Consider the following 57671-nt stretch of genomic DNA (forward strand, 5'->3'; position numbering starts at 1 on the left):
TTTCTGACACGCTGTTGTTACTGCTGTCGTTATCAGCATCGAGTACCGCAGAGACATCATGATCGGTCACTGCTATCGTAAATTGCGTGTCGTTGCTGCTGCCATCTGATGACGTCGCGATAACCGTGATCGTGTGCTCGCTGGCTGTTTCATGGTTGATGCTCGACGCATCTTTAACCGTCACTACACCGCTTTGCGCGTTGACGTCAAAAATACCGGCGTCTATATCAGTCTGACTCAGGCTATACGTCACCGTGTCACCCGCATCGGCATCGGTCGCGGTGGCTGTAATGCCCACCGCTTCACCGTTGCTGATGTTTTCTGAGATAACATTGTTGGCCGCATCCACATCGCTGATTTCACTTATGATATGATTAGTATCAGCTGGATTAATTATATTCGAGGCTATCCCATTAGCATCAACAGTAAAATCGGGTAAATCCTCACCTCTATTGACTAAATCTGCGCCGGCTTGGGTTAATAACACTTCATCACCAACAATTACATAATTTGTAGTGTCACTAAGCGTTAGGACAAGTGCATCATCTTCGTCACTTGCAGCAATTGTAGCAATTTTTATATCTGGAGCTACTGAATTTTCTGTGAATGTAGCGTCAGTAGGTGTTAGCGAGATAATAGCGGGGTCATTTACAGTCGTGACAGATGGGGTTGCTGTCGTGGTACCGGATAATGCGCTGTTATCATCTTGCGTCACGGTCAGCGAGACTTCATCTAAAACTTCACCAGCATTAATCGCATCAACACCGGCTTGGGTTAAAATAACCTGCCCGGCATCACCTAATTCGTAATGAGCATTGACATTACTTTCCGGGGTAATCGTTACTGTACGTGCATCATTTTCTTCATCGGCAGTGGTATAAGTACCAGCAACCGCGCCCGCCTGAACACCGCTGTCCTCGGTGAAACTATTCGTCGTCAACTCTATTGTTGGCGCATCATTTTCCGTCGTGATAACAGGCGTTGCTGTCGCGGTATCTGTCAAACTACTGTTATCATCTTGAGTAACAGTTAGTGAAATTTCATCTAAAACATCGCCGGCGTTAATTGCATCAACACCCGCTTGCGTTAAAATAACTTGCCCGGCATCGCCTAATTCGTAATGACCATTGGCATTGCTGCCCGGGGTAATCGTTACTGTGCGCGGATCATTTTCTTCATCGGCAGTGGTATAAGTACCAGCAACCGCGCCCGCCTGAACACCGCTGTCCTCGGTGAAGCTATTAGCGGCAAACTCTATCGTTGGCGCGTTATTAACCTCGCTAGCAGCTGCGGCAGTACTGCCCAACAACTCATCAATTTCATCAGCATCAGTTGCTGTACCCGCAGTATCATAACCAGCTGCTGCGAGTGTTTCAGAACCACTGCGATCCATAGTGACAAAGCCAAATCCTTCGTTTTCACCACCGCCACCAGCAGCGGTTGCTGGTAGGTCGATATCTTCATCGCCAGATTCGATTAACGCCTGAATATCGGCAATTTCGGCGAGTAAGTCAGCCGGTAAATCATCTGAAAAATCACCTTGGAAATCATTATCGCCCGTTGCGGCTAATAATCCGTCAAAACTATCAAGATTTTCTTCATCGGCCGCGTCATTTGCGCCACCAATTATAACTTGTTGACTACCATCAGCTAACTCTAAGGTAATTTCACTGCCGGGTGGCAATTTAAGTTCAGTACCTTGGTTTATTGTATCGCCTGTTTGCAAGGTCGATGTTGCAGCATTATCGCTATTTACGTCACCTTTAATGTTGGTGATTTTGGCATTTTGAGCTGCGGTGATAGTTTTCATAAATTACGTACCTTGTATATTTGACCAATTAGTTCAACGGTTAATTGGGAGCATCCTTACTAATGGAGTAAAAAACTGTTCAAAATAACATTGTGAACACGTTCTTTTTTTGTTGCAGTGTCAACGATCAATTCTTTGCTTATGCAATTGAATATAAACAATTAAATAAGCAAAAAGCTAACGATCAACACAACGACTCCATCGATAAGACATGATTAAGAAACCAATACTTTATGGTGAGTTTGGGCCATAAGCAATCAAATTATACACGTAAAAAATGAGCAATAAAAATGTTTTTAGTGCTTAATTATTATTAATTAACAGTACGGTATGTATGCGATAAATAAACAGTTTTTTAGTTGATTTGTCTTTAGAATGAGGTGAGGTTTTAGATTGTTCTATATCAATATTTAATGACGAATAAGTCATCTATCACTAGCAAGTGCAGCTTCAAATAATGGAGCCAATATTAACGCCAAATCTGTAACATCTTTTTGTCGACTTAGACGGTCACAAGCAACATAAATTGCTTTTTTTTCATCCTTACTTAATTGTTCCAATAACTGGTTGATTCCAGCTTCGCCCAAATTTAATTGACTACGCTGGGCGTGATTTCGACAAGTCAACAAGCGATAGATATATAAAATTCGCGCAAGAATCACATAAGGGAAGTTCTTATTAGCAATCGGTCCTTGACGCGCTTCGACGCCGCCAAGTGGTATTCCTCTAATTCGACTAGCAGCGAGCTTATCGGCGCCAAACCATGCTGCTGACGATCCGACAATGCCGCCCCCAATTGCGCCGAGCATAAATGAATGCCCCGCTACGGCCAAATCAAATACTCCGCCCGCGGTCATGCCAGCAATAGCAGCCACTGTGGTCAATTGTTTACGATCTAAACCCCAGCCATACCATTTGTCGGTATCGAATAAATCATCGGGCAATGCCAACTCGTTTGCTTGACGCTTGAGATGATGATGACGAAAGATCTGTTGCAATTTGTCATGGGCCTGTGATTCACGCTGGCGCATCCATTGATAATATCGTTGCTCGAGCAGGCGCTGCAATGAACTGGCTTGTGATTTGTTCAACACTTTTTTACTAACGCTGTATTGAGTGAGATCTTCAAGTAACTTAGCGCACAGTTCACAACTCTGTTGCCGCTGCCGCTGTGCTTGATGGCCAAATTCGGTTATTAACAGACCAAGTGTTTGCGACCACGGCTGATGAATATGGGCAAAGGCTTCAAGTAGCGAAATATGTTGCTGCAGATCAGCGGTTACCGCATCAAATACTCGAACAATTCTAAAATATTGATGCAAAGCGTCTTGCCACACTGAGACAAATTCTTCATTTTCAATCGGATTGATTAACGCCATGCTGGGCTGGCCAGTCCAACGTAATATTTCCATTTCAGCTTCGTACTCTCGGCTATAAGGTCGCGAGCCATCAACAACATACAAAATCGCCGCACCAGCCATAATTGGCCCTAATAATTCAATTTCATCTTTAAATTGCGCAATACACTGCGGATCGGCCAAGAACTCATTAATTCTGGCCCCACGTTTATCTGCACTTGGCGCTGTAGCGTTGAGCCAAGCCAACACTTTGCGCGGTCGTTGAAACCCTGGGGTATCTATTAACTGATAACTGGCCTCGCCAACGTTAACATCGAAAACTTCGGCCACCACAGTCGTGCCGCTTTGCATCGATACTGCCACCCTGTCATCGCGGGCCAATGTTGATACCACCGACGATTTCCCTTTATTGGGATGACCGACCACCGCAAAACGTGGCATCATGATAGTTGCTCCAATTGTAATAATTGCCATTGCGATAATTTAAAGCAGCAACGACGCCATTCAGCTAGGTGTTCAACAGTCACTTGGTTAAACTCAGTTGATGTCCAATCAAGTGGCATTAAATAGCCTTGCCCTAAGGCTAAAAAATCCATCAGCTCGCCCATCGGCGGCTCCCATGAACTAACGATAACCAATTTATTGTGCTGATTATTAATCGCTGCCTGCTCTTGAGTGAGATCGCCATAAGCACCCACCACAAAAATTTGTTGTGGCTGTCCAGTTATCGCGATTATTTTTGCCAATAAACCCTGTGGTAAATCAGCCCATATCACCAGCGAGAAACCCGTTAAATCAATATCACTATTTACAATCTCGGCTAATGGTTGTTGCTGCGGCTGTGGATTAAGTACCGGGCGAGCCTTTGACGACAAAGGACGGTTAAGTAAGGCAAGTTGGCGTTTAAAACGAAAGTTGCACCAGCACCATAACAGCAAACGTGGCGTAATACCGTACACCAGTTGCGCCATCACTAAAAATTTCCACCACGCACCGTAATCAGCCCCTGTAAGAGTATCTGAATTTAAGCGTGAATCTTGGCTGCTTGCTAACAGCTGATACATTGGTTGCGCAGACTCAACAAACGACCAGGGCCACGCTATTGCCTTTAATACCGGAAAAATTTGCTCAGCCCCAAGCAACGTACTGCGCCAGACAAAGGATAAATCATTGACCAGCAAAATTAACATAAAGGAGACAATTGCCCCAATGCAAAAGGCCAACATCTGTTTTTGGCTTTGACCAAATAGCCAAAATTGAAATAAACCATCACGTTTGAGTTCAAGTAATGATTCCTGCCACGACCGTGGCCATATAGGCAATTGCAGTAAGATGTTCGTTAGTGAGCCTGTTTGCGGTTTGATTGAACACGCCATCAGCAACAATAGAGACACTAAAGGTAACGCGACGTAAAGCAACACTAAATACAGTAAATTAACGCGCCCCAGTTCATCTCCAGAATTAACGGCGATAGAACTAACAAAACCAGCTAGAAACATCAGTAAAGAAGCCCCTAGGCTGAGTTTGGCATAAGATTTATTAACCACAAATTGGCCTTAAGTTATAATGCTTGCGCACAATGATGTAAATTGACCAGCTAAGAATATGTTGGTTTAGATAATTTTGAAACAAATTTATCAACAAGCAAAGATGTTTCAATGAGTAATAGCGCAAAGAAAGGGACAGGCCAAGATAGCAAAGAACTCTCAACCTAAATGTAAATATCTAAACTGGCCGGTTTATCATCATCGCTTGGCTCAGTATTATCAGTGGACACTTCAGGGGCGTCAGTACGCCGCTCTCCACCACGTCGGTCGCCCCGACGTTTTCGCTCGACCTTAAATTCAGACTCTAATGGTGACTCATTTTCATCGATCGTCTTTAGTGAAGATCGCTTGGTTACTTTCTCAACCATTCGCGGCTGATGAGCAACTTGAGTTGTCTGACGTGGTAGTACTGAATATATCAAATCTTGACTTACCATTTATCCCCCTATCAATTTTGCTTGGCTATAACTTAGTATCGGCAAATCGAACAAAAACTTCAATCATCACGCTAAAATTACAATAAAGGTAGGATTAAGCCATGCAAGTTTAATTCCTTTGTATCAGTTCAGCTAAATGACCTGCAGCGCCATAAAATGATGTGACATCGCGCAAAAAATTTATCTTAAGCATGCATTCTAATCAATAATTTACTACCCAAGCCACTAAAAAATACATACAATAGCCGTCCAGACGTAAAAACATCTTTCATTAAAAGGGCTATTAACTATGGCACAACACTTATTTACTTCAGAATCAGTTTCTGAAGGGCATCCAGATAAAATTGCAGATCAAATATCAGATGCAGTATTAGATGCAATTCTTGAACAAGATCCAAAAGCACGTGTTGCTTGTGAGACTTACGTCAAAACAGGCATGGTAATGGTAGGTGGTGAAATTACCACTTCAGCTTGGGTCGATATTGAAGAGATTACCCGTAAAACAGTCCGTGAAATTGGTTATACCAATTCAGACATGGGTTTTGATGCCGACTCTTGTGCCGTGCTAAATGCTATTGGCAAACAATCGCCAGATATTAATCAAGGTGTTGACCGTAGCGACCCACGTGAAATGGGTGCTGGCGACCAAGGTTTAATGTTTGGTTATGCGTCAAACGAAACTGAAGAGTTAATGCCTGCGCCTATTACGTATGCTCACCGCTTGGTAAAACGTCAAGCGCAAGTACGTAAAGACGGTACCTTGCCATGGTTACGCCCTGATGCAAAATCTCAAGTCACCTTTGCTTACGAAAATGGTATTATTACCGGCATCGATGCGGTTGTTTTATCGACTCAACATTGTGAATCGATTGCGCAAGATGCTTTGATTGAAGCCGTCATGGAAACAATCATCAAGCCAGTATTACCAGAAAAGTGGCTAACCAAAGACACCAAGTTCTTTATTAACCCAACCGGTCGTTTTGTAATCGGTGGCCCAATGGGTGACTGTGGTTTAACCGGTCGTAAAATTATTGTCGATACTTATGGCGGCATGGCGCGTCATGGTGGTGGTGCATTCTCTGGTAAAGATCCTTCAAAAGTTGACCGTAGTGCCGCTTACGCAGCCCGTTATGTTGCAAAGAACATTGTTGCCGCTGGTCTTGCTGAACGTTGTGAATTACAGCTTTCTTACGCAATTGGCGTGGCTGATCCTACTTCAATTAGCATCGAAACTTTTGGTACTGGTAAGGTTAGCGAGCAGGTATTAATTAACCTAATCCGTGAACATTTCGACCTGCGCCCTTATGGTTTGATTGAAATGCTTGACCTTAATCGTCCTATTTACCAAGCAACAGCAGCTTACGGTCACTTCGGTCGTCCTGAGTTCCCGTGGGAAAAGACCGATAAAGCACAAGCACTAAAAGATTCAGTGAACTTATAATAAGCACCAATTGCTCAGTAGGGTTAGTTAGAGGCGCTTGCTTTAAACAGCAGGGTTTCTGATTCACCCTGAACATCATCGCTCTTTGGCGTCCATGCCAGCGCGACATACCGTTCATCCTGAACATCGTCGCTCCTTGGCATCCATGCCACTGCGACATACCGTTCATCCTGAACATAAAAACCACCGATAACGGTGGTTTTTTTATGGGCTCAATTAATACGATTGGCTCTGTTGTACGACAGTGTGGCCACTTAAACAGCAAGTCGCCGTAAATCCATCCGTGGAGGCTCTGGACCAGCATCCATGCTGATCAAGCTTGCTTTATCAAACACCAACACTTTCAATTAGTTGTAAAGCTAGCTACATTTAAGGTGAACAGAGCCAACCCGATTAACTTTTCGGGTACTTAATGCCATGAACCATCGCATACAATACCGGTATCACAATCAGGGTTAGTACGGTTGCAAAGCCTAAACCGAACATAATCGTGACCGCCATTGACTGGAAAAAAGCATCGAACAACAACGGGATCATGCCAAGTACTGTGGTTATCGCTGCCATGGCAACCGGGCGTACTCGGCTGACACCAGAGTTATAAATTGCCTGATAAGGATCGATGCCAGTCGCTAGCTCAATGTTTATTTGGTCAACCAACACAATACCATTTTTAATCAACATGCCAGAAAGGCTCAGCAAGCCCAACAGCGCCATGAAACTAAACGGTGCGTTCATGACCAACAAACCAAAACTGACCCCAATAATCGCTAATGGCACCGTGGCCCAAATCACTAACGGTCCACGAATTGAATTAAACAGCAATACCGTAATAACAAACATCACTAAGTAGCCCATAGGCATGCCGCCCATCAGACCAGCTCGCGCTTTGGTTGACGATTCATGCTCACCGCCCCAGGCTAAGCTATAACCTTTAGGCAACTCTATCGCTTCAATTTTACCTTTAATCCGGTTTAACGCCTGCGCGGCAGTGCCATCACCTAACACGTCATGGTCGGCTTTAACCGTTATCGTTCGTTTGCGGTCGCGGCGCATCACCAATGAATCTTCCCACTGGGTTTCAAAACCAGTCACCACCTGCGCAATTGGAATATAACGATTAAGCGTTGGGCTATATATTTGCAGCGCATTAAGGCTATCAATATCTAACCGTTCAGCGGCCGGCGGCCTAGCGACAATTGGCAACATTTTAGTGCCGTCACGATACAAACCAACGGTTTTTCCTGAGAAACTGACCAATAATAGCTGATCTAAATCAGCCTTAGAAATACCGACCCGACGGGCCATCGCTTCATTAAACTGCGGCCGAATCACCTTAGTGCGTTCACGCCAGTCGTGACGGATATTAAAAATAGTACCGTCGCTGCGCATGATAGCTTGGGTTTGAAGTGCTATTTTTCTTAACACATCAGGGTTTGGCCCAGAAAACCTCGCCTCTATTTTAGAGTCGGTCGACGGCCCAATTTCCATTGGTTTAATTTTAGCGACTGCATCAGGAAAACTATCGCTAATAAACTCACGCACATCGCGCATGATTACCTGTTGCACTTCCCTGTCAGCCGCCCGCACAATTAACTGGCCAAAGGCTTCGTAAGATTTTTCAGGCGCGTAAGTTAGCATGAAACGTGGCGCGCCCTTGCCAACAGTCGAGGTAACTTCTACCACCCCGGGCTTGGCTAATAAATACTTTTGCAGTCGCTCAATGTCGCGCTGAGTTTCATGAATGTCAGAGCCTTGATAGCGCCACAAATCAACATAAAACATTGGGGTATTCGACGCAGGAAAAAAAGATTGTTTAACCAAGCCAAATCCCATCACCGCGCTGACAAGCAACAGTAATAACACCACCAGCATCGTTTTACGATAATGCATGCAACCATCTAACAAGGCACGGTAGCTATTAAAAATAATGCCTTTATACGGATCTTCATCATCTCGCTCCGTTACCGGTTGGTCGCGATATAATAGGCTAGCAAAGAATGGAGTCAGGGTAATTGCCGTTACCCAACTCAACAATAGCGAGATAAGCAAGACCCAAAACATGCTGCCGGCAAATTCACCCGTGGCATCAGAAGACAGCCCAATCGGGGCAAACGCCACAATTGAAATAATAGTCGCGCCCAACAATGGCCACTTGGTTTGATTAACAATATCGCTGGCCGCTTGTAGCTGGGTGCGCCCCTTGCGCATGCCGATTAAAATACCCTCGGTCACCACAATCGCGTTATCAACCAACATGCCCAAGGCAATAACCAAAGCTCCTAACGAAATCCGTTGTAAATCAATCGCAGCCAACTTCATAAAGATAAAGCTGCCCAACACGGTAATCAATAAAATACCGCCAATTAACAGGCCACTGCGAAAGCCCATAAAGATAAACAATACCGCAATTACAATCGCCACAGCTTCGGCTAGGCTAATGATAAAATTGTTAATCGATGTTTCGACTTCTTTTGGCTGGTTATAGACTGCGTTTATTTCAATGCCCAAAGGTTTAATATATTCAAGCTCGGCTAAACGTTGGTCGACTTTTTTGCCAATATCAACAACATTACTACCACTGCTAAACGAAATGCCAATCAGCAACGATTGTTGTAAATTGTAGTTAATGATATTGGTAGGAATTTGAGCATATTCACGGCGTACGGTTGCAACATCACCCAAATAAATTAATTTGGCACTGCCAGGGCTTGAGATAATTAATGACTCTAACTCACTAACATCTTGAAATTCACCGGTCGAATGAAAACGAATATTTTCCTGCCCAACCTTAATACGCCCGGCATTAGACACGGTATTTTGATTTTGTAATAACTCAAAGATATGTTGCTGAGAAATGCCCAAGCTCACAAGTTTATCGCGTGATATTTCGACCACCACCTGCTCTCGTTGTTGGCCCGCAATTTTAACTTTACTGACCCCGTTAACCAACACTAATTCACGGCGAATATAATTGACATAATCATTGAGTTCGTCGTAACTAAAACCTTGACCAGACACCGCGAGCAATACCCCAAACACATCGCCAAAGTCATCGACGACTTTAGGAGTCATCACCCCTGCCGGTAAGTTTGGCGCCAGATCATTAACCTTGCGCCTTACCTCATCCCAAATTTGCCGCAGCTCTTGCTTACGATGATGACTTTTCATCGTGACGATAATTTGTGACATGCCAGGTGAAGATATTGAACGAACAAAATCAACATAGGGCAACTGCTGCAACGCGTTTTCGATCGGGTAAGTGACTTCTTCTTCAACCTGTTCTGGACTAGCGCCAGGATAAAGAGTCACCACCATGGCGTCTTTGATGGTAAATTCGGGATCTTCAAGTTGCCCCAAACCCATATAGGATATTAGTCCACCAATCGCTAAAATTAACGCGAACATCCAGCAGACAACTTTGTGATTAATCGAAATTTTAGCAATATCCATTACAAACCTCGCTCACGAACCCAGCGACGTACGGTCATGCCTTCACTAATAAAATGAACGCCAGCCCCAACAATTTGCTCGTCGCCCTGCAAGCCACTGATAATTTCAATGCCCTGGCCCGATATTTCCCCCACTTCAACCGCCACTCGGGTTACGGTCATATCAGGCAATACCTGCCACACAAAACGCTTATTCGCCGATAGCGGCAAATCTTCAGCCGAAAATACCGCCGCGACAGGCACCACTCTACTATTAGTGCCAGTAGCAGCAAGTTTCGTCACCTTAGCCATTTCGACCCAAACCGTGCCGGTCATGCCAGGTAATATATTGGCGTCGGCAGGGATCGGCATGTTAAACACCACTTTATAAGTACGAGTCAATAAATCGGCTTGGGCGTCCCACTCTTTAATGGTTAAAAGATGTTTGCGTTTGGGGTCAAAGTCGAAGGTCATGGTCGGTTGATAGTTAGTCTTTTTGTCAATATTTGCCATCACATGTTCAGAAACCTGAATCGAAACATCAACACTGTCACTGTTTTGCATGTTAAGAATGACTTGTTGTGCCTGAACATTTTCTAAATTGTCGGCATATACCTTAGCGACAACACCATCATAAGGCGCGCGCAAGCTGGTGTACGCTAAGGCCGTTTGGGCACTACGCAATGTTGAGCGGGCCACCAGCAAGTTAGCTTTGGCTTGATCAAACTCAGCTTGCGAGGTTAACCTTTTAGCCAATAATTGCTTAGCGCGCTCAAACTGCGCTTTAGCTAAGCCATGACGCGCTTTGCGTTCGTTAAGTTGAATTTGAAAATCAGTTGGATCTAACTGAGCTAATAACTGACCTTTTGTCACTCGGTTACCAGCTTTAACTAAAAATTGTTTTAATTCACCGCTGACCCGAAACGCCAAGTGAGAGTCTTGGTTTGCTTCTATTTCAGCCGGGAATTGGTGTAAGGTCGATGTTTTACGACTAACATCAACAATTTTAACGACCGGGATCACAGCAACAACGTCTTCGCTAACCTCTGGTGTACATGATGCAAGCATAGTCAAACTAGCCAACGAGAGTGTTGCTCTTACTATTACATTGAATTTATTTAACATTTTTATTGCCACTGGTTTATTTATCGCACAATTAAAGTTAGTTTACGCCCCTATCAACAAAAATAAAATTTATATAAAATTAAAATAATGATAAAGTAAATTTATATAGATTGACGTATTAGATTAAATCATGACCTTAGAGCAATTAAGAGTACTCCAAAAAATAGTCGAACTAGGTAGCCTAAAAGCCGCTGCCAATGCCTTGCACAAGACTCAACCCGCGTTATCAATGGCCATCAAAAAACTCGAACAGCAATATAATATTACCTTACTTGATCGCAGCCAATATCGCTTATCTCTAACGGCTCAAGGTGATATTTTTTTTCGCCATGCTCAACAGATTTTACTCGGCGCCGATCAGCTTGATTCCTTAGGTCACCAACTCGCCCAAGGCAACGAACCTGTCTTAAAAATAGCCTATAATCCGGTCTTTGCCATCAGCACCATCTCCGACGTGTTATTAGAGTGTCAGCGACAATTTCCCTTAACCGAGTTTCAAATTATTACCGGTTCGCGTTTTTCAGCACTTGAGCAAATAAAAAATCACGAAGTCGATATTGCAATCAGTGCGTGGTTTCATGTTTTTCATGGCATCGCCGATTTTATTACTCAGCCGTTAGGCGAATTTGAAATCGTGTTAGCTGTTTCGCCAAAGCTGGCAAGCTCCGCAGATATTAAGACCACAGCGGATCTTAATCAGTACCCAGCAATCAACCTAATTCAAACGAGTTTCAGTTTTGATAATGACCGACTGTCATTGAGTTCTGCTAAACAACAAGTAAAAACCAAAGACATTCATACCCTTAAAGCCTTATTGCTAGCAGGCTTGGGCACGGCGTTAATTCCACGACCGTTAATTAGTCAAGAACTCGCTGATGGCAGCTTAGAGCTCATTTCCCTGTCGGACGCCGAAACCAATTTGTCGGGTGAAGTAAGACTGATTAGAAACGCCGAGTGTACGCTAGGCCCAGTCGGCAAATTTTTATGGAATAGTTTGAAAATTAAATAACAGTAGTACTGATTATCAAACAGCACTTTTTTATAACGCTATCAAGCAAGCTAACACGGCTGCTCTGCTAGCGTTTTCTATCATCGCCTCATCATCCTTTAGGTTCAGTTACAATTCAGTATCTAGTCACTATGATGGACTCTATCGAACAATCTACAAATAGCTCAGTAGCACTTGGCTACATATTTTAAGCTATTTAGGAGTCTCATTATGAAATTCACCTTACTAACATCGGCGCTGTTAAGCCTTACTCTTATTGCGACGCCTCAAGCGATAGCTGGTCAAAATAATCATAACAGCCATAATAATCACAACAACTATAGTAAGTATGGCAATCATCATAAGTACCAACATGGTCATCATTACAAGCATCGTATTAATAACCAGAACAGACACAAGCGCCACTCTCATCACCGCAATAGCAACATTATTGGCGGCGTGATTGGTGGGGTTATTCTAGGCGCGATTATTCATGATGCTGTCACTCAGCCAAGCCACCACAGGGTAACTAAAACTTACACCACTTACCCTGCCAACAAATTAAACTATTACAGTAATCCGTCTTATAATAATGGCCGTTATAATCAGCATTCTACTATCAGCAGCAACAGCATCGTCATTGCTAACAGTGCGACGACCACCTATCGCGTGATCAATGGCAATCAGTGTTTTTTAACCAACACCAATAAATTCGGCAACGAAGTATTGACTCAAGTACCTAAAGTTAACTGCGGGTTTTAACTTTAACAGACTCTGCTGCGGTGTTCATTCCCCAAGGTTCAGCTGGCGCTATGGTAACAAACGAATATGTGATAATACCTTAAGCACATATTCACCCGCAGGAATTAGGCGCTAATTCCAACGGCTTGTTGGTCACTAATTTTAAAACATAGCGTGTTTCTTCAATACCTGAGAATCTCTCATTTATCTTAGTGAGATTTTCACAGATAAAACCATACGCTTGATAAAACGCCCTAGCTCTTTTATTTTCTGTAGCCACCCAAAGGTAAACAAATTCGTAACCACGACTAAGCAACTCGTTAATAACATAATCAAGCAGCTTTCCCCCCATACCAGAGCGCCAATACTTAGGACAGATATTTATCGCTACTAGCTCTGACGCCATGCCACCTTGCAACTCTTTATCGCTCGCAGGCCCGAAAACTGAAAAACCTTCGATTATCCCATTTTTTTCAACTACAGCTAACGATCCGAGACTCACCTGCGTGATAGATTGATGCCACAGATCAATGATCTCGCCAAGCTTCAATGAAGCTAAAAAATTGTCCTCCATAATCCCCGCATAAGCCTTCTGCCACGCACTAATATGTATTTCGGCAATACGATTCTCGTCCCCATTTTGTGCTTGCCTTACTATAAGGTTCATGATGTTCCTATCAAAACGTTAGCTAATTGGATCGAGTAACCATTGCTGCCATAGCGTTGTGACAAATTCTCTGTCGGCTTCAAACTCTGGCACTGATACGGTATTGGGTAATTGTTGTAGCGCTAACCGATGACCACGATTGCGATAACTGCAATAAATATCGCTTAATCGTTGCGCCACCGATTCTGGCAGTAAACCACACTCGGCCACCGCCTCAAAAATCCGAACATTATCCGAACTTAGCGCCAGCTTTGGAAAACGCTCAGAAAAACCGAGTACAATATATTGGGCCAAAAATTCAATGTCGGCAATGCCACCAGTATCTTGTTTAAGGTCAAACTGCAACGGATCTTTAGAGCCAAGATGGCTGCGCATTTTTTCGCGCATTTTAGCCACTTGTTGTTGCAGCTCTACCGTGTCGCGGGTTTTACTAATAATGGCATGGCGCGCCTGATTAAAGCGCTGCTGTAAAAACGGATCGCCGGAAACCGCCCTCGCCCGAACCAGCGCCTGATGCTCCCAGGTCCAAGCGTCTTGCTGTTGATAATCAATAAAGGTATCGATATGCGAGACCATTAAACCCGAGTTGCCCGACGGCCGTAATCGCATATCCGCTTCGTACAAGACCCCTGAATTGGTTCGGGTATTAAACAAATGCAATATTCGCTGGGCCAGCTTAAGATAAAAATGACTGCTCGCAACCGGCTTATCACCGTTAGTTTGCGTATTCGGGGTGGCGCAATGCACAAAGACCATGTCCAAATCGGAACTATACCCTAATTCAATGCCACCCAGCTTGCCATAACCAAGCGCCGCAAAACCACGTTCAACGCCATCATGAATCGGCTCACCATAACGCTGCGTTAGCTGATCCCATGCCATGTCTATGGTTTGTTCAACTATCGCTTGGGCCAAATAGGTTAAGTGATCACTTACTTTCATCACCGACAGTGCGCCCGTGACATCTGCCGCGGCAATGCGCAGCTGCTGTGCTTGTTTGTACTGACGCACACCCTCCATCATTTGCTCCATGTCATCGGGCGGAATGCGCATTAAATATTGCCGTAACTCATCGCCATAATTTGCTAATGGCGTCGGGTTATAAAGCAATTTAGGATCGAGTAATTCATCCAATAAAATGGGAAATTCGGTTAACTTAGTACTAATCCAGACACTGGCATCGCACAAGCTAATTAACTGTTTTAAAGCGCCTGGATTTTCCGCGAGCAGCTCAATATAAGCGGTTCGGGTTGCTATTTTATTAAGCAAAACCCCGAGTCGCCCCAGCAAGACATCGGCGTTGGCAAACTCAATAATTTCCAACAACAGCTTGGGCAACAACCGCGACAGCATCTCACGGCCACGTGGGCCCATCGCTCGTTTGGCTAATTCGACTTTCATTTGCTGTATTTGACTAAATAATTGCTGCGGACAACTGCATTTAAGCTCAAACAAGACCGACTCACCGTCAAAGTCTTCAGACGACTCATAAACTAATTGCAATAACGCCAGTTCTTTATTGTGTTGGTCGTCGGCCTCGTCGTGACTGTCATCGCCAATCACGGCATTAAACTGACTGATCACAAAGCGGTGGTGGCGCTCAAGTTCAGCCCTAAATTGCGCTTGGCTGTCATTAGCCATTAAATAAATTAAGCGCTGCCAGTCGCGTTCATTATCGGGCAGCGTTTGCGTTTGCTTGTCGTCAAATTGTTGTAAATAATGCTCAACTTGGCGTAAATAAAGATAACTTTTGCGTAAATCAGCACAGACTTGCGGCGGCAAAATAGCCAATTTTTCAAAACTATCCAAAGTCGTTAATAAAGATTGATAACGTAATGAGGGCTCACGGCCGCCACGGATCATTTGAAAAACCTGAACAATAAACTCAACTTCGCGAATGCCACCAGCCCCCAGTTTAATGTTGTCAACTAAACCGCGACGGCGTACTTCATGGGTTATCATCAGCTTCATTTGGCGTAATGACTCAATCGCACTAAAGTCAATGTAACGACGAAAAACAAAAGGACGTAACAGCTCACTTAATTCGGTGCTAAAGGCACCATCGTCGCCTAATACTCGCGCTTTGACCATCGCATAACGCTCCCATTCTCGTCCCTGCGATTGGTAGTAATCTTCCAATGCATTGAAACTCACCACTAACGGTCCTGAATTACCAAACGGGCGCAATCGCATATCCACGCGATAGACAAAACCTTCGTAGTTATATTTATCTAAAGAATTAATCAGTTTTTGTGCCAGTTTTACGAAAAACTGTTGGTTTTCGGTACTGCGACGACCACCGATAGTCTGGCCATGCTCAGGGAAGGTAAAAATAAGGTCAATGTCTGACGAAAAATTTAATTCTCGACCGCCGAGTTTGCCCATGCCAAGAATAAGTAAGGGTTGTGTTACGCCTTTGTCATCAACCGGCTCGCCCCAGGTTTTAGCCAAAAATTGATAATACCAATCACGGGCGCCAATAATTAATAATTGTGCCAACTCCGAGATATGACGCAGCGAGTGCTCAATCTTACCTAAGTGACATAAATCGCGCCAAGCAATGATTAATTGATAAAAATTACGACACTGACGTAACGCGCTATCAAAAGCCAATTCACTGTCACACTGAGCCGTTAACTCAGCGAAACGTTGTGGCATGTTGTGCTCGAGCTGGTCGTTATAAAGTAGTTGTTGTGACAAAATATCATTAAGCCATAACGGATGACGGGTCAATTGGGTAAAACAAAAATCACTCAAACCAAATAATTGCAATAAAAGTTCGCGTTCTGATGATGTTAATTGTTGAACTAGTTGATCATTTAGCTCGCTGTACTCATAATAACGCTGACACGCCAAAGAAAATAATGCTTGTGACAAGCCAAATGTATTTTCCAATTTAACGTCATGGTTCATTTAATCACCCTTTATTGGACATAATATGTCAAAACTGTTACAACAAAACACAACAATATCACCGACGAGGTCTTTATGGCACTACAGCCAATAAGAATTTTAGTTTTACTGCTCACGTTAGCACTTGGGGTTGGCTGTAGCGATCCTGTGGCTGACAGCATTGGGTTGTTACAGCAACAAAACAAATCGAAATTAACCGTGCTTAAACAACAGCTCGAGCAAGGTAAAATTCGTAATGCGATGTTACTGGGCCAATATGCCAAGATTTTAAGCAAGCAACGTCCCCAATTAGCACCTTTATTAGAGCAGCTAGCTTTAGATGCTACTACGAGTGGACCTTTGTATAGCAACCTGCGCCAACGCGTAAACGACAGTAATAACAGTGCTAATTTCACCGACCAACAGCAATTACTCGAAGAACTTGAAAATCTTAATCAAGCGCTTGACCCTAATCTCTTTAACGACGCGTTAAGCGACCCGCTCAATGTCATTGCCGATTTGTCTCAAGGATCACTGGCTCGGGTTAATTCCATTAGCCAAGCACAAGAGCAAATGGCCAATCAGTCACAAAACTTTGGCGCGGGCTCGCAGCTGGTTGGCAATCCCAACTATGGCTCGTGGAATAGCGGCACCTCATTTTGGCAATGGTATGGCATGTATGCGATGTTTTCTAATTTAACCTCAGGTGGGATTGGCTATGATCGCTGGGGCCGCCATCGTGGATATAGTTATTACAACGACTATGGCCGTTATCGTTATAGCTCGCCAAAACAACGTAAACAGCAACAAGCGACTTGGGATAAAACCAAAAAGAAATTTAGTACCGGCCAGCGCTATAACACGCCTTATAGTAAATCTCGCGCCGGCGCTAGCGGACTATCGCGCAGTAGTTCTCGAGCGCAAACTGCCGCAGGTAAAGGTTTTAGCACTTCAAGCAAATTTAGCAAGCAACGTGCAAGCTCTAGCTATTCAAATAGTTCAAGCTTTAGAAATAGCCGTAGCAATACATCACGTGGCGTTAGTCGCTCAAAATAATAGGACGGATCACGATGGAACAATTACAACAATTGATAGCACAACATACCGAGATGGCTGGGTTTCTGGCGATCGATTTAACCATCGCCATTATTTTATTATGTGCGATGCGGTTTTTTTCTGGCTTATGGGCCGGGGTAGATACCACCCATGAACTATCCACTAAAGACAATTTCGCCTTTGGGGTATCGCTAGCAGGCAGTTTATTAGCGTTAGCGATTGTGCTAACAGGCGCAATTACTGGCGAATCTGCGACGTCGTTTATTGACGAAGCCATCGGTATGAGCATTTATGGCGTAGTCGGTTTAGTATTAATTAAAGCAGGTCGTTTAATTCATGATAAGTGGGCCTTACCTGGGCTGGATAAAATTGACGAAATTGAAAAAGGTAATATGAGTGTCGCGATTGTTGATGCGGCCGCTTTAATTTCAACTGCACTGATCATCAGAGCCAATTTAGTCTGGGCCAGTGGGTTAAATTTCAATACGCTCATCGCAATTTTGTCAGGTTTTGTCATTTCGCAAGGACTGTTGGTTATTGTCACCCGATTACGTGAGCGAGCTTATCGTAAAAGAAATCAAGGCGCGTGTTTTCAAAATGCCCTGATCGAAGGACAAGTTGCACTGGCTATTCGCCATGCTGGTTTCTTAATTGCGATCGGTTTTGCGTTAACCGCTGCCAGTAACTTTTTAATCTATCAACCAACTGCTTATATCACCAACATCTTAGGTTGGTTAACCTATGGATCGGTCATGGTCGCATTACTTTATGGGCTAGTGCCTTTGGTTAAACGCATTGTATTAGCACGCATAAACCTGACCGAAGAAGTCGATTTACAACATAATATCGGCGTCGCCACGCTAGAGTTTGTTTTAAGTATTGCGATTGCCTTAATCCTAATGGCCTTGATGGCATAATTGCGCGTTTAAACCGACTGACCGTTAAGTGTTTTATTTTGCCTGACATTGTTAACCAAAGCTGAGCTGACAAGAGTAAAGCTAACAAAAGCAAAGCACTTAACGACATTTTTGTAATCCTATGACTCTAAAACTGATCACGAATATTAATGCAAAATAATCCAACCACACCTAAGAAAACCCCCTCCAAGTCTCGTGCATATTTGCTCGATGACATCATTCTTATCACGATCATGGCAGTGCTGGCTGGTTGCGGGCTAATTTACGAATATCTGCTGTCTCATTATGCCGGACGGGTTATTGGCGCGGTTGAGTCTGCAATCTATACCATGATTGGCATTATGATTGTTTCAATGGGTGCCGGCTCCTTTATGGCCCGTAAAATAACGTGTGCCTTTACCGGTTTTGCCTGGCTTGAGTTATTTATCGCGATCATTGGCGCGAGCGCTATTTTAGTGATTTCAGGTGCAATAGCTTTTATCCAATTAATGCCACAAATTATTGCCGACTCTTTTAACATTCCGCCCGACTCATTACCACAAGGCGGGATCATTAAAAGCTTATATAACCTCGCGCATTACAGCCCATACTTTATTGGCGCCGTGCTGGGTTTTTTTATCGGGATGGAAATTCCGTTAATCGCCCGAGTCCGCGAACAAATCCACCGTCAACATTTGGTGCATAATACCGGCACAATCTACGGCGCTGATTATATCGGCGCCGGCTTCGGTGCCGCTATTTGGATCACGGTAATGTTATCGCTTGAAATAAATTTAAGCGCCAGCATCACCGCTAGCGTTAACTTGCTGGCAGGATTTGTGTTCTGGCTTCGCTATCGTCAGTTTATAAATTATTCTAACCTGTTATTTGCCGGCCACATCCTAACTAGTGTGTTGGTGGTTATTATCTTTAGCTATGGCGGCCAATGGAGCAAAGAGCTCAATAACTTGCTCTATCTTGATAAGGTCGTTTACCAACAACAATCACGTTTTGCCCAAATCGTCTTAACCGAGCGTCATATCAACAACCAAGCAACGCCCAGTTATAGCCTCTATTTAAACGGTCGACTGCAATTTTCAGCCAATGATGAGCACATTTATCATAAATTTTTGGTCTACCCTGCGCTTGCTAGCTCAGCCCGCCAGGATAATATATTAATCATTGGTGGTGGCGACGGCCTAGCACTGCGCGAAGTACTAAAATGGCAACCACAACAGGTGACCTTGGTAGATTTAGATCCCGCAGTGATCGCGTTATTTAAACAACCCGCAGCCGTGGTTAGCTCAAGGGTTGCCGACGCACTCCTAAAGTTAAACCGCAATGCGCTTAATGATGCCAGAGTCAATATTATATATAACGATGCGTTTAACGCGATTGATGATTTACTCAGTAACAATGCCAGCTTTGATTCTATTATTATTGATTTACCGGATCCTTCCCATCCCGATTTAAACAAGCTTTATAGTCAAATGTTCTATCATAAGCTCAAGCAACTACTGAGCGCTGACGGCGCGCTAGTCGTGCAATCGACCTCGCCTTTTCATGCAAAAAAAGCCTTTATTAGCATTGGCAATACAGTTAAAGCAGCCGGCTGGGCCAATGTTGAACAATATCATCAAAATGTCCCTAGTTTTGGTGAATGGGGTTGGACTATCGCGACCCCAACAGGCGTCGGTGCCAGAGCACGCTTGGCTCAGACACCAATGGCACCGTTTGAGCAGTGGTTAACCCCTGGCTTAATTCAAGCAAGTTTTGAATTTTCAAATAACTTTTATCGTGACCGCGATAAAATTATGGTAAATAGGCTTGGCAGTTTTACCCTTTATCGCTACCATCAACGAGCATGGGAGTCGCAACAAGGACTCAATAACAGTTGGTATCAAGATAATTAACCTGAGTACCAAAAATCAGGTTAATTAGCACTAGATTATTTAAGTATTTATTAAACAAGCCTTGACATATTATGTCAGGGATATTAAATTCATTACTCAAGACATATTATGTCACAAGGACAGATTATGAATATCCACACTATTGCAAACTATTTAAATGAACTTGCCGACAATAGCCATACTGGTTTTAGTTTTGACTGCTTGCCAATCGCCGGTGAAGTCGATGTACTGCAAGTCACTATTATTAACCGTGAAGAATTACCAATTTTTGTCTCAGTAACCGAAGACCAAATTTTATGTATTGCCTATTTATGGGGCGAAGACGAAGTTAATCCGAAAACTCGCAGTGAAATGCTTGAAGCGATGGTTGAGATGAACATTCCGATGCCGTTATCTTCTTTTTCTAAAATTGATAACAAATACGTTATTTTTGGCGCCTTGTCGGTCAATTCGACCTTATCAGATGTCGAGCACGAACTTGCGGTCTTAAGCGATAACTCATTAGAAGTTATTGATGAAATGGCCGATTACCTTATTTAATGGAGAACTATCATGAGTATATTTAGAAAGATTATTAGTGCATTACGTGGTGGCGCCAGCGAAGTCGGTGAAGCCATTGTTGATTCAAACTCAACTCGAATTTTTGCCCAAGAAATTCGTGATGCAGAAAACCACCTAACCAAAGCAAAACGCGACTTAACTGACATTATGGCCAAGCAAATGCAAGCCGAACGCGAAGTCAGCCGTGTAAAACGCAGTGTTAGTGAACATGAAGGTTATGCCACTCAAGCATTATCACAAGGCAATGAAAGCTTAGCGCTAGAAGTTGCAGAAAAAATTGCAACGCTTGAAATTGAACTTAATGATCAACTGCAAGCTAACCAGAGCTTCAGCGCCAGCGCCGAACGTTTAAAGCACTTAGTAAAAACTACTGAGCGCCAATTAGCGGATTACCAACGCCAACTGAGCATGGTTAAAACCACTGAAAGTGTTCAGAAAGCGACTGCGGCTATTACCACCAATTTTAGTAGCAGCAATTCAAAACTGCTGAGCGCCAAAGAGTCGCTCGAACGCATTAAAGCCAAGCAACAGAACTTTGATGATAAAATGCTAGCCGCCGAAGCGCTTGAAGCAGAAGGCAGCGATAAGTCATTGCGTGACAAGCTAGCCCAGGCAGGCATTGGCGAGCAGCAAGCCAGCGCTAATTCTGTGTTAGAACGTTTAAAAGCAAAACAAGGCTAAGCCATGGGCTTTTTAAGCAAACTGTTTGGCAAATCAGGCCAAAACAAGTCGGTCGAACGGCAGTTAGATCACCCAAACAAATTACTCGTTGGTGATATTATCTGCCTAGATGACAGTTTTGCCCTGCCCAGTCAACTCAAGGGCCAGTCCCTTGAAGTGACTGAGGTTAATTGCTACGAGTATGAACACCATAAGAATAGCGAATGGGTATTGCGTGGCAACAATGACCAGCTAATTTTTATGTCATACGAAAAAGATGATGACGAACGATTGGTTTTTTCGATTAAAATCACTCGTGACCAAGTCGAGCAATTATTCGACTTGGATCAGTTTAGTCAGTTGTTTGATGAACCCGGCCAAGCGAAGCTTGAGTTAAAACAAACGCTGCCAGAATTTAATAACTGGCTCGGCCAACTGTATCGACAAACTGATTTTGCCACGGTTGGTTTTTATCATCAAAAAGACCACCGCAGCGAGGAAATTAGCCAGTACGAAGGCAGTGACCAAGGTGACTCATTTGAGTTATACAGCGCAGTGAGTGATGACGAACGTTATGCGATTGAAGCGGAAGTCTATCAAGGCGGCGAAACAGATGTCATACTGTGTCTTTATCGCCCGATCTCGGACATTCGACAATACTGGCCAAAATCACAATAGACCTTATGACCAAATCAAAAACAACCAAAAATTCGTCCTTGCCACAAAAATGGCAAGGGGCGAACAAAGCCATTAAAGCGATTCAGGTTGCTTTTGATATGGATGAAAAGATTCAATATCAAATTCGCCGCCAAGCGCTAGAAGATGGGGTAAGCCCTTCGGATCAAATTCGTCATATATTAGGTCTGCCATGTACCCGACGGCCTAAACGCCCTCGCCTAACTGTTTCACTAAGTCAGCAAGATTATGAATTGCTTGCACAAAAATACCAGTTAGACCCTGCGCAACAGCTCGAGATAAAGAAAATTGTGGTTGATGAACTTATTTCGTTTGCCAAAAAAAGTTCGTCACAGGAGAGTGAGTAATGAATTCAAGGTTTTATCGGGTTGATGAATTTGGTGTGCGTAATTACAAATCGCGCTATTTAGCACTTTTAAGTATCAGTTCTTTATACTTGGTAATCTCGTTGTTTTCTGTGCTGCTGTTACATTTTGAAACTGGCGTCAATGGTGCCAACATCACCAACTATGCTGACGCATTTTGGACCCTGCAAATGAGCGCTAGCACCATAGGTTTTGGTGATCATTACCCCATTTCATTCGGTGGCAGAATGATTGTAACGTTAATGTTTTATATAGGCGTAGGCTTAGTCGGTTTTATTGGCGCAATCGTTGCTGAGCGAGTCTTTGGTTTTGCCGATACCAGCATTAAAAATCGTGAGCTTCGACAGCAAAATGCTCAAATTCTTGCTTATAATCAAAGCTTGGACAAAAAGTTAGATGTGCTGATTAAGCAGATGGAGTCAACTGAGAAGTAATTTTTTAGCGATTAAATGCTTAACTGCACTTCACTGAACTGAACTGAACTGTACTTACACCCTGCGGTTAGGCCAGGCACAACAAATCACTTAGTACCAACTCCACTTAATGCTAAAACCTCTGTACTAACACCTCAGCACTAAAAGCAAACTTACAATTTAATCGTTCGGTTATGCCATTGAACGGTCTTGGTACACTTTCTTTATCTTAATTACTGTTTGCTGATGTTAAGCTGCGGTAGTAGTCAAGATTCAGCCCAGACAGCCACCAGTAAGACACCGCCCCAAGGAGGCGTAACCGAGATTGTTAACGTTCAGCCAATGACTGGCATTGTTTTTTGCAAGACAGTGAACATAACGACTCAGAGGCGTTTTCACGAAGCAATAGATGGCTATTGGGAGTAAAATCAACACTGATAGGTGCTAAAAGAGCGTTATTGAGCTAATTCGCTTATCCGGCATTCAGGTTAGTTGTCATTGGTAACGATCAAACCATCATTACAGCAACAAACATTTGTGATAGATAATGGCTTAGGTAACAGCCTAACGATTGAGTGCGACCGATTACTTGATGGTCAAACGATTGATTTTATTAAGGGGTATAACAAATTAGGTCATTGCTATCTTTCTAGTGAAAATAACAATGACCTTGGCTTCGTCGCTCTAATTAACAGTCCGTCTGATGAACAGCTTGCTAATCAGGTGAACTGTTTACTGCCAATACGGCATTAATTTTAACGCCGATTTACGTGAAAGTTCCATTGCCCCAATCAGCGACTGCTGCTTACGGCTCAGCCATTCTTTTATATTACCTTCATCGGTAATCAGCTCATCACGTAGTAATTGATAAATGGGCTCTAGTTGCAATAACTGCTCAATGCCAGCGCTAATATCTTGCCACGGCGCTCTAAAGTTTGATCGGGCACTGACTTCATAGATATTGCCAACACAAATTCCGACCTGCATATTATGTTGCAAATTTTGGCGCTGAGCCAAATAGTCTTGGTAAGTTAAAGTGGCTTCATAAGGTAATGTTTGCTGAACAGCTTCCCAATCTTGAGCCAAAAATAACCCTGCAACACGGCGAAGTTTAATCCGTTGAAACTTCTCAAGTGTTTCCCCAGCCGTATCTAAGCGCCATGGCTTGAAATATACCCACTGGATCAAGCGCGATACTAAATGACTATGTCGAGTCGACGTAAATAACTGCTCTAACGAATTGACATCGCTAAACTGATAACGTTGATTTTCCAATAGAGTAAATATCTGTTTATGATTGTTTAATTTTTTAAATTTTTGGCCATTGCCAGCAAGCAATTGATTGACCCAAGTATACTGGTCAATAAATGCTAGCTGTTCCATCAACCAAAACAACTCTTTGGTTAATGACTTTAGTTGACTATTAACCAAATAATCTTGGTAAAGTTCATTGGCCTTAATAATTAACTGCAGTGCTTGTCTAAGCTCTTTTATCGCTAAGTAGTCACCAGATTCAATAAACAACTCAACGTGGTATTGCCAGTGTTCTAAACCATGACTAACCGTTTTAATATAGGCTTGCTCTAACGTATCATTAGCCAATACAGGGGCTATCGTCAGTGATTTTACCGAGTTAACACTGCTGTTGGCTAATTGATAACCGCGAGCCGCTTTGCTGACAGTGCCAAAACGCAGCGGATTTAACTCGGCTAATTTGTGAGCTAAGTTAAATAGCAGCTGCGGTTTCCCTTTGACCAATTCGAGCTCTACTTCACAAATTTCAACATTTTTATCATCACTGGTGATAGTACCAACGTCATAAACCAAATCAACAATACTGCCATCAGGATAAATAAGCATCGAACTTCTTCTTAAAAAGTCAGTTGAAAACAAAGGCTTAATTGATTTCTGAAGCTCAGGGAGATTACAATTGTTCGGCCAGATTAACGATGGGAACAACGACAGTTTTGGAAAAGTATTATCAAGGTCAATATTATATTCTGGACGCTGGTGCAGGCCACCAATCACTTGCCCGGCGGTCTTAATTGTTTGCTCGATATGACCGCCATTGACCCGGATCCTAAGACCCATATCCCATTGACGCAACAATTTGTCATCAGTATCAAAATAAATATTCGCAAGATCGTGGTGTTGAGATACGACCTTTACTCCTTGATTCTTATAGAGTTCATTAAATGATTCTTCTATGTTTTTTGAGACAATTAGTTTAATCTCAATTTCGTTTTCCATATTTAGCCTAATTAAAGTTAGTCTTGTCATAAAAAAGTCATAAAACTTTAATATAATCGTCACCGCTATTGAGTCACAGTGGTATATTAACCGCACGACACTAGTTTATATCGTTTTTTGCCACAGTTTAAGCAGTTAGATCAGCCCTAATGGTTTTATTGTCATTAAAACTGAGTTAACATGCGCGCGATTTTTAATTTGATACGCTAGTATACACAATAAAAAAGGTCAGGATATGTCGATGAATTCGATACTTGGAGTATTTGCCAAATCACCAATTAAACCGCTTCAAGAGCACATATACAAAGTACATGAATGTGCTTCGCATTTAGTGCCATTTTTTGAAGCCGCTTATGCCAACGATTGGAATAAAGCGACTGGGATCCGTGCTGAATTATCTAAAATGGAAAAATCAGCCGATAAATTAAAACGTGAATTACGGATGAACTTGCCAAAAGGCTTGTTTATGCCAATAGATCGTACCGATCTTTTAGGTTTAGTTACAGAACAAGACAAAATTGCCAACACTGCTAAGGATATCTCAGGGCGAATTTTGGGACGAAAGTTAGTCATTCCACCTCCTATTCAACAGGAATTCATGGAATATTTATTGCGCTGCCTCGACGCATCAGCCTGCGCGGTGAAAGCAATTGACGAACTTGATGAATTGTTAGAAACCGGCTTTCAAGGCCGTGAGTTACAAATTATCGATAAATTAGTTGTCGAATTAGACAGTATTGAAAATAGTACCGATGTAATGCAAATATCATTACGTCACTCTTTGCATGGAATTGAGCAAGACCTAAACCCAGTGGACGTGGTTTTTTTATATAACGTAATCGAATGGGTTGGCGAATTAGCCGATTTAGCCGAACGCGTTGGTGACAAATTAGAGCTAATGTTAGCTCGTTCATAATAGTTAAAAGGTTTTATCAATGGAAATCATTGCAACGTACGGCTTTGAGCTGGTTTTACTGGCGGGCGTATTCGGCCTATTTATGGCTTGGGGTATTGGTGCAAACGACGTAGCTAACGCTATGGGCACTTCTGTTGGCTCTAAAGCGCTGACAATTAAACAAGCAATTATTATCGCGATGGTATTTGAATTTGCTGGCGCATATTTAGCCGGTGGTGAAGTCACATCAACCATCCGTAAAGGTATTATCGATTCAGCTTATTTCGTCGATAGTCCAGAATTACTGGTATACGGCATGATTGCCTCGCTACTAGCCGCCGGTATTTGGCTGTTATTAGCGTCATATCTTGGTTGGCCAGTATCTACTACCCACTCAATTGTTGGCGCTATAGTAGGCTTTGCTGCCGTTGGTGTTAGTGCTGACGCAGTGACTTGGTCGAAAGTTGGTGGCATTGTGGGCAGTTGGCTTATTACCCCATTAATTTCAGGGATCTTCGCTTACCTTATCTTCATGAGCGCGCAAAAGTTAATTTTCAATACCAGTGATCCGCTAGCAAACGCACGACGTTATGTCCCATTTTATATGGCGCTGTCTGGCTTTATGCTATCGCTAGTAACGATTAAGAAAGGCCTTAAACATATTGGCATCCATTTCGAAACCAATGAAGCACTGTTAACTGCAGGCGGCATTGGCCTAGTAGTAGGACTCATTGGCGTTGTGTTGATCAAACGATTAAAAGTTGATCCTAAAGCCGATAAAGAAATGCACTATGCCAGTGTTGAAAAAGTCTTTGCGATCTTAATGATTGTTACCGCATGTTGTATGGCGTTTGCGCACGGTTCTAACGATGTAGCCAATGCGATTGGCCCATTAGCTGCCGTTGTATCAATTGTTGAGAACGGTGGTGAAATAAACAAGCAAGCAACACTAGTATGGTGGATATTACCACTAGGTGGCGTCGGTATCGTATTAGGTCTTGCGATCTTTGGTAGCCGCGTTATGGCGACTATCGGTCAAGGTATCACTCACCTAACGCCAAGCCGTGGTTTTGCTGCTGAATTAGCTGCTGCAACTACCGTGGTACTTGCTTCGTCTACTGGATTGCCAATATCAACCACTCAAACCTTAGTAGGTGCCGTGCTGGGTGTAGGTATGGCACGTGGTATTGCCGCATTAAATATGGGTGTTATCCGTAACATTGTTATTTCTTGGGTTGTTACCTTGCCAGCAGGTGCCGTATTATCAATTGGCATTTTCTATATGCTAAAAGGCATTTTCTCAAGCTAACAATATTGGATTGAGAACGACTTGTCGCTTAACTTAAGTGACCCAAAAGCCACGGTGTAAACCGTGGCTTTTTTATTGATCACAACAACTCCTCCTAAAATATCCCTTTATTCCTAGTGTTAATACCAGAACAAAAAATATAATATAATTAACATTACCAGCAAGTTAAGTTAACCACTTGGCAGCCTCCCATTCACCATTGAAACAACTGCGGATGATAATTGCTCGCCCTGTCGGCGACTGGCAATTAGTCATATTCAACGCTGATTAAACATGCTAAGTTTCGCGAAATTTTCCCCGCGTACAACACAGCAGGTATTTATGTTAGAAACAATTGTTAATTTTATTAATAGTCTTTTATGGGAAACCGTTTTAATTTACGGTTTGGTCGGAGCTGGGATATTTTTTACCCTGCGCTTAGGTTTTATTCAAATTACCTATTTTGGCCATGCAACTCACCTCATGAAAATTAGTCGCCAAGGTGGCTCTCGTGATGGCGGTTTATCATCTTTCCAAGTATTTTGTACTAGCATGGCGGCACGTGTCGGTGCTGGCAATATGGCTGGTGTCGCCGTTGCTATAACAACGGGCGGTCCAGGCGCAATATTTTGGATGTGGCTGATCGCCTTTTTAGGCATGTCGACGTCGATGATCGAATCGACACTGGCGCAGATATTTAAAGTACGAGATAAAGAAGGCCAGCTCCGCGGCGGCCCTTCATATTACATGACTCAAGGCCTTGGCCAAAAGTGGATGGGCGCCCTGTTTGCGGTGTTTTTAATCATTGCCTTTGGTCTGGTCTTTAACGCCGTGCAAGCTAATACGATTTCAGCCGCGCTGGTCACCGTGTTTGACTTTGATCCAACCAGTGTCGGCATCGTGTTAGCGGTGCTTAGTGGTTTGGTCATTATGGGTGGACTAAAAAAAATCGCACGAGTGTCCGAAATAATCGTACCAATAATGGCACTCGCCTATCTGGTTGTTGCTATTTATGTGGTCGCGATTAATATTGAAAAAGTACCTGCGGTATTTATGTTGATCATTAACAGTGCCTTTGGCTGGCAAGAAGCTGCCAGTGGCGGTGTCGCTTATGCGATAGCCCAAGCCATGAAAGCAGGCATCGCTCGCGGTCTATTCTCGAATGAAGCCGGCATGGGCAGTGCTGCTAATATCGCAGCGAGTGCCACGCCAAACCCTAACCATCCAGCCTCGCAAGGCTTTATTCAGATGTTTGGGGTTTTTGTTGATACGTTAGTGATCTGTACCGCCACCGCCGCTATTATCTTACTAGCGGGCGATACCCAGAGCCAGAGTGATGGCATTGGTCTAACGATTGCAGCATTAAACTCACATGTTGGTGATTGGGGCGGCGCCTTTATTGCCGGTTCTATAATCTTGTTTTGCTTTACCTCGATCATTGCCAACTATTCGTATGCTGAAACCAATGTGCTGTTTTTGAGTAAGAACAATCACCGAGTATTACCACTGTTTCGATTAGCCGTAGTCGCAATGGTCATGTTTGGCGCTGTTGCCAAAATAGACATAGTGTGGAATCTGGCTGATGCTTCAATGGGCTTAATGGCGCTGGTCAACTTAGTGGCATTGCTGTTACTTTCGAACCTAGCAATTAAGGTGATTAAGGATTATCAGCAGCAAAGAAAAGCGGGATTAGAGCCGGTATTTGATCCGAAGAAATTCCCAGAGTTGAACGGGAAAATTGCGCCAGGGATCTGGCAGCAAGACAATAAATAATAATGATTTAAACTAGCGCGACTTTATTGCTTGCGCTTTAGACATAAAAAAGCACTGAATAAATCAGTGCTTTTTTTATTTAAAGCTAAGACCAAAAACTAAGGTTTATAGTGTCAGATTTGTAGTATTAAGGCTTATAGTCTTAAGGCGCGTTCGCCTCGAGCAATACCTAATACACCTGAGCGAACCACTTCAATGATTTCACTGGTTTGAGATATTTGCTTAACAAAAGCGTCAAGCTTAGAGCTTTCACCAATTAATCGTACCGTGTAGATCCGCGGTGTGACATCAATAATTTTGCCATCAAAAATATCGACCAAACGTAAAACTTCATCACGTTTGGCACCAACAGCCGCCACTTTAACCAGCGACATTTCTTGCTCAATGTGCTCGCCATCGGTTAGATCTGACACTTTAAGTACATCAATCAGCTTGTTTAATTGCTTCAAGATTTGCTCAATCACCCGAGAATCGCCGCTAGTCACTAGCGTCATCCGCGACAATGATGGATCGTGAGTAACCGACACCGTTAAAGACTCGATATTGTAACCACGTTGTGAGAACAGCCCGACAATTCTTGACGTTGCCCCTGCTTCGTTTTCAACCAGCAGCGATATAACAGTTTTAGACATTATGAACGCTCCGTTTTACTAAGGTACATTTCATTCATTGCCCCATACTTTACTAACATTGGGTAAACGTGCTCTGCTTCGTCAACTGAAATATCCATCACGACTAAACGATCTTTGAGCGCGAAACAACGTTCAAGTGCCCCTTCCAATTCGTCAGGTTTGTCCACTTTAATGCCAACGTGGCCATATGCTTCTGCCAATTTAACAAAGTCTGGCACCGAATCCCAATAAGAATGAGAGTGGCGACCTTTATAAACCATGTCTTGCCACTGCTTAACCATACCTAACGAGCGGTTATTTAAAATAATAACTTTAATCGGTAAATCGTATTGTAAACAGGTCGACAATTCTTGAATATTCATTTGAATACTGCCATCACCCGTTATACAAATAACCGTGGCATCAGGATGGGCCATTTGCACGCCCATCGCTGCAGGTAAACCAAAGCCCATGGTGCCTAAGCCACCAGAGTTTATCCAGCGACGTGGCTTGTCAAACGGGTAATACAACGCCGCAAACATCTGGTGCTGACCAACGTCAGAACAAACATAGGCGTCACCAGCCGTCGCGTGATACATCGCGCGCACCACTTGTTGTGGTTTTAATGACTGGTCATTCGTTTCAAACTCAAGACATTGACGTGAACGCCATTGTTCAATTTGCTGCCACCATTGCTCTAATGCTGCTTGGTCTAGCACCAATTCATCGTCATTAATCATCTGCAACATATCGGTAATGACATTTTCAGAGTAACCAACAATTGGAATATCGGCATGCACCGTTTTCGAGATTGACGTCGGGTCAATATCAATATGAATGATCAAAGCTTCAGGACAATATTTTTCTAGATTATTGGTCGTACGATCATCAAAACGTACGCCTACCGCAAAAATAACATCACTGTGGTGCATCGCATTATTCGCTTCGTACGTACCATGCATGCCAAGCATCCCAACAAACTGCTTATCAGTGGCCGGATAAACGCCCAGCCCCATTAAGGTATTAGTTACCGGAAGGCCAAGTTGCTGAATTAGCGTTTTTAACAGTTCAGGGGTATTACCCGCTACGGCCCCGCCACCAGCATAAACAATAGGTCTTTTCGCGCCAAGCAAGGCAGTAACCGCTTTGCGTATTTGACGTTTGTGACCATTCTCAGTCGGATTGTATGAACGTAAGCTCACCGACTCAGGGTAATGGTAAGGGTACTTTAGCGCTGGATTAATAATATCTTTTGGTAAGTCGACTACCACAGGTCCCGGACGACCAGACGCAGCAATGTAGTAAGCTTTTTTGATCGTTAACGCAATATCTTCAGTCTTTTTGACCAAAAAACTGTGTTTCACAATCGGGCGTGATACCCCGACCATATCTGTTTCTTGGAACGCATCTTCACCGATATTTTGAGTCGGTACTTGACCCGAAATAATCACCATTGGGATCGAATCCATGTACGCTGTTGCAATACCAGTAATACAATTGGTTGCGCCGGGCCCAGAAGTTACTAGGACAGTACCGACTTCACCGGTCGCTCGGGCATAGCCGTCAGCCATGTGGACTGCTGCCTGTTCGTGACGAACCAAAACATGCTCAATTTTCGATTGCTGAAATAATGCATCATACAGGTCTAAAACTGAACCGCCGGGGTAACCGTAAATTCGATCTATTCCCTGATCTTGTAAGGAGCGGATAACCATTTCCGCACCAGAAATCATTTCCATGGTGAACTCCAAATTAATACTATTGCTATTCAAAAAAAAGTGAGCTGAAATTATGATTAACACTGCCAATCATAAATTGTCTAACCAGACCAAAACAGCTGAAACTTGATAGTAACCATTCTAATTAAGTCCTAGCAAGGTTTTTTAGCATTAAATGGCTAAATACATAGCATTTCTTAAGTGAATTTGACTTTAGTCTAATAAGAAAAACCCAAATTGAGCATGCATCTAGCACTAAGGCCTTTAACTGGTTAAAAAACAACAAAATAAAATACGGTAGTTTTAAACGTTTGTTCGGCCAGTACCGCTCAATCGCAACCGATTGAAAAATAACGATTTTAATTATTTGCATTTTCTGTGTGCTTTAAAATTATTAAAGGTCAAATAATCAGCGTTTTTGCCATGCTGCGCTAAGGCTAAATCCGTGATCTTTTCGCGCAATTTGTCGCCATCTAAACACTAAATAATGTTAAAATGAGCATCTGAGATAAAAAACAGAGCCAACTCAATGGAACATCAAATTATAGCGATTGTTAATCAATTGATACAAAACGGCAAAAAACCAACTGTAGCACTAGTTAGGGCAAAACTAACCAGTCATGTTGCGATGCCGATATTACTTAGAACTTTACACAAAGTTGAATCTTTAAGCCCGGCTCAAATAGGTGCTTTAGTCGATGATAGCTCGCAATCAACACCTAAAATCAGCCAAGCGACTCCCAATGAAGTCGCGGTATTAAATGCCAAGGTTGATCAATTACAAGATCAAGTAACGCAGCTAAAGCAACAACTTAACGCCATTACAACCCAGTTAGGATTAAACTCACAGTGATAATAGCCAAACTAGAATTTGAGTGCTTTGAAGACACCACAATGACCGCCGCCGAACGCGCCATTTCAGGCGTTATCACCGAGCTGAAATACAATGGACAAATCATAGGTCAAGAGTTTCCAACCTTGCTTAAAGAAGGTGCTTTCGTTACTCAAATTTTATGTCATGAAGAAGACTCCCTCGCCTACAGCAACCACAATCAAGCGGTAAAAAATGCGATTTCAGATTTAAACAAAGCCGGAATATTACAACCAAAAATAACTATTTTAGGGCAAGATATTCACTGTGATACCACCGATCCAAAGCACCAACCGCAATGGCAAGTTTTGTACACCAGTTATGTGCAAACATGCTCGCCGTTACGATGCGGTGATCATTTTTCGCCGATCCCACTCTATCGCCAACCACCCTTGGCCAATGGTTGTTATAAACAGTTGATTAATTGGCAGCAAGACTGGCAAGCGTGCGATCAATTGCAAATGAATGGACGCAGTGCCGAGTTTGCTGCTTTAGCCGAAATCAGCGAATTAACCAGCTCTTTGACGCAACGAGGTTTGGCATTACGCGACAAAATTTCACAACTTAGCGGGATCTCGACCTACTATTATTTGTATCGAGTGGGTGGCAAAGATGAAGCCAGTGAACGCAGTCGCCGATGTCCGGGTTGTGATGGTGATTGGGCTTTGCCAGAGCCACTGCACCAGGTAATAGACTTTAAGTGTGATAGTTGTAAAATTGTTTCGAATATATCATGGGACTACAATAGTTAGTTTTGTCCCAGTAACTATTCGCGGTCAAAAGTGTCCAGTTAATTCTATTTTCTGGTGGCCGTACTGCTTAAGCCACACGGCGAAAGCGTTTTAAATAAAACGCCGGTATTGATCAATATATCGGTGTATGTGCAGTAAACCGTATTTTTCATGGACGAGAAATTGAGCGTATACGGACATATTCACCTCGACTTTACGTAAGATGTATCGATATCTAAATGATAATGTCTTACCCTGGTTTAAGTCATTGCCGCACGTAGCCGGTCTTGACGGGCAATTTGTTCTTCTTGCGAGCTGGCGCAATACTTCTCAAACTGGGCTAACGCGTCTTCTATCATGTGTAAATTGAAAGGTTTAACAATAAAGCCACTCGCACCAAGGGTAAATGCCTGCTTAACATTATCTGCAGTGCTAGCACTGCTAATAATAACAACGTAAGTGGTAGCACACAGTTGCTTTATTTTTTTTAAGGTATCCATGCCACTAAGCCCCGGCATATCGAGTTCAAGAAAAACGAGATCTATTTTTTTCGATTCAAATATTTTAACCGCTTTAGCGCCATCACAAAGCGTCATCACATTTTGATAGCCCATTTGGGTGATACTGCTACTTAACAATTGCCGCATCGAAGGTGAGTCATCTACCACTAATATTTTTATTTCGCCCATAGCATTTCCATATTGTTCGTAAATTGGGACCTAAGCCAACTCGTTCCTTGTTAGCCGCTAATTTTTTAGTTTTGCTCGAGTGATAAAATATTTATATCATGCTATTTCAACCTGAACTAAAAATACTAGCACGAAAGAACCAAAATACTCACAAATCAAAGTGTTTATTGTGTTTATTAACTAACCACTCTAGAATGAATTTGAATTATTTATTATTGATTTAGTCATTTTTACAACCATCGAGTAAGTAAAGTGGCTTATCTGTAGTTCTCATTTCTGACTGTAATATTATTGTCACTAATCCATAAGATACTGATCATGGCTTTATGCCATTTAGCTTAATTACGGAGATAACAATGAATATTTTTAAAATTAGCTCACTGACGATGGCCGGCATTAGCCTGTGCCTGACACCCCAAGTGGTCAATGCCGAAACCTTACGTTTACTTACTTGGGGTGGATATGCACCTAAAGAAGTGGTTGATATCTTTAAGGCAGCCACAGGTATTGATGTCGAAGTCACCAAATCAAACAATGAAGACATGATTGCTAAGCTATCTGCTACCCGTGGTGGTGGCTTTGATCTGGTTCAGCCGAGTCAAGATCGAATAGCAAGCGCCCATGCCGAGTTCAATATTTATAAACCAATTGATTTTTCAAAAATCGACAAAAAATATATTATTACCAGCATGTTAGACGCCACTAAAAAGTCTTCGATGTATCAAGGTAAATCCTATGGCGTGCCGCACGTCTGGGGCACATCGGGCTTAATTGTAAATAGCGATAAAGCCAGCGATGTAACAGATTATACCGATTTATGTAATGACCAGTATAAAGGCAAGGTCACCTATCGCCTCAAGCGCCCTACTTTAATCGGTTTTGCTTTTGCGATGGGCATGGATCCCTTTGCTGCTTACGATGACTCAGCTAAATATAGTCAAATAATGAATAAAGTTGGTGAGCGCTTAATCAGTTGTAAAGGTAATGTCAAAGCCTACTGGTCTGGCGGTGACGCAATGAAGAACCTAATGCGCAGTGAAGAAGCAGTCGCGGCCATGGCATGGGACGCAGGCGGCTGGCAACTCAATAGCGACAATAAAGCGATCAACTTTGTTGCGCCAGCTTCGGGCGCCTTAGGCTGGATCGATGCCTTTGCCATTCCGCGTAAAAGTAAAAATGAATCGGCGGCTTACCAGTGGATAAATTTTGTGATGCAACCAAGAATCGCGGCGATGATCACCGATGCTGCGGGTAATTTTACCGCTTCAAAAGGTGCCGATAAATTCGTAAACGCAAACTTAAGCGCCAAGTTTAAAGCAAGTTTTGATACCGCTGCAATTGATAACATTAAATGGTATCCACCGGTACCCGCAGGTTTAGAAGTGATCGAAGGGAAAATTTTAGACCGGGTTAAAGCGGCTAAATAAATCACTTATACCAATTACATTAAATGTATGATCTTGCTGTGCGTGGAGAAAATTAATTTAGACAAGGCGCTCGATTGAGTAATAGCTAGCTATTAGGAATGAGAGCAACGCAGAATTAATGGATTTTATCAAGCTCAGGTGATCACTTAATTAATGGGATTGGTATTATGCTTGGCACAACCGCTGTTGTGCCAAGTCTATTGAATGAGATCAATCAGTGGATATCAATCAGTGTTAAAAAATATGAATTTAGACTTAGAATGCAAAAACATCTATCGACGGTTTGATGAATTTATCGCCGTTGATAACATTTCATTTTCAATCCCTAAGGGCAGTTTTTTCTCAATTTTAGGTCCTTCTGGTTGTGGTAAAACCACCTTGCTAAGGATGTTAGCCGGTTTTGACAATCCAACTTCAGGTGAGATTTTTATCAAAGGGAAATCGATGGTTGGGGTCGCCCCCAATAAACGTCCAGTCAATATGGTGTTTCAACATTTGGCTTTATTTCCTAACATGAATGTGGCGCAAAACATCAGCTATGGTTTGCAACGCCAAGGTGTTAATCGAGCAGATACTAAACGCAAAGTAGATGAAGTACTCGCCCGAGTAAGCCTAGCCGATAGTGGCAACAAGAAAATATCCCAATTGTCCGGCGGCCAAAAACAACGCATTGCTATTGCGCGTTGCTTGGTATTAAATCCCGATGTTTTACTGCTCGACGAACCTCTAGGCGCCTTAGATCTCAAGCTGCGCGAGCACATGAAAGTAGAATTAAAACAGCTGCAACAAGAGTTCGACACCACCTTTGTGTATATCACCCATGATCAATCCGAAGCCTTGGTAATGAGCGACCAAGTGGCGGTAATGAACCATGGTAAATTTTACCAAGTGGGCGATCCACAGCAATTATATTATCAGCCGAAAAATGCCTTTGTCGCTGGTTTTGTTGGCGACAGTAACAAATGGACAGGCCACATAACTGCAATTTCAAACACCGAACTGGCGGTTAAAACCGAATCAGGTTTAGTGTTTAACTGCGATGCCACGGATAATTCCCAAATGAACCTTGGTGATAAGGTCGAAATTTTTGTCAGACCAGAAGCAATTGATATTTCTAACGCGACCAGCGATCACAGTTTGCACAATTTGCTAGAAACTCAGGTAACAAACATTTTGTTTGATGGCGCTAACAGTCAAATTTTAGTAAAAGAGCAAAACTCAGGCGCCGAGCTGCAAGTTAAGCTACCGCAAACAGCAAACTATATGCAGCTAAAAGCGGGCGATAAATTGCAAGTATGTTTTCCGGCCAGCCAAGTAAAAACCTTCGCCCTGACCACGGAGTAATCAAGCTGATGCGACAACCTGCAACGAATTCCTCGTTTAATCTTGGCCTTATTTTATTACTGGGCCCGATCTTATTGTGGTTAATCATTTTAGTTATTTTACCCCAACTCACAATGCTCAATATTTCATTGCAAGAGCGAGTTGCGCCGCGAGTTTACGAGTATGGACTGGCTAACTTTATTGAATTTTTTAACGAGCCTCTGTACTGGAATACTTTTGTTCGCACCGCGACGATGTCGATTATCGCAACCATTTTAACCTTGCTTATCGCATTCCCTGTATCGTATTACATCGCAAAAATGTTACGCGGCCGAGCCAAAGGTTTGTTATTTGTTTTGTGCTTAATTCCATTTTGGGTCAGTGAACTGGTGAGAACCTATGGCTGGATGATCTTATTACGAGAAAGTGGGGTAATTAGTACCTGGTTGCAGTATTTAAACTGGGCTGATGGCCCGGTTGAAATGTTATATACCGATGCCACTATTATGCTGGGTTTAGTGTATACCAGCATGTTATTTATGGTCGTGCCTTTAACTTCCACCTTAGAAAGTCTGGACGATAGCCATATTGAAGCGGGTTATGATTTGGGCGGTAATGGCTGGTCGGTCTTATGGCATGTCATTATACCCCATGCTAAGCCGGCTATTGTCTCGGGCTGTATTGTGGTGTTTATGCTAACGCTCGGCAATTACCTTACCCCTATTTTACTCGGCGGTAAGTCAAGCCTGTGGTTTACTGAACAAATCTTCACGCAGTTCATCACCCGATTTAATTGGCAGCAAGGCTCAGCATTTGGGGTATTACTGCTGACCATTTCATCGTTAATTGTGTGGGGTGGGCTCAAACTTACTCGCCAGTCTTTCACGAAAGTTATGTCATAGGAAACTCGTCTGATGATCCCCTCGATCCCACAATCTAAGCTGTTTAAATTTAGTTATAAAAGCTATGTCGCACTGTTTTTTTGCTTTTTGTTTGCACCTTTAGTGGTGGTGGCTATTTTTGCCTTTAACGACAGCATGTTTCCATCATTACCCTGGCAAGGATTTACCTGGGCTTGGTTTATTTCGGATAGCGAACCTAAACTGGGTTTATTTAATGATAGTCAGTTATACCAATCCATTTTAACCAGTTTTGTGGTCGCTTTTTTTACCACAATACTATCAGTTGGTTTGGCGATTAATAATGCCTTTTTATTCGAACGTAAAAACTTTCGCGGCAAAACCTTTCTTTACATTCTAACCTTGTTACCTTTGGTTATTCCTGGGGTGATTTTAGGAGTTTCGATCTTAATTATGAGTTCGTCGGTCGCCAATTATTTTGACGATGTTTGGGGCATTGATCTTGAAATATTCCGTCCGGGTTTACCGCTGGTTGTCGTGGGACAATTTGCCTTCATCACCACAATTTGCACGTTAATTGTCGCCGCACGGCTGCGAAATTTTGATCTATCGCTTGAAGAGGCAGCCCTTAATTTAGGTGCCAGCAAACTTGTAGCGATTAGGACCATCACAATACCCTACTTAATGCCTGCAATAATCGGCGCGACCGTGATTAGCTTTTTAATGTCATTTGAAAATTTCAATACCACCTTAATGCTCGTTGGCTCCGATAGCCCATTAACCATCACGCTGTACGATCGCTTACGCGAAGGGGCAACTCCGGTGATAAATGCCGTGTCGTTGTTGTTAATGGTTGGCAGTGTCGTGCTGGCTTTTGCCAATTTTTTATTCCAAGAAAAGAGCCAACACTAACAGCTTATTTAATAGCGTTAGCCTACTTGCCACGTAGGCTATTGAAAATTTCTTTAAGCCGCGGCATCAATCCAACTTTAAGCGGGGTTGGCTGCTCGTAGACTAATTCCTCGTCAGGCTCAGCTAGTGGTTGTGCCTGGCTAAAAAACTCACTTAACGAGCCACACAATACCGTACGCTGTTTAGCGCCGGGGATCTCGAGCAGCACTTCACCGGTGTTATTATCAATCGAAAGCATCTGCTCGCCATTAACAATACAGCCAATAAACACCGTGTGCTGCTGCTTGAGTCGGCGCTGCATTAAAATATGACCAATAATATTTTGACTTAATCGCTCAAAGTCACTGTTATTCCAAATTTGTAGCAGCTCAATTTGATGCTCCCCAAAGGTGGCAAACAACGAACCACTATATATCGTATTGTAATAAGTGGTAATTGCTTCATTAAAGCTCAGCTCTAGCGCTTGCTCAACGTCAACAAAACTTAATTGCCCCGTTTGATTTTGCCATTGCCACTGTGACATCTCCCCCTCGGTGCCACTTGCCAGCTCACAAGGAGAAGTCCACTGTGGATCATGGCAAACTTGTGGGAAAAGTCCGGTTTTATTCACGACAGTTTTGCTATAATCACCCGCAAACTGCTTTAAGCTATCGGCAGTATTTAACATTTTATTACTCAGTATTATCAACAATGGATTACCGATCCCATGACAGACACTTCTAATCACTATCAAGATGCCCCAGCCTTGCAATCTTTAACCCTAGGGAAAGAAACGCAATATAATAACAGTTTCGACGCAAAACTGTTACAGGGTGTTCCGCGCTCATTAAACCGAGACAGTCTGGAATTAGGCCTTGAGCTACCGTTTACTGGACAAGATATTTGGACCGGTTATGAGTTGTCTTGGTTAAATCTAAAAGGTAAACCTGTCGTTGCAATGGCACAATTCTCGTTACCTTATGACAGTGAGTTTTTAGTTGAGTCGAAATCTTTTAAGCTGTATTTAAATAGCTTTAATCAACACAAATTTGCCAGCGCTGTCGAGGTTGAGCAGCAATTAGTTCAAGATCTGTCACAGTGTGCCAAGGGGCTAGTCACGGTCACCGTCATTTTAGCCGCACAATTTAACCAGCAACACATTGTAAGCCCCCAAGGCCAATGCATTGATGAGTTAGATATATCAATCGATAACTACCATTTTGAACCACAGTTACTCGCTGGCGCAGTTAATTTGTCGGATCCGGCAATTAGTGAACGATTACACTCTAACCTATTAAAATCTAACTGTTTAATCACCAACCAACCGGATTGGGGCACGGTAGAAATCCATTACCGTGGCCCTAAAATCAACCAAGAAGCCTTGTTGCGTTATATTATTTCGTTCCGTCAACATAACGAGTTTCACGAGCAATGTGTCGAACGTATATTTGTCGATTTAATGAAGTATTGTCATTGCCAGCAGCTCAGTGTGTATGCCCGTTATACTCGTCGTGGTGGCTTAGACATTAACCCGTTTCGCAGTAACTTTGAAAGCGCGCCAGCCAACCACCGGCAAGCTCGGCAGTAATACCAATTGAGTTAAATAAAATACCGCACCGACCAACAAAAAAGCCCTTATTACTAAGGGCTTTTTAGATGTGCTTTTTTGGTGTTGTTTGCGCAGGTTTTATTCGAACGTTGCTTTGACCGCTGCAAGTTCTTCCACAAACTCTTCAGAGCTTAATGATTCCATGCTCACCAATACCCCTTTATCGATAAAGGGTTTAAGCACCGCTTCACTGGCCGCCAAATCAGCTTCATTTTCTTGACAGATAATGGCTAGCTGCACAAAATCTAAATAGCTAATTTCTTCGGTTTGATGCTTGGTAGTATTGCAATAACGGATACACTCGACCATATCATCACTAAAGTTCCATGTTTTAACAATCGCAACACCGATATGGCTCTGCAGGTCGTTAATAGCACGCGCTAAAAACTCAGGATCAGCAAATATTTCGGGATAACTATCCGCTTCAGTCAAAATTGGTAACACACCAATGTTGTGTAATAACGCTGATAACGTCAGCGTATCCACCAATAGCGGAGTATGCTTATTTTCTGCTTTAAATGTGGCAAACAAAGCCATTGCATAAGCCGCGACATCGGTTGATTTTTGCCAAGATTTGGCGAGATAATTTGAAATGAATTCGTTTTCAGAAACAAAAAGTTGCTCCATCGCTAATGCCATTACGATGTTTTTAATTTGGCGCATACCAATCCTTGTAACCGCCGTTTGTAAACTTTCGACCTTGATTGCACGGCTATAATGAGCCGTATTAGCAATGCGGATCATTCGAGCAGATAATGCAGCATCCTGTGCTATTAGACTGGAAATTTGATTTAGGTTTGAATCTGGGTCTGCCACCGTATCTCTAACTTTTATCGCGACGCGGGGTAAGGTTGGTAATACTAAGGAGTCATTTTTCAACTTCTCAATTAGAATAGTTCTCAAAGCATTTGCAGTAGACATAAGCAATCCGTTATATATCTAAGTGAATGAAATTCATGTCTAATAATCGAATAATTAATAGGCATAATACTTAATTACTAATATAGCACCATTTTTATTTTTCGCTCTAACTTTTTTAAATTTTTACTTTTCTAAGCCCAAAATAAAAAACAGCATTAAAAAAATGCTGTTTCGGGGCGAACTACTTAGTAAACGCTAGTGAACTAGCTATCACCGGCAAATTGTCCGGCTTTCGCTAATGCACATGCTTCAACCGAAATAATATCGGCATAACCTTGCGAGCTTTCAGGGTTAAGACCGTCGCTAGCTTCCATTGAGGAATCTTCTTCATTGTATAAAGACGCCTCAATATTAACCATGCTATTGAAAAACACATTGCCTTTATATAAACCTAAGTTCACTTCACCGGTCGCGCTGTGAGTTAGCTTATCAATCGCACTCATCGCTGCTTTAGTTGCAACATCAAAATTACGGCCATCATAAATTTGATCTGCCACAACTCGACTTAAGCTGTTATAAAGTGCTGTCGAACGACGATCTAAAGTGGCTTGCAAAATGTTTTGTAGACCTTGGCTTAATAACTCCATGCCAGGGGCTTCATAAACACCACGGCTTTTGGTGCCAATGATTCTATTTTCTAACGCATTGGACATGCCAACACCATTACGACCACCGATTTCGTTGGCTTTGCTCATTAAATCAAAAGGGTTTAATGCTTCACCATTAATTTCAACTGCATAACCGTGTTCGAATTTAACGGTAACATTTTCGATCTTGTCTGGTGCTTGTTGCGGCCATACGCCCATGGTCGGCTCAACAATGAGACATGAAGTTTCGAGACTTTCTAGATCTTCCGCTTCATGAGACAAACCAGCAAGGTTAGCATCCGTCGAATACTTCTTTTTCATGCCAATGACAGCAGGAATACCGAACTGAGCAAGATAGTCGGCCATTTCACTACGACCAGGAAATTGCTCTAACAACTTGGCGTCACGCCATGGCGCATATACTTGCATGTCAGGTGCAAGCGAGCGTGTGTAACGCTCAAAACGCATTTGATCATTGCCACGACCTGTTGCGCCGTGCGCTAAAATATTCACGTTACGCGCTTTCATGGCTTTAATTAGCCCCTGCACAGTCACGGCTCGCGCAATACCTGTGGTATTCCAATAACCGCCGTCATAGGTCGCATTAGCTTTAATTGTTTCAAAACAAGCGTCTGCCATTTCTTTTTTCAGGTCTACTAATACCGTTTCGGCACCGCAAGGATCCATTTTACGCACAACATTTTGAATATCGTCTTCATCAGGTTGAGCCAGATCAGCTGAAAAACAGATAACTTTAATGTTATCTTCCATTAATCGCTTAGTAACTGTTTTGCTATCCAAGCCACCAGAAACACAAACACCTACTAATTTATCTTTTAAATCTGACAATTCCATACTAAACACTCACACAAATATCGGTTAAAAATATCGACTATATACCAGCCGAAAAGAAGACAAACACCCAGTAATCATATACCGAGTTATTATGCTAGCCAACATATACTAATGACTAATAAAACACAACAATAAATGAATACTTATATCGAGATCATGAATAAAAATTCATTAATCATGCAGTCTGTTGCGAGTTTATTGACTGGCTATCACTTGATTGAGATCAACTGATAGCCCTTAACATCAAGATAAAATTCCCGATCCAAATTCCCTGAGAACTGCTTTAATGTATACCCCCGAACTATTATCCCCGGCTGGCAGCTTAAAAAACATGCGCTACGCCTTTGCCTATGGTGCCGATGCTGTCTATGCAGGACAACCTCGTTATAGCTTACGCGTGAGAAATAATGAATTTACCCTTGAAAATTTAACCATCGGTATTAACGAAGCCCATGCGTTAGGAAAAAAATTCTACGTGGTCAGCAATATAGCGCCACACAATAGCAAGTTAAAAACCTATATCCGCGATCTAGCGCCAGTAGTAGCATTGCAACCAGACGCATTAATTATGTCTGATCCGGGCTTAATTATGCTGGTCCGTGAGGCCTATCCTCAATTGACTATCCACTTGTCGGTCCAGGCCAACGCGGTTAATTGGGCAACCGTAAAGTTCTGGTATCAGCAAGGGATCAAACGCGTGATCTTATCGCGTGAATTATCAGTCAAAGAAATAGCAGAAATCCGCCAAGCCGTGCCGGAGATGGAATTAGAAGTATTTGTCCATGGCGCTTTATGCATGGCCTATTCTGGTCGCTGTTTATTATCAGGTTACATCAACAAACGCGATCCAAATCAGGGCACCTGTACCAATTCATGTCGCTGGAAATATGATGCGCACGGTGCAACAGAAAATGAGACTGGCGATATTGTCGCCACTAAGCCGCCATTATTAGCGCAAACACCCGCTGATCGGGAACAAGTTAATCCGGTAAAAATTGAGCCAGCACAAACTGAGCCAGCAATAGTACAACCAACTTTAGGCAAGGGAACGACCACCGATAACATTTACCTATTACAAGAAGCCGGCCGCCCCGGTGAATATATGCCAGCATTTGAAGACGAGCATGGTACCTATATCATGAACTCAAAAGATTTGCGGGCGGTCGAAATGGTTGAGCAGCTAACGCACATTGGACTACATTCATTAAAAATAGAAGGTCGAACAAAGTCATTTTATTATTGCGCCCGAACAGCGCAAGTGTATCGCAAAGCCATTGACGACGCGGTGGCAGGTAAACCTTTCGACCCAACTTTAATGACCTCTTTAGAGCATTTGGCACACCGTGGTTATACAGAGGGCTTTTTACGGCGTCATAACCATGATAATTATCAAAATTACGATTACGGCTACTCAATGTCCCAAACCCAGCAATTTGTTGGTGATATAACCTGCCGTAACGATAAAGGTTGGGCACGGGTTGAGGTTAAAAATAAATTTCTGGTTGGTGATAGCCTCGAATTAATGACGCCTAGCGGTAATATCAACTTTGTTTTAGAACAACTTGAAGATAAAAATGGCCAAGCTATTACGGTTGCTCCCGGCTCAGGTCATGTGGTTTATCTGCCCGTGCCGCAAGATATTGACTTAGCATTTGCATTATTAATGCGTCACTTTAAAGTTGAACAGGACTCACGCAATCCGCATTACGAGGCTAAATAGGCCAATAAAAAAACTTATATAGACACTGATAACTGAACAAGTAAATCAAGCCAGAGGCATCGCTTAAAGCGCTGCCTCTGGAATTGGTATTAATGTAAGGGATAAACTTGGCGCTACTAATTAAAGACAACTGCATTAACTGCGACATGTGTGAGCCAGAATGCCCTAATGACGCGATTACCTATGGTGCGGTGATCTACGAAATTGATCCCGTGTTATGCACCGAGTGTGTCGGTCACTACGAAAAGCCCACTTGTGATAAAGTCTGCCCGATTGACTGCATTATTGTTGACCCTGATTATATTGAGACTCAAGAGCAATTACTGGAGAAATATGTGTTGATTGTTCACCACGATCAAATATAGCTCAAATAATCTTCTACTCGATCAAACAATTATACTATTTTATTTTAGTGATAATTGAGTTAGTATCAAAAACGGTTAAGAAGTAACCATGACTTTTCGTCATTTAAATAATGTGTAATAACAAGAAATAATAGTTACACAAATCATCGATACATGGAGATCAAACATGGCAGTAACAGGTCGAGTAAAATGGTTTAATGAGAAAAAAGGCTTTGGGTTTATAGAGCAACCCGGTGGCGAAGACATTTTTGTTCATTTTAGAGCAATTCAGTCTGATGGTTTTAAGACCCTCAACGATGGCCAAGAGGTTCAATTTGACGTTGAGCAAGGCCCGAAAGGTTTGCAAGCCCTTAACGTGGTACTACGTTAAACCGACCGACATTAAGCAAGGTGTCTTCACACCTTGCTTCGTTTTTAAAACCAACCGCTAAACCGTTATCAACGCCAGCCTAACTATCCTTTTAAGCTTCTGGTTCTATTTGCTCAGCTAACGGCTCATCAAGACCATCCCAGCCAGACACTACAATTGAATCAACTCGCTGTAAACCACGCGGTAACTTATTACCACGACGTCCTCGCTCACCAATGTAATGTTCTAAATCACTTGGTTTTAAGGTCAGTTTACGCTTGCCTGCAAACAAGGTTACTTCGCTGTCCGTACTAATAACAGCAATTTGTTTGACAAACTCTTCACGAGTTTGCACCCGAGAACTTGGGATATTAATAATTTTGTTGCCCTTGCCTTTCGCCAGCTTTGGCAAGCTTTCCAGTGGGAAAATCAACATCCGACCTTCATTAGATATCGACAAACACAGCTGCGATGTTTGATCGCTAATGGGGGTTAACGGCAGTACATTCGCGCCTTTAGGTCGACTAATTAACGCCTTACCATTTTTATTGCGGCTTATCATGTCACTAAAGCTGGCAATGAAACCATAACCGCCATCGGTCGCCAATAAATATAACTGGTCGTCCTTGCCCATTAGGGTATGTTCAATGCTTTCACCTGCAACTAAAGTGAAGCGTCCTGTTAATGGCTCACCTTGACTACGTGCAGATGGCAAGGTGTGGGCGTCGGTCGTAAATGCACGTCCTGAACTATCAATAAAGACCACGGGTTGATTACTACGGCCTTTCGCCGAACACAAATAACCGTCACCGGTCTTATAACTGAGCTTATCAGCGTCAATGTCATGGCCTTTGGCGCAACGGGCCCAACCTTTTTCGGATACGACGACTGTCACGGCTTCACTAGGTACTAAGTCTTTTTCTTGCAGCGCTTTGGCTTCAGTACGCGCAACAATTGGCGAGCGTCGGTCGTCGCCATATTTTTCAGCGTCACTGATCAATTCTTTTTTAACTAAAGTTTTCATCCGGCGCTCTGACGACAAAATAAGTTCTATTTTGTCACGTTCAATCGCCAGTTCGTCTTGCTCCGCTTTAATCTTAATTTCTTCAAGCTTAGCCAGCTGACGTAATTTTATTTCTAATATTGCATCGGCTTGAATCACCGAAATATTGAACCGACTCATTAACTCGGCTTTAGGATTGTCAAAGGTTCGAATTATTTCAATCACTTCATCAATATTTAAAAACGCGACCAGCAAACCATCAAGAATATGCAAGCGGGCTAATATTTTATCGAGTCGGTGTTGCAAACGCCGGCGCACGGTGTCAAGCCGGTAAGATAACCAGTCCCTTAAAATTTCGCTTAAGCTCATTACCCGTGGGCGTTTATCAAGCCCCAGAATATTAAGATTAACCCGGTAGTTTTTTTCCAGATCGGTTGTGGCAAACAGATGATTCATTAATTCTTGGACATCGACCCGATTAGACCGTGGCACAATCACCAAACGAGTCGGTGACTCATGATCAGACTCATCGCGTAAATCAGACACCATCGGCAGCTTCTTGGCCTGCATTTGCGCCGCAATTTGTTCTAAAATTTTACCACCAGAAACCTGATGTGGCAGCGCCGAAATAACGATATCACCGTCTTCAACGGTAAACACCGCCCGCATTTTTATTGAGCCCTTGCCATTAGCATAAATTTTTTCAATTTCAGCCTTAGGGGTAATAATCTCGGCTTCAGTCGGATAGTCAGGCCCTTTCACATGCTCGAGTAACTCGCCTAAACTCGCTTTAGGGTTGTCAAGTAAATGAATACAAGCACTGGTCACTTCACGGACATTATGTGGCGGAATATCAGTTGCCATGCCCACGGCAATACCCGTAATGCCGTTAAGTAGGATATGCGGTAAACGCGCAGGCAACACCATCGGTTCTTTTAAGGTGCCGTCAAAGTTCGGCTGCCAGTCAACCGTGCCCTGACCCAGTTCACCCAACAGCAATTCACTAAAGCGTGATAATTTGGCTTCGGTATAACGCATTGCCGCAAACGACTTAGGATCGTCAGGCGCGCCCCAGTTACCTTGGCCATCCACTAACGGATAACGATACGAAAAAGGTTGAGCCATTAATACCATGGCTTCATAACAGGCGGAATCGCCATGGGGGTGAAATTTACCTAAAACATCACCAACGGTACGGGCCGACTTTTTATATTTGGCCCCTGCTGACAAGCCTAATTCAGACATCGCATAAATAATACGGCGTTGTACTGGTTTTAAACCATCACCAATGTGTGGCAATGCACGATCCATAATGACGTACATTGAGTAATTTAAATAAGACTCTTCGGTAAATTGCTGCATCGACAGTTGCTCGATGCCATCTAGGCTCATTTTTGTTGTGTCGTTCACGGCTCTGACCCTTGTGATTATTTTCAGCTGTCGATAATGGCGATAAGATGAGCAAGTTTCATCTTAATAACCCGTAAGTTAACAGCGACAGTATTTTAATTTCATTTTATCAAACCAGCCTCAATTTGTCATTGCTAGCACAACAAACTTTGCCCACTAAGGCGCGCAATATATATTCTCAACCCGCCAACATCAATTAGTTAAATCTAAACCCAAATGAAAATTACTTGCATTACCACTTGCTCAATGAATCAGTAACCATTATCATTGTCGCGAAATCTACGGGTAGATTTTACCTGAACTCAACAATTAGCTCGCTGTAAGTTAACTTACGGATAACTAAATTAAAACGTTGAACCAAACATACATATATTTGATTTACGTAATAAAGGAATATCGATAATGAAGATTAACTCTCTGTCTAAAGTAGCACTAGCGGTTGTTCTAGGTGTAAGCCTACCTGTAGTAGCTGGCTCTGCAAGCAACAGTGACGTAACACGCGCTGCCGTATTAAAGTCTAATGCTGACATCGCTTATGCAGCTTACAGTGACTCGCTAACGACGGCTAAAGCTTTAAAGCAAGCCCTAACAGCTTTCGTTGCAGCGCCTACCGAGCAAAGCCTAGCTACCGCCAAGCAAGCTTGGATTGATTCACGCGAACCTTACGGCCAAACTGAAGTTTACCGTTTCCGCGTTGGTCCTATCGATGCACTTAAAGCAGATGGTAGCTTAGGTGAAGAAGGCGACGGCCCTGAAGGTAACATTAACGCTTGGCCACTAGGCGAAGGCATTATCGATTACGTATCAACATCTCCAAAGGTTGACGGCGACGCATTTGGCGAAAACGGCCGTGCACTTAGCAGCAACATTATTGCTAACAGCAAAGATTACGCAACGATCAACAAAGCAACCATCTTAGAGCTAAATGGTAAAGGCGAAGACGAACGTAACGTAACAACTGGTTACCACGCGATTGAATTCTTACTTTGGGGTCAAGATTTAAACCAAAATTCAAGTTCTAACCAACTTAAGCATGACAATACTCCTGGTCAACGTCCGGTTTCTGATTACTTCTCAGCAGCTAACGGCAACGCTAAAGCATGTACTTCAGGTGCTAAAGTTAGCGTAGCTGATGCAACATGTGACCGTCGTGGTGATTACCTACTTGCTGTTACTGACATTTTAATTGATGACTTAACACCTGTTGTTAATGCTTGGGCGCCTACTGGCTCACACTACAAGAACTTTGTTGCTGGTGGCGATGCTTCTCTGGCTAAAATCTTAGAAAGCATGGGTCGTTTAAGCTTCGGCGAACTTGCTGGCGAACGTATCAACATTGCACTAACAACTGATTCTCAAGAAGATGAGCATTCATGTTTTAGTGACAATACTCACCGTGACATTTTCTTAAATGCTCAAGGCGTACAAAACAGCTACAACGCTACTTACACTCGCATCAACGGCGAAAAGATCCACGGTACTTCGGTTCACGATCTACTAGTAGCTAACAAGCAGCAAGCATTAGCAAACAAGCTACGTGGTTCATTAGCAGCAACAATGAAAGCCGCTGCTGTTATCGATGCAAAAGCTAAAGCCGGTATTCCTTTTGATGTATTAATTCAAGAAGGTGTTGCTCAGCAAGACGTTATGGCTGTGATTAAAAACTTAGTTGCACAAACTGATGATATTGAAAACGTGATCAAGGCACTAGGCGTTACCACTAACAGCTTACGTGATGACACTGAAGAAAAAATCTAATAATAAGTTAACTTGCGCTTAATCAATTTGAATTAAGCGACTAAGGTTATCATCAGTAATTTAAAGGGTTCATTTTATGAACCCTTTAGTCGTTTCAAGGAATCAACATAAGTCATGCGGTATCTAACACGTTCTATCCCCTCTTTACTGTGTTTACTCGTTTCTTACACAGCACTCGCCACTGAACCAGCAACTAATAGCCAAGCACAAGATCACAGCGGTTTACTGCCACTAACAAGTCATGTTATCGCGCCCAATGAACATCTCGCTGGCGGTGATACCACAATGTTTGTTTTTAACAAAAATGCCTTTAGCCGCCGACCAAAACCTGTGGCCAGAGATTTTAAAGCCGATGGTTTTTTTACCTCGGGCGATCACCTATTTAGAACCCCACACAAAGGCGTTGGCCCAGTAGTTAATGCGGCGAGTTGTCAGGGCTGTCACCTTAATGACGGCAAAGGTTTAGTACCCGAAAATGCCGATGAACCAATGGTCAGCATGTTTTTAAAAGTCGGTGATACCGACGGCAATGTCGACCCAATGTACGGCGACCAAATTCAAACCTTTGCAGCGCAAGGGTTACTATCGGGTGATACCACCTCAGGATTACCAAAACACAATGGTTCAGTAAGTGGCGAAAAACTCTATGGCGAAGCCTATGCCTTTATTGAATATAAAACCATTACCGGTCAATACAGTGATGGCGTAAGTTACCAATTACGTCAGCCTATTTATAAGGTCAAAGACCTAAGCTACGGTCCATTTAACCCTAAAGTGGCCTTTTCGCCGCGCGTTGCGCCGGCCATTTTTGGTTCAGGTTTGTTAGAAGGTATTCCGGCCGAGCATATCTTGGCGCTGAGCGATCCGACTGACCAAGACAACAACGGCATTTCAGGTAAAGCCGCGATGGTTAAAGATGTGATGACCGGTAAAATGGAACTGGGTCGCTTTGCTTACAAAGCGCAAAACCCTAACGTTTTACAGCAAACATCGGGCGCTTATCGTGGCGATATCGGCATTACGAACAGCCTGTTTATTGAAGAGTCTTGCATGCCATTGCAAGTCGCTTGTCTGGCACAAGCCAAGTTAGAAAAAAATAGCGGTAATAAACCCGACATTATTGACCGCCAATTAGCGCTGGTTGAGTTTTACAATAAAGTATTGGCGGTACCTGCACGCCGTGGTTACGATAAAAAGACGAAGACTTGGGCCCCTGAAATTGCCGCGGGTCGAGCGTTGTTTTTTGAAACCGGCTGTGTTGATTGTCATACCCCGCGCCACGTAACTGGCGACGTTGTTGGCAGTCGCTTAGGAAAAATAACCCTCCTTGCGTTGTTACCTGAGCCTGAAACCTTAAGTTATTTGTCCAATCAGGTTATTTTCCCTTATACCGATTTGTTATTGCATGACATGGGCGGCAGCTGTCAGGTAACCCGCGAACTCGACAATGGTGAGAGTTGTGAGTCTGGTCAGCAATGTTTATATGTACAACGCTGTGAAGGCTTAGCTGATGACTTGCCAATGGCCGATGCTAATGGCCGCGAATGGAAAACCCCTGCCTTGTGGGGCACAGGTTTAGTGCAAACAGTTAATGCCAAGGCAACATTCTTGCATGACGGCCGCGCGCGTAACCACGCCGAGGCTATCTTATGGCACGGCGGCGAAGCCCAGCTCGTTAAAGATAAGTTTACTCAATTAAATGCGACTGAACGTCAGCAGTTATTGGCCTTTGTAGGATCTTTATAATGCGAAACGCCATCAATCTTGGATGGCTGTTGTTGGCGGGGGTGGCTACAACCACCTTAGCCAGCAATGATAAAGCCAATACACTTGTGCCTAAATTTAGTCAGGCCGAACTCGCACCTGCAGGCGCTGCAACCGTTGAACGGTTGCATTTACGCAGTTATATTTATCCGTTGGCCAATATTTCGCGGATGGAACAGCTCAATTTTTGGACCGGATTTTCGTTTTTTCGCGATCCGTGGATAGCCGCCCCTGCGGCGACCGCCGATCGTGACGGCTTGGGCCCATTGTTTATCACCCGATCTTGCATAACCTGCCATCATGCTGGTGGGCGTGGCCCAATGTCAGAGGCAGGTGTTCACCAACCTTCGTCGTTATTATTACGTTTAGGCAGTACCGTCGCTGGAGTCAACAAGATTGACCCTCATTACGGCGGCCAAATCCAGCCTCGTGCCGTTAATAAAGTGCACGCAAGCATCAAACAGCCTCTGCAAGGGGAAGCTTGGCTTGATTTACAATACCAGACCATTAATGGCACCTTCGCCGATGGTGAGCCGTATCAACTGCAGCAACCAAGTTATCAGCTAACCAAACTTAGCAATGGACCGCTGGCTAAAGATATTGGTATTTCACCACGTTACGCCCCCAGCATTTATGGGATGGGCTTGCTCGATGCAATAAGCGAGGATGATTTACTGGCTCAAGAAGATCCCAACGACAGTGATAACGACGGAATTTCAGCGCGTTATAACCGCGTGACCAATGCCGTTTCAGGTAATCAACAGGCGATTGGTCGCTTTGGGTTTAAAGCCAAGCACCCTACTCTTGCTCAGCAAGTTGCCGCCGCTTTTGTTGGCGACATTGGCATTACCAGCCCGATGTTCCCACAAGAAAATTGCACCGCGACCCAAGTAGGCTGTCAGCAAGTTTCAAAATTTGGCGAGCAAGACGGCCCTGAAATTCCGCAAAAATTATTAAAACTAGTCAATGACTTTAGCGCCTATATCAGTGTGCCACCAACGCGATCGCTCAAAAGCCCGCAAAGCCAGCGCGGTCGCAGTTTGTTTTATCAAAGTGGCTGTGCCAGTTGCCATACCCCTAGTTATGTTACTAGCAGCGATTATCCAACCAGTGAACTGGCCAATTTAACCATTTGGCCTTACACCGATTTGGCGTTGCATGACATGGGACCGGGGCTGGCCGACGGTATTACTGAGTTTTCAGCCAATGGTAATGAGTGGCGTACCCCACCACTATGGGCTATCGGTCTACAACAGAAAATAACCGGTTCAAACCGTTTTCTTCACGATGGCCGCGCGCGCTCAATTAGCGAAGCTATCTTGTGGCATGGCGGTGAAGCCGAACATGCTAAACAACAATATTTAACAATGGAACAGCCTGATCGTATGGCGCTGATCCGCTTTATCAAATCAATTTAGGATTGAGATTATGAGAAAGATTATGCGGGGCTCCACGCCGCTATTATTGGCACTGTCGTTAACCGCCTGTGGCAGCAACGACAGCAATAAGGCCGAGCAAATTGCCGTAAAGACTGAGGCCAAAGTGGTCGTAGCCCCTACTACCATTGAAGGGCACTGGTCTGCTTATTTAACCGATTTAACCAACAATCATATTGTGCCCGGTTATCAAAACTTCGCAAAGTCTAGCGCCCAGTTAAATCAAACTGCTCGTCAATTTTGTGCCCTGCCTGCGGCCACAACTAGCGACTTACAACAAGTACAGCAATCGTGGTTGCAAGCAAACCTGAGCTGGCAAGCGATTCAGTGGGTTAAAGTTGGCCCTGTCGTTGATAACGCATTTAGGATTCAATACTGGCCCGATAATAACAAAGCGGTAAAACGCGCCATTGCGCGTCACTTGCAAGAGCCAAGCACGATAACTGCTGCATTAATTGCCAATAAAAATGTCGGTGGTCAAGGCTTGCCTGCTGCGGAATCTCTGCTTTATCCAGCGAACAGCCAAGATGGCCTATTAACCAGCGACAACAAGGCTAAACGTTGTGAATTGCTGACGGCGATCAGCCAAAACCTCACCAACATCAGTGCACAATTAGTCACGCAATGGCAACCAAGTGGCGGTAACTACGCCACGACGCTTATCACTGGCAGCGGTGAGTTTAACGGTGCCCAAGATGCCGTTGAAGAGTTAATGAGCAACTGGTTTGAACAAATCGAGAAAGTCAGTAGCACTAAAACTGTTGCGCCTCTGAGTAAAAACGCGCCAGGATTAGCCAAAGTGGCCGAGAATTATTTAAGTGATACATCACTAGCCAGTATCAAAGCCAACATCGAGAGCTTTGCTGCCATCTACAGTGCAGGAAATGGCCACGGTTTAGGCACCATCTTAAGTGGTTTCTTAAATGATCCAGAACTTGATCAAGCGATGCAACAGCAATTAGTTACCAGCCTAAGCGAGATTGATCAGCTGCAGGGGTCTTATACCAAAGCACTCGCTGACGAAACACAGCGCGAGCAACTGTTTGAGTTTGCCTATACCTTGCTGGCACTACGTGACTTATTTAGTGGCGAGTTTATTCAAGCGACTAATCTCAATACTGGTTTTAACTCAAATGACGGTGATTAATGTTATCTCGTAGACAATTTCTAGTGAGCGCTTGCGCGCTCACTGGCGCTGCAAGTTTGCCTTGGTGGTTACACGCAACTGATCGAGACAACTCTTGGTTAGTTAGTGCTTACTCAAATCAAGATAACCAGCATTTCGCGGCAGCTTTTGATCTAAGCGGTAATTTAATTAATCAAGTTCAGTTGCCTGCTCGTGGTCATGGCCCGGTGGCTCACCCACTAAAACCAGGCCATGCGATTATTAATGCCCGGCGTCCTGGCACTTACTTAATTGAAGTCGACTTTAATCAAGGGCTTATTAGCCAACAAATAAAAGCCGAACAAAGCCATCACTTTTTTGGCCACGGTGTGTTTAGTCGTGACGGTAAATTACTGTTCTCAATTGAAAACAATTTTGAGCAAGGTCATGGTGAAGTCGTGGTACGTGACAGTATCAACTATCAAGTGCTCGAGCGTTATCATGCCGGTGGCGTTGGCCCCCACGAATGTAAGTTAATGCCCGACGGCAATACCTTAGTCATCGCCAATGGCGGCATTAAAACGCATCCGAGTATGCCACGTAAAAAATTGAATTTGGATTCAATGTCACCAGCGCTGACTTATTTAGATTTAAGCTCAGGTCAAGTTGTCGACCAATACAGGCTCGATAACCACCAGCTCAGCATTCGCCACCTAGATGTCAGTAGCAGTGGTAAAGTTATCGCCGGCTTGCAATATCAAGGGGCAAAAACAGATCAAGTACCGCTGGCTATTAGTCATCAGGGACAAGACCAGTTAAGTTTCTTGCACGCTGACGAGCAAGTGTGGCGACAAATGAATCAATACACGGCCAGTGTTTGCATTAATAACACCAGCAATACCGTGGCGATTAGTTGCCCGCGTGGCGATATTATTACGCTATGGGATCTCAAAACAGACCGCTTTATCGAGCAAATAAAAATGCGCGATGTTGCGGGTTTATCTGTCGTTAAACAACAGTTTGTGGCAACGAACGGCAAAGGCACGGTGCTGCAACCAACGTTAGCGCGCGCGCAGCAACATCGCCATCAGTTTGCTAATGTGCGTTGGGATAACCACTTAACCTCAGTTACAGCAGTATAATATGTATTTACATCGCCAGATGTAGGTTCAATACCGCCTGAAAGGCTCACTCACTTTTGTACTACAGCGAGTGAGCCTCCACCGTAACAAATTGAAATAAAACATTAAAAACCTCACCAAATACAAAACCTAATACAAATCCAACATCCACTGTCGACCAAACCACTGCCCGTCCACAACGCGGTCATAATTTAACTACTGTTAATGCTAGTAAGAATCAGTAAAATGCAGACATTAAGCTGATACAAGTTCCACTTAGATTGGAATGGGTTGGGTTGGGTTGGCTTTGCTATTATATAACTTGCCAATCGAGCAAGCGTTTGATTAATGAAGTAGTGGTAAATTGAATGAAAAAGTCTGAAGAATATGAATACCGTCGATCTGTATTGCGAGTATTACTCATTGTAACTATTTTTGCTGCTAGCTTTTTCGCTGTGTTTAATTGGACGGTTGGCTTGAAAACCTATGCTGCAATTGAAGCAATTGTCGCGGTCTTTTGGTGTTATATCCTGACTATTCTAAACACAACACGACATTTACAACGCTGGTCTTTTGTTTACCTCTGCACTTGCTACAGTCTGGTATTGCTTGGCATTGTGATTTCCAGTTTCAAATCTGGACTATTTTCATGGATCCTGATCTTTCCTATTTTGTCTTATCTGTTGTTAGGGCGCAGAATAGGCACGCCCATAACGTGTGTCGGAGTATTTTCTGGCTTGGCAATTATTGGATGGCGCGTGTGGCAGCAGGCTCCCGAAGTGCATTGGATTATATTAGCAAATGTTGGGCTTTGTGCTGTGGCAATCTGGGCGATGTCCTATGTCTATGAGTCCAAGCGCGAAACAGTGGTCGGCCGTTTACAAGAAATGGCAACGAGAGATCCCTTAACTAGCTTGCTCAATATGCGCACCATGGACGACACTCTCACGTATATCTTACGTCGTGCCAAACGCCGCTTAGAGCCAGTGGCGGTAGCCTATATCGATATTAATGACTTTAAGATAATTAATGATACCCAAGGACACCAGCGCGGTAACGAAATATTACTTGCTGTGGCAAGCGCGATTAACGCCATCACTAGGCCTGAGGATCACTCCTTTAGACATGGTGGCGATGAGTTCTTCATTATTTTTTCCAATTGCACCCAAGCCCAGGCGCAGCATGTTTACGGCCAGCGTTTAGCCGCTGAACTAAGCAACACGGTGAAAGATTTGTCGTTGAGCATTGGCTACGCTCAGACAGGTATCAACGAGTACATATCCCCAGACGCACTGATTCAACAAGCCGATCAAAACATGTATGCAGTAAAATATGCTTCAAAACTAAAACCTCAATCAGTGGCAATAGCGTAAGAGTTCAGTCAAATAGATAGCGAGCCAGTGTTAATGTCTCGCTATTATTTATTAGCGATCGTTTACTAGCGATTGTGAAAGTAGGTGACCTAGCCATAAGCGCGCCTTACGTTTACAGATTTAAATTCGGCTTAATAAAGTCAATAAATGCTGAAATTCGCTTGGCTACCGCTGACGATTTATAATACACCGCATTAACTTGTTCGCGGTCACTGCCTAACAAGCGATAAGGTTCGAGCAAGCTAACTAATTTTCCTGAGCTGATATCGTTGTTAACCAAAAATCCTGACAAACAGGCTATGCCGTTATGATTTAACACTAATTGGCGGATCGTTTCGCCATTAGTGGCGGTTAAATTAGGCACAATGGGGCCTAACCCTTTGACTGGCCATTGATTAAGCGCTTTTACACTCGAAAAGCAAATAAGCTCGTGATCGATTAAGTCTTTCGGATGTGTCACGGTACCGTGACTAGCAATGTATTGCGGGCTCGCAACAATATAGAGCGGACTTTTTCCTAATGAGCGCGCGTGTAAGGTTGAATCGTCTAACTTGCCAATCCTTATCGCGACATCGGTTTTTTTTTCGAGTAAATCAACAAAACCTTCATTGGAGCATAGCTCTAACTCAATATCCGGATAAGCTTGTTTAAATGCGCCAATCAGCGGCACAAGTTGATGGAAAATAAAAGGACTTGCAGCATCGACCCGCAAACGACCCGCGGGCAACTCACCACGATAAATAAGCTCATCTTCAGCTTGTTGCAAATGCAACAAACCAAGCCTGACCTTGTCAGCAAAAACTCGCCCTTCGTCGGTTAACTCAACCCGCCGGGTGGTGCGATTTAAAATAGTCACGCCTAACTGCTGTTCTAGCTTAGCAACAGCTCTAGATACACGCGCAACCTGAATATTTAAAGTATTGGCCGCTGCTGAAAACCCACCACAATCTATCACGGTGAGTAAGATTTCAAGTTCATCTGAACGGGTTCTTAATGGTCTATTCATATCATTATCTACAAAAGTAATTTGTTAAAGACGCTATTTATCACAACAGTATAACAAGCAATAATCCTGCCTTCAAAGTGACTTTAACCGTCAACTGACACTCTTAAATCAATCTTTACACAATGGAGAACACCATGCCGTTAGCTTTACTGGCATTAGCGCTAAGCGCTTTTGTTATTGGAACCACTGAATTTGTTATTGTCGGGTTATTACCGACCATGGCACAAGATCTTAATGTATCACTACCGTCGGCCGGATTACTGGTTAGCTTATACGCAGTAGGCGTTGCGATTGGCGCGCCAGTTCTTACTGCCTTAACTGGTAAATGGAACAGAAAGGTCGTTTTGCTGGCCGTAATGGCCTTGTTTGTGATCGGTAATTTAGTGGCTTGGCAAGCGCCAAATTACGAAAGCTTAATTGCAGCACGGATCTTAACCGGCCTAGCTCATGGCGTATTTTTCTCAATTGGATCAACCATTGCGACAGGTCTAGTGCCTAAAGAAAAAGCCGCCAGTGCGATTGCTATTATGTTTACTGGCTTAACCGTCGCGTTAGTGAGCGGCGTGCCTATTGGCACCTACATTGGTCAATTATTTGGCTGGCAAGCCACCTTTTTAACCGTGGCAGCACTGGGGTTAATCGCGATGATTGGCAGCGCTTTGCTAATACCAAACAACTTGGCTCAAGCAAAACCGGCTAAAATGTCGGCCCAGTTAAAAGTATTAACCCATCCGCGTTTATTACTGGTTTATGCCATTACTGCGATTGGTTATGGCGGCACCTTTATTGCCTTTACTTATTTAGCGCCAATCCTCAATCAAGTCACTGGTTTTGAAACCAGCACCATAGGTCTAATATTGTTGGTTTACGGTGTATCGGTCGCTATTGGCAACATCTGGGGCGGTAAAATGGCCGATTCTATGGGCCCAATTAAAGCATTGACGATTATTTTCACCGGATTGGCTGCG

At 43.3% G+C, this 57671-nt stretch carries 48 protein-coding genes (1 of these 48 running past the window's edge); 31 read left to right on the forward strand and 17 right to left on the reverse strand.

Annotated elements, in window-relative coordinates:
* The 4 genes from HRU23_12440 to HRU23_12455 all read right to left on the reverse strand — a co-directional run.
* On the reverse strand, window positions 1–1810 hold a 1810-nt coding region (locus HRU23_12440; GenBank protein ID NRA54945.1), incomplete at its 3' end, for a cadherin repeat domain-containing protein.
* A 425-nt stretch (window positions 1811–2235) separates the two neighbouring features.
* Window positions 2236–3612: a DUF3482 domain-containing protein gene (locus HRU23_12445; protein ID NRA54946.1), complete on the reverse strand. Its 1377-nt coding sequence runs from the start codon at window positions 3610–3612 to the stop codon at window positions 2236–2238.
* Complete coding sequence (locus HRU23_12450) at window positions 3609–4715, reverse strand: DUF2868 domain-containing protein (GenBank protein NRA54947.1); 1107 nt, start codon at window positions 4713–4715, stop codon at window positions 3609–3611. Before HRU23_12450 ends, HRU23_12445 begins: the two co-directional genes overlap by 4 nt.
* A 164-nt stretch (window positions 4716–4879) precedes the next feature.
* Window positions 4880–5152 (reverse strand): hypothetical protein, encoded by a 273-nt coding sequence (locus tag HRU23_12455; protein ID NRA54948.1) that lies wholly within the window; start codon window positions 5150–5152, stop codon window positions 4880–4882.
* Window positions 5153–5441: 289 nt separating this feature from the next.
* On the opposite strand from HRU23_12455, the gene HRU23_12460 reads away from it, so the two are divergent.
* Window positions 5442–6593 (forward strand): methionine adenosyltransferase, encoded by a 1152-nt coding sequence (locus HRU23_12460; protein ID NRA54949.1) that lies wholly within the window; start codon window positions 5442–5444, stop codon window positions 6591–6593.
* A 393-nt stretch (window positions 6594–6986) separates the two neighbouring features.
* Here the strand turns inward: HRU23_12460 and HRU23_12465 are convergent, their stop codons facing one another.
* Complete coding sequence (locus tag HRU23_12465) at window positions 6987–10043, reverse strand: efflux RND transporter permease subunit (GenBank protein ID NRA54950.1); 3057 nt, start codon at window positions 10041–10043, stop codon at window positions 6987–6989.
* Entirely contained in the window at window positions 10043–11146 is a 1104-nt protein-coding gene (locus HRU23_12470) for an efflux RND transporter periplasmic adaptor subunit (GenBank protein NRA54951.1), read from the reverse strand. Before HRU23_12470 ends, HRU23_12465 begins: the two co-directional genes overlap by 1 nt.
* A gap of 130 nt (window positions 11147–11276) precedes the next feature.
* Between HRU23_12470 and HRU23_12475 the strand changes: the two genes are divergently transcribed.
* Window positions 11277–12155: a LysR family transcriptional regulator gene (locus tag HRU23_12475; protein NRA54952.1), complete on the forward strand. Its 879-nt coding sequence runs from the start codon at window positions 11277–11279 to the stop codon at window positions 12153–12155.
* A 210-nt stretch (window positions 12156–12365) separates the two neighbouring features.
* Complete coding sequence (locus HRU23_12480) at window positions 12366–12896, forward strand: hypothetical protein (protein ID NRA54953.1); 531 nt, start codon at window positions 12366–12368, stop codon at window positions 12894–12896.
* 91 nt (window positions 12897–12987) lie between these two features.
* Here the strand turns inward: HRU23_12480 and HRU23_12485 are convergent, their stop codons facing one another.
* Both HRU23_12485 and glnE read right to left on the reverse strand, forming a co-directional pair.
* A complete protein-coding gene (locus HRU23_12485) occupies window positions 12988–13542 on the reverse strand; it encodes a GNAT family N-acetyltransferase (protein NRA54954.1) in 555 nt (184 codons plus the stop codon).
* Window positions 13543–13560: 18 nt separating this feature from the next.
* The gene (gene glnE, locus HRU23_12490) at window positions 13561–16455 is read right to left on the reverse strand and encodes a bifunctional [glutamate--ammonia ligase]-adenylyl-L-tyrosine phosphorylase/[glutamate--ammonia-ligase] adenylyltransferase (GenBank protein NRA54955.1); all 2895 of its coding nucleotides are present in this window, start codon (window positions 16453–16455) and stop codon (window positions 13561–13563) included.
* 75 nt (window positions 16456–16530) lie between these two features.
* Here glnE and HRU23_12495 point away from each other — a divergent pair, with 75 nt between their 5' ends.
* From HRU23_12495 to HRU23_12530, 8 genes are all read left to right on the forward strand, one after another.
* A complete protein-coding gene (locus HRU23_12495) occupies window positions 16531–17490 on the forward strand; it encodes a hypothetical protein (GenBank protein ID NRA54956.1) in 960 nt (319 codons plus the stop codon).
* 14 nt (window positions 17491–17504) lie between these two features.
* Entirely contained in the window at window positions 17505–18407 is a 903-nt protein-coding gene (locus HRU23_12500) for a DUF350 domain-containing protein (protein ID NRA54957.1), read from the forward strand.
* Window positions 18408–18556: 149 nt separating this feature from the next.
* A complete protein-coding gene (locus HRU23_12505) occupies window positions 18557–20299 on the forward strand; it encodes a polyamine aminopropyltransferase (protein ID NRA54958.1) in 1743 nt (580 codons plus the stop codon).
* Window positions 20300–20425: 126 nt separating this feature from the next.
* On the forward strand, window positions 20426–20839 hold the full coding sequence (locus HRU23_12510) for a YjfI family protein (GenBank protein NRA54959.1): 414 nt from the start codon (window positions 20426–20428) through the stop codon (window positions 20837–20839).
* 12 nt (window positions 20840–20851) lie between these two features.
* Entirely contained in the window at window positions 20852–21541 is a 690-nt protein-coding gene (locus HRU23_12515) for a PspA/IM30 family protein (GenBank protein NRA54960.1), read from the forward strand.
* Window positions 21542–21544: 3 nt separating this feature from the next.
* On the forward strand, window positions 21545–22198 hold the full coding sequence (locus HRU23_12520; protein NRA54961.1) for a hypothetical protein: 654 nt from the start codon (window positions 21545–21547) through the stop codon (window positions 22196–22198).
* Window positions 22199–22203: 5 nt separating this feature from the next.
* The gene (locus HRU23_12525) at window positions 22204–22563 is read left to right on the forward strand and encodes a hypothetical protein (GenBank protein ID NRA54962.1); all 360 of its coding nucleotides are present in this window, start codon (window positions 22204–22206) and stop codon (window positions 22561–22563) included.
* Window positions 22563–23015, forward strand: a complete 453-nt coding sequence (locus HRU23_12530) for a two pore domain potassium channel family protein (GenBank protein NRA54963.1) — start codon at window positions 22563–22565, stop codon at window positions 23013–23015. Before HRU23_12525 ends, HRU23_12530 begins: the two co-directional genes overlap by 1 nt.
* A 711-nt stretch (window positions 23016–23726) precedes the next feature.
* Here HRU23_12530 and HRU23_12535 read toward each other — a convergent pair.
* Window positions 23727–25244 (reverse strand): CYTH domain-containing protein, encoded by a 1518-nt coding sequence (locus tag HRU23_12535; GenBank protein NRA54964.1) that lies wholly within the window; start codon window positions 25242–25244, stop codon window positions 23727–23729.
* A 235-nt stretch (window positions 25245–25479) separates the two neighbouring features.
* Here HRU23_12535 and HRU23_12540 point away from each other — a divergent pair, with 235 nt between their 5' ends.
* The 3 genes from HRU23_12540 (at window position 25480) to HRU23_12550 (ending at window position 29200) form a co-directional block, all read left to right on the forward strand.
* Window positions 25480–26160 carry a TIGR00153 family protein gene (locus tag HRU23_12540; protein ID NRA54965.1) on the forward strand — a complete coding sequence of 227 codons (681 nt, stop codon included), beginning with the start codon at window positions 25480–25482 and terminating at the stop codon, window positions 26158–26160.
* 19 nt (window positions 26161–26179) lie between these two features.
* Window positions 26180–27448, forward strand: a complete 1269-nt coding sequence (locus HRU23_12545; protein ID NRA54966.1) for an inorganic phosphate transporter — start codon at window positions 26180–26182, stop codon at window positions 27446–27448.
* A gap of 321 nt (window positions 27449–27769) precedes the next feature.
* Window positions 27770–29200, forward strand: a complete 1431-nt coding sequence (locus HRU23_12550) for an alanine:cation symporter family protein (protein NRA54967.1) — start codon at window positions 27770–27772, stop codon at window positions 29198–29200.
* Between the two features lie 134 nt (window positions 29201–29334).
* On the opposite strand, the gene ilvN is transcribed toward HRU23_12550, so the two are convergent.
* Both ilvN and HRU23_12560 read right to left on the reverse strand, forming a co-directional pair.
* Complete coding sequence (gene ilvN, locus HRU23_12555) at window positions 29335–29832, reverse strand: acetolactate synthase small subunit (GenBank protein NRA54968.1); 498 nt, start codon at window positions 29830–29832, stop codon at window positions 29335–29337.
* The gene (locus tag HRU23_12560) at window positions 29832–31550 is read right to left on the reverse strand and encodes an acetolactate synthase 3 large subunit (protein ID NRA54969.1); all 1719 of its coding nucleotides are present in this window, start codon (window positions 31548–31550) and stop codon (window positions 29832–29834) included. The genes ilvN and HRU23_12560 overlap by 1 nt, the downstream gene beginning before the upstream one ends.
* A gap of 508 nt (window positions 31551–32058) precedes the next feature.
* Here HRU23_12560 and HRU23_12565 point away from each other — a divergent pair.
* Both HRU23_12565 and HRU23_12570 read left to right on the forward strand, forming a co-directional pair.
* Window positions 32059–32382, forward strand: a complete 324-nt coding sequence (locus HRU23_12565; protein NRA54970.1) for a hypothetical protein — start codon at window positions 32059–32061, stop codon at window positions 32380–32382.
* Complete coding sequence (locus tag HRU23_12570) at window positions 32379–33152, forward strand: Zn-ribbon-containing protein (protein ID NRA54971.1); 774 nt, start codon at window positions 32379–32381, stop codon at window positions 33150–33152. Before HRU23_12565 ends, HRU23_12570 begins: the two co-directional genes overlap by 4 nt.
* A 239-nt stretch (window positions 33153–33391) precedes the next feature.
* Here HRU23_12570 and HRU23_12575 read toward each other — a convergent pair whose 3' ends face one another.
* Window positions 33392–33820 (reverse strand): response regulator, encoded by a 429-nt coding sequence (locus HRU23_12575; protein ID NRA54972.1) that lies wholly within the window; start codon window positions 33818–33820, stop codon window positions 33392–33394.
* A gap of 356 nt (window positions 33821–34176) precedes the next feature.
* Between HRU23_12575 and HRU23_12580 the strand changes: the two genes are divergently transcribed.
* The 4 genes from HRU23_12580 to HRU23_12595 all read left to right on the forward strand — a co-directional run bounded on the left by HRU23_12580 (window position 34177) and on the right by HRU23_12595 (window position 38342).
* Complete coding sequence (locus tag HRU23_12580; GenBank protein NRA54973.1) at window positions 34177–35247, forward strand: extracellular solute-binding protein; 1071 nt, start codon at window positions 34177–34179, stop codon at window positions 35245–35247.
* A gap of 243 nt (window positions 35248–35490) precedes the next feature.
* On the forward strand, window positions 35491–36591 hold the full coding sequence (locus HRU23_12585) for an ABC transporter ATP-binding protein (GenBank protein NRA54974.1): 1101 nt from the start codon (window positions 35491–35493) through the stop codon (window positions 36589–36591).
* A gap of 8 nt (window positions 36592–36599) precedes the next feature.
* Window positions 36600–37472 carry an ABC transporter permease gene (locus HRU23_12590; GenBank protein ID NRA54975.1) on the forward strand — a complete coding sequence of 291 codons (873 nt, stop codon included), beginning with the start codon at window positions 36600–36602 and terminating at the stop codon, window positions 37470–37472.
* Between the two features lie 12 nt (window positions 37473–37484).
* Entirely contained in the window at window positions 37485–38342 is an 858-nt protein-coding gene (locus tag HRU23_12595) for an ABC transporter permease (GenBank protein ID NRA54976.1), read from the forward strand.
* Between the two features lie 22 nt (window positions 38343–38364).
* Here the strand turns inward: HRU23_12595 and syd are convergent, their stop codons facing one another.
* Window positions 38365–39009 (reverse strand): SecY-interacting protein, encoded by a 645-nt coding sequence (gene syd, locus HRU23_12600; GenBank protein NRA54977.1) that lies wholly within the window; start codon window positions 39007–39009, stop codon window positions 38365–38367.
* Window positions 39010–39048: 39 nt separating this feature from the next.
* Here syd and queF point away from each other — a divergent pair, with 39 nt between their 5' ends.
* Window positions 39049–39909, forward strand: coding sequence for an NADPH-dependent 7-cyano-7-deazaguanine reductase QueF (gene queF, locus HRU23_12605; GenBank protein ID NRA54978.1), 861 nt, complete (start codon window positions 39049–39051; stop codon window positions 39907–39909).
* A gap of 99 nt (window positions 39910–40008) precedes the next feature.
* On the opposite strand, the gene HRU23_12610 is transcribed toward queF, so the two are convergent.
* Together HRU23_12610 and argG are read right to left on the reverse strand one after the other, a co-directional pair.
* Window positions 40009–40851 carry an HDOD domain-containing protein gene (locus HRU23_12610; GenBank protein NRA54979.1) on the reverse strand — a complete coding sequence of 281 codons (843 nt, stop codon included), beginning with the start codon at window positions 40849–40851 and terminating at the stop codon, window positions 40009–40011.
* Between the two features lie 203 nt (window positions 40852–41054).
* On the reverse strand, window positions 41055–42293 hold the full coding sequence (gene argG / locus HRU23_12615; GenBank protein NRA54980.1) for an argininosuccinate synthase: 1239 nt from the start codon (window positions 42291–42293) through the stop codon (window positions 41055–41057).
* A 286-nt stretch (window positions 42294–42579) separates the two neighbouring features.
* Between argG and HRU23_12620 the strand changes: the two genes are divergently transcribed.
* From HRU23_12620 to HRU23_12630, 3 genes are all read left to right on the forward strand, one after another.
* Window positions 42580–44013 carry a tRNA 5-hydroxyuridine modification protein YegQ gene (locus HRU23_12620; protein NRA54981.1) on the forward strand — a complete coding sequence of 478 codons (1434 nt, stop codon included), beginning with the start codon at window positions 42580–42582 and terminating at the stop codon, window positions 44011–44013.
* Window positions 44014–44120: 107 nt separating this feature from the next.
* Window positions 44121–44378, forward strand: coding sequence for a YfhL family 4Fe-4S dicluster ferredoxin (locus HRU23_12625; GenBank protein NRA54982.1), 258 nt, complete (start codon window positions 44121–44123; stop codon window positions 44376–44378).
* A gap of 166 nt (window positions 44379–44544) precedes the next feature.
* On the forward strand, window positions 44545–44748 hold the full coding sequence (locus HRU23_12630; GenBank protein NRA54983.1) for a cold-shock protein: 204 nt from the start codon (window positions 44545–44547) through the stop codon (window positions 44746–44748).
* Between the two features lie 91 nt (window positions 44749–44839).
* On the opposite strand, the gene parC is transcribed toward HRU23_12630, so the two are convergent.
* A complete protein-coding gene (gene parC, locus HRU23_12635) occupies window positions 44840–47140 on the reverse strand; it encodes a DNA topoisomerase IV subunit A (GenBank protein ID NRA54984.1) in 2301 nt (766 codons plus the stop codon).
* 402 nt (window positions 47141–47542) lie between these two features.
* Between parC and HRU23_12640 the strand changes: the two genes are divergently transcribed.
* The 6 genes from HRU23_12640 (at window position 47543) to HRU23_12665 (ending at window position 55697) form a co-directional block, all read left to right on the forward strand.
* Entirely contained in the window at window positions 47543–48898 is a 1356-nt protein-coding gene (locus HRU23_12640; GenBank protein NRA54985.1) for a metalloproteinase, read from the forward strand.
* Between the two features lie 114 nt (window positions 48899–49012).
* Window positions 49013–50644, forward strand: coding sequence for a thiol oxidoreductase (locus tag HRU23_12645; GenBank protein NRA54986.1), 1632 nt, complete (start codon window positions 49013–49015; stop codon window positions 50642–50644).
* Window positions 50644–52080 carry a hypothetical protein gene (locus tag HRU23_12650; GenBank protein ID NRA54987.1) on the forward strand — a complete coding sequence of 479 codons (1437 nt, stop codon included), beginning with the start codon at window positions 50644–50646 and terminating at the stop codon, window positions 52078–52080. The genes HRU23_12645 and HRU23_12650 overlap by 1 nt, the downstream gene beginning before the upstream one ends.
* Window positions 52081–52090: 10 nt before the next feature.
* Window positions 52091–53245 (forward strand): imelysin family protein, encoded by a 1155-nt coding sequence (locus HRU23_12655; protein NRA54988.1) that lies wholly within the window; start codon window positions 52091–52093, stop codon window positions 53243–53245.
* Entirely contained in the window at window positions 53245–54345 is a 1101-nt protein-coding gene (locus HRU23_12660) for a DUF1513 domain-containing protein (GenBank protein ID NRA54989.1), read from the forward strand. Before HRU23_12655 ends, HRU23_12660 begins: the two co-directional genes overlap by 1 nt.
* A 347-nt stretch (window positions 54346–54692) precedes the next feature.
* Window positions 54693–55697, forward strand: a complete 1005-nt coding sequence (locus tag HRU23_12665) for a GGDEF domain-containing protein (GenBank protein ID NRA54990.1) — start codon at window positions 54693–54695, stop codon at window positions 55695–55697.
* Window positions 55698–55809: 112 nt separating this feature from the next.
* On the opposite strand, the gene HRU23_12670 is transcribed toward HRU23_12665, so the two are convergent.
* Complete coding sequence (locus HRU23_12670; protein NRA54991.1) at window positions 55810–56703, reverse strand: LysR family transcriptional regulator; 894 nt, start codon at window positions 56701–56703, stop codon at window positions 55810–55812.
* 134 nt (window positions 56704–56837) lie between these two features.
* Here HRU23_12670 and HRU23_12675 point away from each other — a divergent pair, with 134 nt between their 5' ends.
* Window positions 56838–57671: the 5' portion of an MFS transporter gene (locus tag HRU23_12675; GenBank protein ID NRA54992.1), read on the forward strand. The gene runs 357 nt beyond the window's last position; the window shows 834 of its 1191 coding nt (coding positions 1–834); the start codon lies at window positions 56838–56840; its stop codon lies beyond the right edge, outside the window.

The sequence above is a fragment of the Gammaproteobacteria bacterium genome (assembly GCA_013214945.1).
GTDB lineage: Bacteria > Pseudomonadota > Gammaproteobacteria > Enterobacterales > Psychrobiaceae > Psychrobium.

Excerpts from the sequence above, each read along its gene's own strand:
- HRU23_12520 (NRA54961.1), top strand. The coding sequence starts at position 21,545 with ATGGGCTTTTTAAGCAAACTGTTTGGCAAATCAGGCCAAAACAAGTCG.
- HRU23_12480 (NRA54953.1), top strand. The coding sequence starts at position 12,366 with ATGAAATTCACCTTACTAACATCGGCGCTGTTAAGCCTTACTCTTATT.
- HRU23_12560 (NRA54969.1), bottom strand. The coding sequence starts at position 31,550 with ATGGAAATGATTTCTGGTGCGGAAATGGTTATCCGCTCCTTACAAGAT.
- HRU23_12485 (NRA54954.1), bottom strand. The coding sequence starts at position 13,542 with ATGAACCTTATAGTAAGGCAAGCACAAAATGGGGACGAGAATCGTATT.
- HRU23_12650 (NRA54987.1), top strand. The coding sequence starts at position 50,644 with ATGCGAAACGCCATCAATCTTGGATGGCTGTTGTTGGCGGGGGTGGCT.
- HRU23_12505 (NRA54958.1), top strand. The coding sequence starts at position 18,557 with ATGCAAAATAATCCAACCACACCTAAGAAAACCCCCTCCAAGTCTCGT.
- HRU23_12585 (NRA54974.1), top strand. The coding sequence starts at position 35,491 with ATGAATTTAGACTTAGAATGCAAAAACATCTATCGACGGTTTGATGAA.
- HRU23_12590 (NRA54975.1), top strand. The coding sequence starts at position 36,600 with ATGCGACAACCTGCAACGAATTCCTCGTTTAATCTTGGCCTTATTTTA.
- syd (NRA54977.1), bottom strand. The coding sequence starts at position 39,009 with ATGTTAAATACTGCCGATAGCTTAAAGCAGTTTGCGGGTGATTATAGC.
- HRU23_12470 (NRA54951.1), bottom strand. The coding sequence starts at position 11,146 with ATGTTAAATAAATTCAATGTAATAGTAAGAGCAACACTCTCGTTGGCT.
- HRU23_12495 (NRA54956.1), top strand. The coding sequence starts at position 16,531 with ATGGCACTACAGCCAATAAGAATTTTAGTTTTACTGCTCACGTTAGCA.
- HRU23_12535 (NRA54964.1), bottom strand. The coding sequence starts at position 25,244 with ATGGAAAACGAAATTGAGATTAAACTAATTGTCTCAAAAAACATAGAA.
- HRU23_12665 (NRA54990.1), top strand. The coding sequence starts at position 54,693 with ATGAAAAAGTCTGAAGAATATGAATACCGTCGATCTGTATTGCGAGTA.
- HRU23_12515 (NRA54960.1), top strand. The coding sequence starts at position 20,852 with ATGAGTATATTTAGAAAGATTATTAGTGCATTACGTGGTGGCGCCAGC.
- HRU23_12660 (NRA54989.1), top strand. The coding sequence starts at position 53,245 with ATGTTATCTCGTAGACAATTTCTAGTGAGCGCTTGCGCGCTCACTGGC.
- HRU23_12550 (NRA54967.1), top strand. The coding sequence starts at position 27,770 with ATGTTAGAAACAATTGTTAATTTTATTAATAGTCTTTTATGGGAAACC.
- HRU23_12455 (NRA54948.1), bottom strand. The coding sequence starts at position 5,152 with ATGGTAAGTCAAGATTTGATATATTCAGTACTACCACGTCAGACAACT.
- queF (NRA54978.1), top strand. The coding sequence starts at position 39,049 with ATGACAGACACTTCTAATCACTATCAAGATGCCCCAGCCTTGCAATCT.
- HRU23_12530 (NRA54963.1), top strand. The coding sequence starts at position 22,563 with ATGAATTCAAGGTTTTATCGGGTTGATGAATTTGGTGTGCGTAATTAC.
- HRU23_12460 (NRA54949.1), top strand. The coding sequence starts at position 5,442 with ATGGCACAACACTTATTTACTTCAGAATCAGTTTCTGAAGGGCATCCA.
- HRU23_12640 (NRA54985.1), top strand. The coding sequence starts at position 47,543 with ATGAAGATTAACTCTCTGTCTAAAGTAGCACTAGCGGTTGTTCTAGGT.
- HRU23_12540 (NRA54965.1), top strand. The coding sequence starts at position 25,480 with ATGTCGATGAATTCGATACTTGGAGTATTTGCCAAATCACCAATTAAA.
- HRU23_12545 (NRA54966.1), top strand. The coding sequence starts at position 26,180 with ATGGAAATCATTGCAACGTACGGCTTTGAGCTGGTTTTACTGGCGGGC.
- HRU23_12670 (NRA54991.1), bottom strand. The coding sequence starts at position 56,703 with ATGAATAGACCATTAAGAACCCGTTCAGATGAACTTGAAATCTTACTC.
- HRU23_12620 (NRA54981.1), top strand. The coding sequence starts at position 42,580 with ATGTATACCCCCGAACTATTATCCCCGGCTGGCAGCTTAAAAAACATG.
- HRU23_12595 (NRA54976.1), top strand. The coding sequence starts at position 37,485 with ATGATCCCCTCGATCCCACAATCTAAGCTGTTTAAATTTAGTTATAAA.
- HRU23_12445 (NRA54946.1), bottom strand. The coding sequence starts at position 3,612 with ATGATGCCACGTTTTGCGGTGGTCGGTCATCCCAATAAAGGGAAATCG.
- HRU23_12475 (NRA54952.1), top strand. The coding sequence starts at position 11,277 with ATGACCTTAGAGCAATTAAGAGTACTCCAAAAAATAGTCGAACTAGGT.
- HRU23_12645 (NRA54986.1), top strand. The coding sequence starts at position 49,013 with ATGCGGTATCTAACACGTTCTATCCCCTCTTTACTGTGTTTACTCGTT.
- HRU23_12510 (NRA54959.1), top strand. The coding sequence starts at position 20,426 with ATGAATATCCACACTATTGCAAACTATTTAAATGAACTTGCCGACAAT.
- HRU23_12525 (NRA54962.1), top strand. The coding sequence starts at position 22,204 with ATGACCAAATCAAAAACAACCAAAAATTCGTCCTTGCCACAAAAATGG.
- HRU23_12630 (NRA54983.1), top strand. The coding sequence starts at position 44,545 with ATGGCAGTAACAGGTCGAGTAAAATGGTTTAATGAGAAAAAAGGCTTT.
- ilvN (NRA54968.1), bottom strand. The coding sequence starts at position 29,832 with ATGTCTAAAACTGTTATATCGCTGCTGGTTGAAAACGAAGCAGGGGCA.
- HRU23_12465 (NRA54950.1), bottom strand. The coding sequence starts at position 10,043 with ATGGATATTGCTAAAATTTCGATTAATCACAAAGTTGTCTGCTGGATG.
- glnE (NRA54955.1), bottom strand. The coding sequence starts at position 16,455 with ATGAACCATGACGTTAAATTGGAAAATACATTTGGCTTGTCACAAGCA.
- HRU23_12565 (NRA54970.1), top strand. The coding sequence starts at position 32,059 with ATGGAACATCAAATTATAGCGATTGTTAATCAATTGATACAAAACGGC.
- HRU23_12655 (NRA54988.1), top strand. The coding sequence starts at position 52,091 with ATGAGAAAGATTATGCGGGGCTCCACGCCGCTATTATTGGCACTGTCG.
- HRU23_12610 (NRA54979.1), bottom strand. The coding sequence starts at position 40,851 with ATGTCTACTGCAAATGCTTTGAGAACTATTCTAATTGAGAAGTTGAAA.
- HRU23_12500 (NRA54957.1), top strand. The coding sequence starts at position 17,505 with ATGGAACAATTACAACAATTGATAGCACAACATACCGAGATGGCTGGG.
- HRU23_12575 (NRA54972.1), bottom strand. The coding sequence starts at position 33,820 with ATGGGCGAAATAAAAATATTAGTGGTAGATGACTCACCTTCGATGCGG.
- argG (NRA54980.1), bottom strand. The coding sequence starts at position 42,293 with ATGGAATTGTCAGATTTAAAAGATAAATTAGTAGGTGTTTGTGTTTCT.
- HRU23_12580 (NRA54973.1), top strand. The coding sequence starts at position 34,177 with ATGAATATTTTTAAAATTAGCTCACTGACGATGGCCGGCATTAGCCTG.